This window comes from Mesorhizobium sp. B2-4-15 (genome assembly GCF_006658505.1).
In the GTDB taxonomy this organism is placed as follows: Bacteria; Pseudomonadota; Alphaproteobacteria; order Rhizobiales; family Rhizobiaceae; genus Mesorhizobium.
The window spans coordinates 1-56,704 of record NZ_VFUZ01000008.1 but is presented as its reverse complement, the minus strand read 5'-3'; the positions used below and the strand labels follow the sequence as shown (position 1 = coordinate 56,704).

Annotated in this window: 54 protein-coding genes and 1 pseudogene (1 of these 55 cut by a window edge); 15 read left to right on the top strand and 40 right to left on the bottom strand. The window is 60.4% G+C overall.

All coding sequences use genetic code 11. The features are described from left to right. Positions 1-126: the 3' portion of a hypothetical protein gene (locus tag FJ930_RS11850; protein ID WP_141837765.1), read on the top strand. 111 nt of this gene lie to the left of the window's left edge; only the last 126 of its 237 coding nucleotides appear in the window; its start codon lies beyond the left edge, outside the window; its stop codon occupies positions 124-126. 167 nt (positions 127-293) lie between these two features. Here the strand turns inward: FJ930_RS11850 and FJ930_RS11845 are convergent, their stop codons facing one another. The 6 genes from FJ930_RS11845 to FJ930_RS11820 all read right to left on the bottom strand — a co-directional run bounded on the left by FJ930_RS11845 (position 294) and on the right by FJ930_RS11820 (position 4,812). Continuing rightward, a complete protein-coding gene (locus FJ930_RS11845; protein WP_141837763.1) occupies positions 294-1,040 on the bottom strand; it encodes a ferredoxin reductase in 747 nt (248 codons plus the stop codon). After that, complete coding sequence (locus tag FJ930_RS11840) at positions 1,037-1,642, bottom strand: sulfite oxidase-like oxidoreductase (RefSeq protein ID WP_141837980.1); 606 nt, start codon at positions 1,640-1,642, stop codon at positions 1,037-1,039. Before FJ930_RS11840 ends, FJ930_RS11845 begins: the two co-directional genes overlap by 4 nt. Before the next feature lie 1,079 nt (positions 1,643-2,721). Then, positions 2,722-2,955, bottom strand: a complete 234-nt coding sequence (locus FJ930_RS11835) for a hypothetical protein (RefSeq protein WP_141837761.1) — start codon at positions 2,953-2,955, stop codon at positions 2,722-2,724. A gap of 50 nt (positions 2,956-3,005) precedes the next feature. Further along, positions 3,006-3,395: a biotin/lipoyl-binding protein gene (locus tag FJ930_RS11830; RefSeq protein WP_141837759.1), complete on the bottom strand. Its 390-nt coding sequence runs from the start codon at positions 3,393-3,395 to the stop codon at positions 3,006-3,008. Positions 3,396-3,647: 252 nt separating this feature from the next. Then, complete coding sequence (locus FJ930_RS11825) at positions 3,648-3,932, bottom strand: NAD-dependent epimerase/dehydratase family protein (RefSeq protein ID WP_246676880.1); 285 nt, start codon at positions 3,930-3,932, stop codon at positions 3,648-3,650. A gap of 154 nt (positions 3,933-4,086) precedes the next feature. After that, on the bottom strand, positions 4,087-4,812 hold the full coding sequence (locus tag FJ930_RS11820) for an alkaline phosphatase family protein (protein WP_246676879.1): 726 nt from the start codon (positions 4,810-4,812) through the stop codon (positions 4,087-4,089). A 296-nt stretch (positions 4,813-5,108) separates the two neighbouring features. On the opposite strand from FJ930_RS11820, the pseudogene FJ930_RS30405 reads away from it, so the two are divergent. Further along, positions 5,109-5,352 (top strand): annotated as a pseudogene (locus tag FJ930_RS30405) (ISNCY family transposase); the annotation flags it as partial. 333 nt (positions 5,353-5,685) lie between these two features. Here FJ930_RS30405 and FJ930_RS11815 read toward each other — a convergent pair. From FJ930_RS11815 to FJ930_RS11780, 8 genes are all read right to left on the bottom strand, one after another. Continuing rightward, the gene (locus tag FJ930_RS11815; protein ID WP_141837755.1) at positions 5,686-6,042 is read right to left on the bottom strand and encodes a cupin domain-containing protein; all 357 of its coding nucleotides are present in this window, start codon (positions 6,040-6,042) and stop codon (positions 5,686-5,688) included. An 11-nt stretch (positions 6,043-6,053) separates the two neighbouring features. Beyond that, the gene (locus FJ930_RS11810; RefSeq protein WP_246676878.1) at positions 6,054-7,436 is read right to left on the bottom strand and encodes an FAD-dependent oxidoreductase; all 1,383 of its coding nucleotides are present in this window, start codon (positions 7,434-7,436) and stop codon (positions 6,054-6,056) included. Positions 7,437-7,689: 253 nt separating this feature from the next. Then, positions 7,690-8,772 carry a hypothetical protein gene (locus tag FJ930_RS11805; protein WP_141837751.1) on the bottom strand — a complete coding sequence of 361 codons (1,083 nt, stop codon included), beginning with the start codon at positions 8,770-8,772 and terminating at the stop codon, positions 7,690-7,692. 30 nt (positions 8,773-8,802) lie between these two features. After that, the gene (locus FJ930_RS11800; RefSeq protein ID WP_141837749.1) at positions 8,803-9,954 is read right to left on the bottom strand and encodes a Xaa-Pro peptidase family protein; all 1,152 of its coding nucleotides are present in this window, start codon (positions 9,952-9,954) and stop codon (positions 8,803-8,805) included. Positions 9,955-9,977: 23 nt separating this feature from the next. Beyond that, a complete protein-coding gene (locus FJ930_RS11795) occupies positions 9,978-10,745 on the bottom strand; it encodes an ABC transporter permease (protein WP_141837747.1) in 768 nt (255 codons plus the stop codon). Further along, on the bottom strand, positions 10,742-11,587 hold the full coding sequence (locus FJ930_RS11790) for an ABC transporter permease (protein ID WP_141837745.1): 846 nt from the start codon (positions 11,585-11,587) through the stop codon (positions 10,742-10,744). Before FJ930_RS11790 ends, FJ930_RS11795 begins: the two co-directional genes overlap by 4 nt. 59 nt (positions 11,588-11,646) lie before the next feature. Next, entirely contained in the window at positions 11,647-12,726 is a 1,080-nt protein-coding gene (locus tag FJ930_RS11785; RefSeq protein ID WP_141837743.1) for an ABC transporter substrate-binding protein, read from the bottom strand. Positions 12,727-12,761: 35 nt separating this feature from the next. Next, entirely contained in the window at positions 12,762-13,835 is a 1,074-nt protein-coding gene (locus FJ930_RS11780; RefSeq protein WP_140746765.1) for an ABC transporter ATP-binding protein, read from the bottom strand. A 162-nt stretch (positions 13,836-13,997) separates the two neighbouring features. On the opposite strand from FJ930_RS11780, the gene FJ930_RS11775 reads away from it, so the two are divergent. Together FJ930_RS11775 and FJ930_RS11770 are read left to right on the top strand one after the other, a co-directional pair. Beyond that, entirely contained in the window at positions 13,998-14,870 is an 873-nt protein-coding gene (locus FJ930_RS11775; RefSeq protein WP_141837741.1) for a LysR substrate-binding domain-containing protein, read from the top strand. 895 nt (positions 14,871-15,765) lie between these two features. Beyond that, positions 15,766-16,365 (top strand): GNAT family N-acetyltransferase, encoded by a 600-nt coding sequence (locus FJ930_RS11770; protein WP_141837739.1) that lies wholly within the window; start codon positions 15,766-15,768, stop codon positions 16,363-16,365. Positions 16,366-16,377: 12 nt separating this feature from the next. Here FJ930_RS11770 and FJ930_RS11765 read toward each other — a convergent pair whose 3' ends face one another. Continuing rightward, positions 16,378-17,571, bottom strand: coding sequence for an acetate/propionate family kinase (locus tag FJ930_RS11765; protein WP_141837737.1), 1,194 nt, complete (start codon positions 17,569-17,571; stop codon positions 16,378-16,380). Positions 17,572-17,733: 162 nt separating this feature from the next. Here FJ930_RS11765 and FJ930_RS11760 point away from each other — a divergent pair, with 162 nt between their 5' ends. Next, positions 17,734-20,130 carry a phosphoketolase family protein gene (locus FJ930_RS11760; protein ID WP_141837735.1) on the top strand — a complete coding sequence of 799 codons (2,397 nt, stop codon included), beginning with the start codon at positions 17,734-17,736 and terminating at the stop codon, positions 20,128-20,130. Between the two features lie 4 nt (positions 20,131-20,134). Further along, complete coding sequence (locus FJ930_RS11755; RefSeq protein ID WP_141837733.1) at positions 20,135-20,566, top strand: potassium channel family protein; 432 nt, start codon at positions 20,135-20,137, stop codon at positions 20,564-20,566. A gap of 370 nt (positions 20,567-20,936) precedes the next feature. Here the strand turns inward: FJ930_RS11755 and hemA are convergent, their stop codons facing one another. The 8 genes from hemA to FJ930_RS11715 form a co-directional block, all read right to left on the bottom strand. Next, positions 20,937-22,214, bottom strand: a complete 1,278-nt coding sequence (gene hemA, locus FJ930_RS11750; protein ID WP_141837732.1) for a 5-aminolevulinate synthase — start codon at positions 22,212-22,214, stop codon at positions 20,937-20,939. A gap of 138 nt (positions 22,215-22,352) precedes the next feature. Next, a complete protein-coding gene (locus FJ930_RS11745; RefSeq protein WP_141837730.1) occupies positions 22,353-22,997 on the bottom strand; it encodes a helix-turn-helix domain-containing protein in 645 nt (214 codons plus the stop codon). Between the two features lie 299 nt (positions 22,998-23,296). Continuing rightward, the gene (locus tag FJ930_RS11740; RefSeq protein WP_141837728.1) at positions 23,297-23,743 is read right to left on the bottom strand and encodes a pyridoxamine 5'-phosphate oxidase family protein; all 447 of its coding nucleotides are present in this window, start codon (positions 23,741-23,743) and stop codon (positions 23,297-23,299) included. Between the two features lie 38 nt (positions 23,744-23,781). Beyond that, positions 23,782-24,420 carry a phosphoribosyltransferase family protein gene (locus FJ930_RS11735; protein WP_246676877.1) on the bottom strand — a complete coding sequence of 213 codons (639 nt, stop codon included), beginning with the start codon at positions 24,418-24,420 and terminating at the stop codon, positions 23,782-23,784. Between the two features lie 48 nt (positions 24,421-24,468). Continuing rightward, complete coding sequence (locus FJ930_RS11730) at positions 24,469-24,906, bottom strand: DUF2267 domain-containing protein (protein WP_141837726.1); 438 nt, start codon at positions 24,904-24,906, stop codon at positions 24,469-24,471. Positions 24,907-24,982: 76 nt separating this feature from the next. Beyond that, positions 24,983-25,357 carry a hypothetical protein gene (locus FJ930_RS30070; RefSeq protein WP_181763351.1) on the bottom strand — a complete coding sequence of 125 codons (375 nt, stop codon included), beginning with the start codon at positions 25,355-25,357 and terminating at the stop codon, positions 24,983-24,985. Between the two features lie 140 nt (positions 25,358-25,497). Further along, positions 25,498-26,112, bottom strand: coding sequence for a response regulator FixJ (gene fixJ, locus FJ930_RS11720; protein ID WP_140748307.1), 615 nt, complete (start codon positions 26,110-26,112; stop codon positions 25,498-25,500). After that, on the bottom strand, positions 26,099-27,589 hold the full coding sequence (locus tag FJ930_RS11715) for a PAS domain S-box protein (protein ID WP_348642228.1): 1,491 nt from the start codon (positions 27,587-27,589) through the stop codon (positions 26,099-26,101). Before FJ930_RS11715 ends, fixJ begins: the two co-directional genes overlap by 14 nt. A gap of 735 nt (positions 27,590-28,324) precedes the next feature. Between FJ930_RS11715 and FJ930_RS11710 the strand changes: the two genes are divergently transcribed. Next, the gene (locus tag FJ930_RS11710; protein ID WP_141837977.1) at positions 28,325-29,137 is read left to right on the top strand and encodes a universal stress protein; all 813 of its coding nucleotides are present in this window, start codon (positions 28,325-28,327) and stop codon (positions 29,135-29,137) included. A 77-nt stretch (positions 29,138-29,214) separates the two neighbouring features. After that, the gene (gene mgtA / locus FJ930_RS11705) at positions 29,215-31,821 is read left to right on the top strand and encodes a magnesium-translocating P-type ATPase (protein ID WP_141837724.1); all 2,607 of its coding nucleotides are present in this window, start codon (positions 29,215-29,217) and stop codon (positions 31,819-31,821) included. A gap of 86 nt (positions 31,822-31,907) precedes the next feature. On the opposite strand, the gene ccoS is transcribed toward mgtA, so the two are convergent. The 8 genes from ccoS to ccoN form a co-directional block, all read right to left on the bottom strand. Then, entirely contained in the window at positions 31,908-32,063 is a 156-nt protein-coding gene (gene ccoS, locus FJ930_RS11700; RefSeq protein ID WP_140748298.1) for a cbb3-type cytochrome oxidase assembly protein CcoS, read from the bottom strand. Further along, complete coding sequence (locus FJ930_RS11695) at positions 32,060-34,342, bottom strand: cation-translocating P-type ATPase (RefSeq protein WP_141837722.1); 2,283 nt, start codon at positions 34,340-34,342, stop codon at positions 32,060-32,062. The genes ccoS and FJ930_RS11695 overlap by 4 nt, the downstream gene beginning before the upstream one ends. Continuing rightward, positions 34,339-34,836, bottom strand: a complete 498-nt coding sequence (locus FJ930_RS11690) for a FixH family protein (protein WP_141837720.1) — start codon at positions 34,834-34,836, stop codon at positions 34,339-34,341. The genes FJ930_RS11695 and FJ930_RS11690 overlap by 4 nt, the downstream gene beginning before the upstream one ends. Then, positions 34,833-36,392 (bottom strand): cytochrome c oxidase accessory protein CcoG, encoded by a 1,560-nt coding sequence (gene ccoG / locus FJ930_RS11685; protein ID WP_141837718.1) that lies wholly within the window; start codon positions 36,390-36,392, stop codon positions 34,833-34,835. Before ccoG ends, FJ930_RS11690 begins: the two co-directional genes overlap by 4 nt. A gap of 173 nt (positions 36,393-36,565) precedes the next feature. Beyond that, positions 36,566-37,429 (bottom strand): cytochrome-c oxidase, cbb3-type subunit III, encoded by an 864-nt coding sequence (ccoP, locus tag FJ930_RS11680; RefSeq protein ID WP_141837716.1) that lies wholly within the window; start codon positions 37,427-37,429, stop codon positions 36,566-36,568. A 2-nt stretch (positions 37,430-37,431) separates the two neighbouring features. Then, positions 37,432-37,581 (bottom strand): cbb3-type cytochrome c oxidase subunit 3, encoded by a 150-nt coding sequence (locus FJ930_RS11675; RefSeq protein ID WP_015316364.1) that lies wholly within the window; start codon positions 37,579-37,581, stop codon positions 37,432-37,434. 10 nt (positions 37,582-37,591) lie between these two features. Continuing rightward, positions 37,592-38,323, bottom strand: a complete 732-nt coding sequence (ccoO, locus tag FJ930_RS11670; protein WP_140748283.1) for a cytochrome-c oxidase, cbb3-type subunit II — start codon at positions 38,321-38,323, stop codon at positions 37,592-37,594. Positions 38,324-38,335: 12 nt separating this feature from the next. Next, positions 38,336-39,946, bottom strand: coding sequence for a cytochrome-c oxidase, cbb3-type subunit I (gene ccoN, locus FJ930_RS11665; protein WP_141837714.1), 1,611 nt, complete (start codon positions 39,944-39,946; stop codon positions 38,336-38,338). Between the two features lie 153 nt (positions 39,947-40,099). Here ccoN and FJ930_RS11660 point away from each other — a divergent pair, with 153 nt between their 5' ends. Further along, positions 40,100-40,621, top strand: coding sequence for a hemerythrin domain-containing protein (locus FJ930_RS11660; RefSeq protein ID WP_141837712.1), 522 nt, complete (start codon positions 40,100-40,102; stop codon positions 40,619-40,621). A 79-nt stretch (positions 40,622-40,700) separates the two neighbouring features. Here the strand turns inward: FJ930_RS11660 and FJ930_RS11655 are convergent, their stop codons facing one another. Then, positions 40,701-41,429 (bottom strand): Crp/Fnr family transcriptional regulator, encoded by a 729-nt coding sequence (locus FJ930_RS11655; RefSeq protein WP_141837710.1) that lies wholly within the window; start codon positions 41,427-41,429, stop codon positions 40,701-40,703. A gap of 150 nt (positions 41,430-41,579) precedes the next feature. Here FJ930_RS11655 and hemN point away from each other — a divergent pair, with 150 nt between their 5' ends. Continuing rightward, positions 41,580-42,929 carry an oxygen-independent coproporphyrinogen III oxidase gene (gene hemN / locus FJ930_RS11650; protein WP_141837975.1) on the top strand — a complete coding sequence of 450 codons (1,350 nt, stop codon included), beginning with the start codon at positions 41,580-41,582 and terminating at the stop codon, positions 42,927-42,929. 184 nt (positions 42,930-43,113) lie between these two features. Here hemN and FJ930_RS11645 read toward each other — a convergent pair whose 3' ends face one another. The 4 genes from FJ930_RS11645 to FJ930_RS11630 form a co-directional block, all read right to left on the bottom strand. Then, on the bottom strand, positions 43,114-43,599 hold the full coding sequence (locus FJ930_RS11645; protein ID WP_141837707.1) for a group III truncated hemoglobin: 486 nt from the start codon (positions 43,597-43,599) through the stop codon (positions 43,114-43,116). A 14-nt stretch (positions 43,600-43,613) separates the two neighbouring features. Further along, positions 43,614-44,468, bottom strand: a complete 855-nt coding sequence (locus FJ930_RS11640; RefSeq protein ID WP_141837705.1) for an SUMF1/EgtB/PvdO family nonheme iron enzyme — start codon at positions 44,466-44,468, stop codon at positions 43,614-43,616. A gap of 78 nt (positions 44,469-44,546) precedes the next feature. Next, the gene (gene nirK / locus FJ930_RS11635; protein WP_141837703.1) at positions 44,547-45,650 is read right to left on the bottom strand and encodes a copper-containing nitrite reductase; all 1,104 of its coding nucleotides are present in this window, start codon (positions 45,648-45,650) and stop codon (positions 44,547-44,549) included. Positions 45,651-45,766: 116 nt separating this feature from the next. After that, complete coding sequence (locus FJ930_RS11630) at positions 45,767-46,207, bottom strand: pseudoazurin (RefSeq protein ID WP_140748262.1); 441 nt, start codon at positions 46,205-46,207, stop codon at positions 45,767-45,769. 151 nt (positions 46,208-46,358) lie between these two features. Between FJ930_RS11630 and FJ930_RS11625 the strand changes: the two genes are divergently transcribed. Further along, positions 46,359-47,060, top strand: coding sequence for a Crp/Fnr family transcriptional regulator (locus FJ930_RS11625; protein WP_141837974.1), 702 nt, complete (start codon positions 46,359-46,361; stop codon positions 47,058-47,060). Here FJ930_RS11625 and FJ930_RS11620 read toward each other — a convergent pair. Beyond that, positions 46,984-47,241, bottom strand: a complete 258-nt coding sequence (locus FJ930_RS11620; protein WP_141837701.1) for a DUF1858 domain-containing protein — start codon at positions 47,239-47,241, stop codon at positions 46,984-46,986. The two genes, FJ930_RS11625 and FJ930_RS11620, sit on opposite strands and share 77 nt — an antisense overlap. A 141-nt stretch (positions 47,242-47,382) precedes the next feature. Here FJ930_RS11620 and FJ930_RS11615 point away from each other — a divergent pair, with 141 nt between their 5' ends. The 4 genes from FJ930_RS11615 to galE all read left to right on the top strand — a co-directional run bounded on the left by FJ930_RS11615 (position 47,383) and on the right by galE (position 51,017). Continuing rightward, positions 47,383-47,628, top strand: coding sequence for a hypothetical protein (locus FJ930_RS11615; RefSeq protein WP_141837699.1), 246 nt, complete (start codon positions 47,383-47,385; stop codon positions 47,626-47,628). Between the two features lie 89 nt (positions 47,629-47,717). Next, positions 47,718-48,785: a cyclic nucleotide-gated potassium channel gene (locus tag FJ930_RS11610; protein WP_141837697.1), complete on the top strand. Its 1,068-nt coding sequence runs from the start codon at positions 47,718-47,720 to the stop codon at positions 48,783-48,785. A gap of 286 nt (positions 48,786-49,071) precedes the next feature. After that, a complete protein-coding gene (locus FJ930_RS11605) occupies positions 49,072-50,046 on the top strand; it encodes a UDP-glucuronic acid decarboxylase family protein (protein WP_141837695.1) in 975 nt (324 codons plus the stop codon). Continuing rightward, positions 50,043-51,017 carry a UDP-glucose 4-epimerase GalE gene (galE, locus tag FJ930_RS11600; RefSeq protein ID WP_141837693.1) on the top strand — a complete coding sequence of 325 codons (975 nt, stop codon included), beginning with the start codon at positions 50,043-50,045 and terminating at the stop codon, positions 51,015-51,017. Before FJ930_RS11605 ends, galE begins: the two co-directional genes overlap by 4 nt. A gap of 241 nt (positions 51,018-51,258) precedes the next feature. On the opposite strand, the gene FJ930_RS11595 is transcribed toward galE, so the two are convergent. The 3 genes from FJ930_RS11595 to FJ930_RS30395 all read right to left on the bottom strand — a co-directional run. Then, positions 51,259-53,079 (bottom strand): ABC transporter ATP-binding protein, encoded by a 1,821-nt coding sequence (locus tag FJ930_RS11595; RefSeq protein WP_141837691.1) that lies wholly within the window; start codon positions 53,077-53,079, stop codon positions 51,259-51,261. Next, complete coding sequence (locus FJ930_RS11590; protein ID WP_141837689.1) at positions 53,076-54,065, bottom strand: glycosyltransferase family 2 protein; 990 nt, start codon at positions 54,063-54,065, stop codon at positions 53,076-53,078. Before FJ930_RS11590 ends, FJ930_RS11595 begins: the two co-directional genes overlap by 4 nt. Beyond that, the coding region (locus FJ930_RS30395; RefSeq protein ID WP_246676876.1) for a trifunctional glycosyltransferase/class I SAM-dependent methyltransferase/polysaccharide deacetylase at positions 54,062-56,704 on the bottom strand (2,643 nt) is incomplete at its 5' end. The genes FJ930_RS11590 and FJ930_RS30395, both read right to left, overlap by 4 nt.

Genomic DNA, 56,704 nt, shown 5'->3' with positions numbered 1-56,704 from the left:
CAGACCGAATACTGGCTGACCCGTCTATACGCCACACGCGACACCGGCGAGATGCTTCAGCTGTCGCCAGCTTTCTGTGCGTGCGCCAATCCCCATAAAATGACCCCACCAATTTCTTCACCGTGACAACGTTCGCAATGTCTTCTGCAGTGAGGCTAAGCCCCCGACTGCGGACGCTCGACCTCGAAGTCAGGACAGAACCGTGCCCCTCGGTCCCGCGGCGGGCATTTCGGTGCTTCCGCTTCGTGCGCCCTTGTTTGCTTTGGCCGGGACAGAGGCGCAGGGTTCACCGTTCAAACGCCGTAACGTTCGGTGCGGATAATTCTTGCAGGGACGCCTGCATCGATCATCGCCTGGCTGGCGGCCGTTACGAACGCGTTGGACCCACAGACAAAGGCGACGCCCGGCGGGCTGGGGAAGTATGCTATAGATTGTGCCACCATCGCCAAGTCGATCCGCCGGGAATGGTCAGCAGGGCGGCGGGCGCCCTCCCGCGTCAGCGCGAGCGCCAGGCTGAAGCCGTCGCCGCGGCGGTCGAGTTCGATCAGCTCGTCGCGGAAGACCACTTCGTCCCAAGTCCGCGCAGAATAGACCAAGACGACTGGCACCTTCGAGCTAAGAGCGGCGCGATGGCGGGCCATCGACGCCAAGGGAACGACGCCGGAGCCGCCACCCACAAGCAGGATCGGTCCTTGGTCCCCCTCCGGCCAGACGAAGTGTCCGCCGAGCGGCCCACGGACCTCGATCTCATCGCCGACCGCCGCCACATCATGGAAGAACGGCGACACCTCACCGTCATCAAGCCTCTCGATCGCGACCTCGACCTGCTCGCCAGCCTCAGGCGCGGAGGCAATGGAGTAGGAGCGTCGCGCCTCGTAGCCGTCGGGCGCGGTCAGCTTGACGTCGATGTGCTGGCCCGCGCGATAGGCGAATGGCTGCAACGGCTGGAGGAAGAAGCTGACGACCCGGGGCGTACGTCTCAAAATTCGAGCGATTGTCGCCGTTTGCCAAGGCGACTGCGGCGCGGTGGGCTCGCTCACGGGTCGTTCGTGTAGCGCTGCTCGCGCCATGGGTCGCCGTAGATGTGGTAACCTCGCAATTCCCAGAATCCGGGCTCGTCACGCTCAGTGAACTGCAGGCCGTTCACCCACTTCGCCGACTTCCAGAAGTAGAGGTGCGGCACCAGCAGCCGCGCCGGCCCCCCATGGTCCGCCGTGATCGGCTTTCCCTCATAGAGCAGGGCGACCATAGCCTTGCCCACCACCAGGTCTTTGGTCGGCACGTTTGTTGAATACCCGTCGAAGGAGTGCGCGAGCGTGAAGGCGGTCGGCGGCTCGACACCCGCGTCGGCGAGGATGTCGTCGACGAGGACGCCCTGCCAAGGTGTGTCGAACTTGGTCCAAGACGTCACGCAGTGGATGTCCCGAGTCATCTTCGTCATGGGCAGGGCGCTGAACTCCGCCCAACTCCACTTCTTGATCGGCCGCGGCCCGTGTTTGAGCGTGAACGACCAATCCTCGGTGCGGATTCTCGGTGTTGGCCCGGCCGACAGGACGGGGAATCCGTGCTCGAGGTGTTGCCCTGGAGGTATGCGTGCGTCCCCAGCCGGCGGCCGGCGTCCTGAAAACCCGCGTGTGACCATCTTGGCGTTGCCTTTCATCAGGCCTTGGTGACCTCTCTTGGAATCATCCTCCGAAGAACCGATGTCGAGCAACAAAAAAACGCTCGCGGCAGGTTTCGTTACGCTTCGCGTCTATGAGCGGACAGTGTTCATTGGGATTTTTTGAAAGTGCTCAGGAGAGGCGACGACAGGAGGCGATCGGCGAACTTAGCCGGTTCGAAACTCGTCTACAGACGGTGATTGATGGGGATGCCGGCATCCCGTCGGTTCGCGGCTAAATTCACGTGAGCCGTTTCCGGTAGGCGAGCGTGCATTCGCGCTTTCCTCATTAACCCGATCCACGCGTACCCACGTTTCACAGGTGCGACCAGCCCATAATTGTCACACTAAATAAGAAAATGCTTATAAGCGTGGATTGGAACTCAGCGATGAGGATAGCGTTGCGCAGTGAGGATACGTAGGACGGTCGCAGGCGAAGCCGACTTTGACTTGAAGCGATCGGCAGCGCCCATTACGATCTCCCTGGTCCCCGTCTTCAGCAAATCGAATGCAAAAAACGCTGCCAAGATTTCCGTCGGTGGCGCGCGCCACCTTCCCGCCGAAATTTGTGCCACAAGGTGACACAGGATTCGCAGCCCGAGCCATACACCACCGGTTTGAGGATGTCCGGAGCAGCCAAACCTTGCGCCATCTAGGTCCAAGGCGCAAATCACACTACCTCGCTAGCGCCGGCCGGTACTTCCCGGATCTTGGCGCTCGCTTATTCGCTGTAGGAGCTTGCGGGATTCCTCAATGATGCGTCGGCTTACCGCAATCGTGTACCGTCGATTTCCGCCTCGGCGCGCTCTTTGTCCAATCGAGCACGCTTGATCGTCGATACGAAATCCGATCGATTCATAACTGAGTGTAACGCGGAAGACGGATGGAAGTTCACGGGGTTGTGGAAGCGCAGAGCGGCGGCACGTAGCGGGCGATCTGCGTCAGCACCGCCCTGCGCCTCGGCCTTGGAAACGTCGCTGGAGGCCCAGTTCACAGCAAGGATCACATCACGCTGCCAGAATGGGCCGACCAATCAGCCCGGTTTTGCCTTTGACACAGGCTCATTTCGTCGCCGCTTCGCATGAGGGCAGCGAAAAATCAACCGCGATCGGATGGATCTGGCTGATCCGGACGATGCCGCCGGTGTCGCTGGCCCGGACACTGTTGCCGGCATCGACCATATGGATGCCGGCGCGGCCGTCCAGCGGCGAGCGTATCTGCGTAAAGCCGAGCTGGGTTTGCTGGATATCAATGGCGGCCTGATCGACCTTGTCGGTAGCCTCAAGCTGCGCCACCGCCGCCTTTGCGGTGTCCAGTACCTGCGTCGTGCCGACGCCCTTGGTGGTCAGGGTCTGCGCCCGGGCGAGGTCCAGCCTGGCATTCGCCAGCGATACGTCGTCCCGCGCCTTGGTGGCTTGCGCTGCGCGAGCGCCGCCCGCAGGGGATGCGGAGCGATCTCGGCGAGACGATCGCCGGCGTGCATATCCTGTCCGTCGACGAAGTCGAGCTTGATCAACTCGCCGTCGATCCGGCTGGTTACGGTCACGGTGCGCAGCGGGGCAACGGAGCCGAGGCCGACAAGAAAGACCGGGACATCGGCTCGGCGCGCGACGTCGGCGACAACGGGAATGGCGGTGTCGGCTGCAAAAGCCTTGACACCTGCCAAGGTGAGGCTCAGCACGCCCAGAGCAAGAGCCTGAAGGATTAGCGTTGATCCACACCGGCCGGCGATCATTCACTCAGTCTCTCGTCCGTCCCATTCTTGCGTCAACATAGACGTGCGGCGAGTTCCTGGCGACCCATGGTCCGGATCATCAGGAAGTAAATCCGCCTTTCAGACTTCAAACTGATGCACTACCGAGAGATTTGATCCAGCGTTGAAAGTCCGGCATCGTGTTCGCGAAGAGGGGAAAGCTGCCGTTCCGCTCTTGGTGCCCCAGGCCAGACGCCCCATATCCGTGTAGTGGCACGCGTTCATCGACCCTTTCTATGAAAGACAGAGACGCCACTGGCATCGAAAACTAGTCCTCGTCCTGGTCCACAGCGCACCGGCGTCCACACCGATATGCGCCTCGACTTCGTGACAGCCGATCGCATGCACCGATGAGGCGTAGATGACGCGCTTGACGCCACGTTTCCGGGCGCCTTCGTAGATGTGGTAGGAACCGCGGATGCTGGAAGCCAGGATCGTCTGCCACTCGCATTCGGGCGGCGCGCCGCCGAAATGCACAATGGCGTTGCAGTCCTTGCCGGCGGCGATCGTTGCCTCCATGTCGGCGAGGTCGGTGCCGCCTCTCGAAGTTGGGCATCATTGACGACAACGTAAGTGATGCCGCGCACGGCACTACATCGTGGCTTCCTGCTCCAGCTCTTTCATGTCCTGAAAACGGTTCGCAACACGGGCTGCGGCATAGCTCTCAAACGTTCTACGGCTCTTTCCAGACGCTTCCGATCGCCGTTCTTACGATGGTGGTACCCAGCGGCGCTATACCTTCGATGTCCTCGATGGTCCGCAGCAATGTGTAGTGGTCGATCCTGTCGGCGTAACGGCCGGGCTTGATGCCAGCGCCGTAAAACACCGTGAATATGTGGTTCTCAAGACCGCCATCGTCCTCGTCGAAGGTTACGACCAGCAGGCTGTTGTGCCTGCGCGACCAGATGGCATAGGTGCGCAAATGGGCCTTCAGCCATGCATCGGCCTGCACGGTCGTGCCGTCATGCATGTCGTTGGCTAGGTTGGGGATGACGAAGCTGACCGCCGGCAGCCGCGCATAGTCGCGCGGAAATTTGGTCAGTGATTTTCCGGCTCCTCTGGCGTCGGCAAAGGATTCCCACGGATTGTGTTTGCGGGGCGATCCGGCCTCGGCATAGCCCACAAAGGCCTTGCCGGCAGCCTGAAGGCGCTCGGCAAGGTTGGACCCGGCAATCTCGTGGATGCCATCGTCGCGCACCCCGTGGGTCGAGCCGCTGAACAGGGCCAGGTAGTTGGGCTGACTGGGATGAGCGACCCCATGCGAATTATAGAATAGGGCGCCGTTCCTCGCCAGGGTCTGCAGATAGGGAGCAGCGCCCGGCTGCGCGATCTGCTCGAAGGAATGATTCTCCATGACCACGACCACTACATGGTCGTATTGCGGCGGCGCATCAGCCATGGCGATAGAGCCTCCATCCAAGGCAGTGCCGCCGGCCAGGATAAGCAACACGGCGAACCGTTGAAGCAGACTATGACTTTGTGGACGCGCGTTCATCTCTCTCTCGAGTCATTTGACCCAATGTCAGTATTTGAAGCATACGATGCCAGCTTTGCGCTTTGGGCATTCCAGACTGCATCTTATGCGAAGAGGCTGTGTAGCAGCTAAGTTAAAAAAAATGTCCGGATCTGGCAAAGTAGGAATGTCGCTCCTGCCTTGCCAATCTACTCGCGTTCGAGAGCGCGGGAGATTGCAGATTGCGACTGGTTTTGATGAGCGAACGCGAGCTGCGACATATCGAGGTTCTACGTTTTAGTTCATCAGGTCCAGCGGCTGTTGAGGACGTTCCAGGCGGATGGCGCTGCGGCTCTCCGGCACAAGGCGCGCGGCCGACATTCCAACAATCGTATCGTTGATGGCGTTCGCAACTTCGCGCTAGAGCTGATCCGCGAGCACTACGTCGACTTCGGTCCAACGGTTGCCCGCGAGAAGCTGATCGAAACGAAAGCGATGAATTTGGGTAGGTAGTCATCGGCAACCGCCGCAACGTCTGGTCGGCAGAGTCAAGAGATCGCTGCCCCGCCGATATCCTGTCCAGTTTGGAAGTGATCCTCCAACAGGCGCTGCGTGTGCCTAGCATGTCCAGTCGTCCCGACGGTTCACTCACGGTAGTAGAGTAGACATACCGCAATGCGCCTCATATCGGCCATTGAGAGGATACTAAACTCTATGATCGCCCTTCTGCGGGCTATCCACATCGTCTTCGGCGCATTTTGGATGGGTGGAACTGTCACTTTGGGCTTCTTTCTCCTGAGGTCTGCTTAGGCCGTGCTGCTAAGCGAGGATGAAGAAGACCTTCCTGACTGGGGTGAGGTTTTCCCATATTCCTTTGAAGCCAGCCGCTACAACGAAGCTATCCCCTGGGCCGAAGGTTCGAGAATCGCCCGCGACGTTGGTCAGCCGCACGCTGCCCTCGAGGATATGGCACAGCTCGTCGTAACCGCAGTCAATCCGTTCCAGATGGGCCTCGGCTTCCCAAATGCCCGCGGTCGCGCCCCTTTCGGCTTTCTGGAAGTGCCGCCAGCTGCGCGGCTGGTAAGGCCGATCGACCGCTGCCGGATCCGACGTGACGATTTCACACGGTTCGATCGCGTCCGTGTCAAAGGGAATGACATGCTTAAGCGAAGCCATGCTTTACTCCTTCATGAATCGAACCCGACGCCGAGCGTATCGAGCGCCTTGTTGAGCAGGGAACGTCGGCCGGTCTCGTCCTCGCGCGCCAGTCCACGTTGAGCCCAGCGAATACTCAGCCATCGAATAGGTTCGGGAGGAAACGGGAATGGTGGACGGCGCAGCATGGCTAGTCGAGTCCGCTCGCTATCACGCTTTCCAAGCAGATCGAGCACTGTCAGCGCGGCGAATCGGCTGGCTGACACACCTTGTCCGGTAAACCCCATGGCGTAGGCAACGCGATCGCCACAAGCCAGTCCCGCAAAGAACGTGGTCCGCGCGGAGGTGTCGATGATGCCGCCCCATGCATGTGTAAATGGCACATGGGCGAGGGCCGGCAATGCGGTTGCGAAGTTCTTTGCCAGACGAGCAAGACTTTGGCTTTGTCTGAGGAAGACTTCGTCTCGTCGCGAGCCAAAGTGATAGATCGCATCAAAGCCGCCCCAAAGGATGCGATTGTCGGCGGTCTTGCGAACATAGTGGAACTGGTTTCCGCAATCGGCTACGCCGTGCCGGCCGGTCCAACCGATCGACGCCAACTCGTCATTGTCGAGAGGTCGCGTCACCAGAGCATAATCGAAAATCGGAATGATCGCGTTGCGCAGGCGGCTAAGGAGCGGAGGCGCAGCATTTGTTGCCAGCACCACATGTCGGGCGCGAATGATCCCACCCGCCGTCCCTAACTCTATTGCGCCTTGTACCACGCGCAACGCGCTGGCGGTCGTGCCTTCATGAATTTCGATCGATTTCGCCAGCGCAACGCGCCGCAGCTCGGCCACCATCTTCCCTGGATTGAGCAAGGCATAGTTCGGTTCGTAAAGCCCGGCTGGATAAACTGGCGAATCGAACTTTTCGCGCAAGCGGTCTCCAGTGAGGATTTGGCAGTCTATGCCGAACCTTCGATAGTTGCTGGCCCAGGACTGGAGACTTTCCACCTGCCAGGGCTTGGCTGCGACGTTCAGCTTGCCTTTCCGTTCGAACTCAGCATCGATGCCGAATTCACCCAGATCGGCCTCAAACTCGTCGAGATTGACCCTGCCTAGGCGCACCAGCGCCTCAGCCTCCTTTGGCCAGCGCTTGAGTGCATTGCCGACGCCATGTGAAATCGAGGGTGCGCAAAAACCGCCATTGCGCCCAGACGCTCCATCGCCGCAACGACCTTGCTCAATCAGGATGATGCGGTCTTGTGGCCGTTGACGTCGTGCCTCAAGAGCGGTCCAGAGTCCGGTAAATCCGCCGCCGACAATTGCCAGATCGCACTTTACGTCGGCCGCCAGGGGAGGGCAGGACGGCTGCGTCACCACGGTGTCGTGCCAGAAAACGCGCCGGTCAGCTGTGGACAGATTGTCGGCCACTGTAATCTCCTCAGGGCCCGATGTGAGACCATTCAGCGTCGACACATGACGTTGGTGGTGTTGGTGAAATTTGTTGGACTTCATCTGTAGTGGCGTGTTCTGCTCATCGAATTTTCCTTTGCCGATCGATATTGCGTGAACGAGAATTCCGCACAGGCATCACTTGGCTGTGGCTGCCGCGGCTTGAGGTCGTGGCCGGCCCGCCGAACCGGCGGAAGCTGAAGTCCGACACCGGCGTGCCGAAGCCGAGTGTTTATTGCCCGGCCAGAATCCGGGCCTTCAGCCAATCCACGTCGTGTTTCGCGCGCTGCTCGGCCTGCGGCATGAAACCCAGCGGATCCTTGAGACTCTCCGGAAGGCCCGCGAAGCCCTCGATTGCCGAATGCACGCTGAATGCCGCATAAGCCGGATTGTAGCCCCCTTCCTGGACGACAAGCAGCCGCCCTGCGCAGAGTTCATCGGCCAGTGCCCGTGCGCGCGACGCCAAGGCGTGGAAGCCCGACATGGTAACGAGCTGCCTGCCATTGGGATCGAACTGACCCGCGTCGACGCCATTTGCAATGATCAGCATTTGAGGTTCGAAGGCCCGCAGTCGCGGAGCCACGATCTCATCGAATGCGCCGAGATATGTCGCATCCGTCGACCCCATCGGCAGTGGGACATTGAGATTGAAGCCCGCACCCGCGCCGGTGCCGGTCTCGTCCACGCCGCCGGTCTCGGGGTGAGTTGGACCCCATGCGCCGTGGTCCATGTGCATGGAGACCGTCAGCACGTCGGCGCGATCATAGAAGCCAGCTTGGGTGCCATTGCCGTGATGGACATCCCAATCGACAATCGCCACGCGGGCTATGCCGTTCGCGATCGCATCTTCCGCCGCGATACCGACATGATTGAAGAAGCAGTAGCCGTCGGCCATCGCGCGCCCCGCGTGATGACCGGGTGGGCGGACCAGCGCAAAGGCCGGTGAGCCCGTCACACGAACGTGGCGGCCAGCATCGAGTGTCGCCCCGGCAGCGGCAAGAAGGGCGGGCCAGGCACCGGGTCTGAGCAACGTTGTCGCGGTAAAACGCCGGCCCTCGTGGGCGGCCCGCTTCACCTCGGCAACATAGGTTTGTTCATGGAAGCGGATCAGATCCGCTTCCAGTGCATGTGTGCTGGTTCGCCAGCGCAATCGCTCCGCAACCGGTCCGCGCTGCAGGACGGACTTCATGTTGCGGATGCGGTCTGGGCCCTCCGGGTGTGCAATCTGAACAGAGAGCATCGGGCTCTCCGGTGCTTCAAAAAAGCCAAATCCGGTATCGTGGAACAGCACATCGTCGTTCCAGAAAACGTCCATCGCGGGTGCCTGTGACATCGCGGTCGCCCTTTAACCCAGGATGGTCAAGGTCGGTGGAAGCTCGGATAGGCTGACGGAGCCCGCTTCGGTGCAAAGCACCGTATCGCCGAGCTTGAGGCCAAAACCTTCGTCGTAAAGCGACAGGTTAGGCTCCATCGAGAACGACATGTTTGGCTCGAACACATGGTCGTCGGCCTCGTCCAGCATCATGGCTTCGAGCCAGGAAGGCGGATAGGCAAGACCCAAGCTGTAGCCGATACGATGGACGCGGGTCTTGGCGAGGCCCATGCGGTTGAGGACCTTGTTGCATGCCGTGTTCGTACCGCCAACCGGCTGGCCGGGCTTGGCGGCGTCCATCGCCGCGTTGAAGGATTCCGTCAGCAGGTCCGAGACCTCTCTGACCCGCGGCGAAGGATTGCCCACCACTGCGGTGCGCATCAAAATGCTGTGGTAGCGATTGCAAACGCCAGCGAGTTCAACGAGGACGACATCGCCGACGCTGACCACTTGGCGATGCGGCATGGCATGCGTCATGGTACTGCGACGGCCGGTTGCCACCATCGGTGAGATTGCGCTGTACTCGCTTCCGGCCTCGCCGAGTGCCATTGCAATCTCGCCGGCAATCTCCACTTCGGAACGACCAGGCCGGATCGCTTCGAAAGCTCGCTTCATGGCGTAGTCGGCCATGCGCGCGGCCGAGCGCTGATACTCGATCTCTTGTGGTGATTTGATGAGGCGCTCTTCGGCAACGGCCGTCGAAGCATCCACCAGTGTCGCATCAGGCAGATATTTCTGCAGCCGGAGGAACTGATCGGGCGAGAATGTGAAGGCATGGGTCTCGACACCGATACGGCCCTTGCCATGGCCGGCGTCGATCAGGGCCTTGGCGACAAGCTCTAGCGGATCCTGGGTGGCAATATCGTAGAAGACCGCATCTTCGATCGCCGAGAGTTCGTGAACGCAAGGCATTTCTGAAGTGCGAGTGAAAAACAGCGCCGGCTGGACCTTTTCGGAGACAATAAGCGCCTGGTACCAGAGGAAGCCAAGGCTGTCGAAACCGGTCAGATAGTTGATATTATCCGGGAAGTTGACGATCAGAGCATCAAGCTCTTTTTTCTTGATGCGGGCACGCAGCTTCTTTTGCCGGTCGCGGTAGGTGGTCAACGAAAATGCAGTCAACATAGTGGTACTCCTGGTCTTTCGAATTAACGCTCGGTCGAGCGCTTAGCGTAGGCGATGAGAGCGATGATCGTGACGATGATCATGATGACGGATACGGAAGCGATGACCGGATTGATGTCGAAGCGCAGTCCATCCCAGATGCGCTTCGGAAGCGTCATCACATTCAGGCCCGAAATGAACAACGTGACTGCAACCTCATCCCACGAGATCACGAAGGACAGGAATGCCGCACCGAAAATTCCGGATCTCACATTCGGCAGCAGTATGTGCCAGAGCGTGATCGAGGTGCTCGCGCCAAGCGAACGGGAAGCGCGCTCCAGTGACCGGCTCAGCCGTGCGAACGCCACCAGCATGGTAATGACGGCGTAAGGCAAGGCTACGATGCAATGCCCGACGACGAGACCGGCGTAGCTGTCGAGAATGCCGAGCCGCGCTTCGAGATAATAGATAATCATGGCGGACACGACTTGTGGCGCGACGATCGGGACCAGCGCGATCGTGACATAGACAGGCGTCCAGCGGCTGTTCATCAGCCAAAGTCCGCTGGCCATGGCCACAGACAGCAGCGTGCAGGAAATTGCGGTGAGGGTGGCGACGATGATGCTGTCCACCCCTGAACCGATCCATTTGGGATCGGTGAACAACGCCACATAGTGTCGCAAGGACAACGCCCTGCTCGGGAACGAGAGAAAGCTCGTTGGCGTAAGCGACAACGGAATGATGACGATGAGCGGCAGCAGAAGAAAGGTAATGACCAGCAGGATTCCGGCCCAACTCGCGAACTTTCTCACGACGCGGTATCCATGAGTCGGCGGATCCCGACGATCTTGATCAGCGCCAACATGAGGGCCACCACGACCACCATAAGGATGCCGCTGAGCGCCGCGCCGAGACCCCAGTTGGAGAGTTGGAACATTTGCAGGTAGATGTACTCTGCCACCATGACCACGCGACCGCCGCCGAGAACCGCAGGTGTCACGAAGAAACCAAGGCTGAAGATGAAGACAATGATCGTTGCCGCCAGCACCCCCGAGCTAGACAGAGGCGCGAGGATGTCTTTGAAGCCTCTCCAGAAACCGGCGCCAAGGCTGCGCGATGCCTGAATAAGCCGGTTGTCGATATGCTGCAGCGACGAAAAGATCGGCAGCACCGCATAGGGCACCAGGAAGTGAGTCATGCCAATCATGACGCCGAGTTCGTTTCGCGCCAACGCCAGCGGCTCAGCGATCATTCCCGTCGACTGCAGAAACGTGTTTGCGAGACCGTTTGCGCGAAGGATCATGAGCCAGGCAAAGGCCCTTATTAGCGAGGAAAGCCAGAACGGGATAAGCACGCCAATGAGCACTACCCGCTTCTTCCATGGCGAGCCGAAACGAAGGTGATAGGCGAGGAAATACGCGATTGCGACGCTGATCAGCGTGACTGCAACACAGATCCTTAGCGTGCGTAGAAGAATGGAAACAACGAGCGGATCCGTTGCGATCTGCCTGTAATTGCCGAAGCCAATGCCACCAGGCGTGCTCATGCTCCAGGCAAGCACGCCAGCAAGCGGTAGAAGATAAGCCAGCACAAGCAAAGTCGGCAGCGGCAGGGCAAGCGAAAAGCCGAGCCAGCTCGCATCACGAGTAGCCATCAGATCGTTTCCATGGGAGACGCCGGCGGAACGCTCCGCCGGCTGGTTAAGAGAAGCGTTTAGCCGGAGATCAGCGCAGTGTACTTATCCAGCGCCTGGCCGTAGTTCTCGGCATACCACTTGTTGTCCATCAGCACCGACCGGTTGAAATTGTCCGGCGCGGATGGACTGATCTTCTGCAGCTCGGGCGACAGGAGCGCGTTGGCAGCCGGATTGACCGGGCCCATACCGTTAACCTCCATCAGTTTTGCCTGCACTGCTGGATCCTGCGCCATGCGGATGAAGCGCATCGCGGCATCGCGTCCGGCCGGGTTGTTCTTGGGGACGAACCAAACGGATGGCGAAACAACGGCCTGATCGAACGTATAATCCACTTGGCCTGAGGTCTGCTTTTTGACCAGCTCGGCGCCCGTGTTCCACACCTGACCCATGGTTATTTCGCCGTCGCGCAGTAGCAGCTGGCTCTCAACTCCTGTCTCCCAATGCGTAAGGATATGCGGCTTCAACTCGGCGATCTTTGCCAAGGCCCGATCGAGGTTGAGCGGGTAGAGTTCCGTCGGCTTGACGCCGTCAGCAAGCAGCGCGATCTCGAGATTTGCGCTCATCCACTTATAGAGCGACCGTTTGCCTGGGTACTTTTTGACATCCCAGAAGTCGGCCCAGCTCTTCGGCGGATCGCCGCCGAACTTGCTGGCGTCGAAAGCGATGACATAGCTGTAGACATAATTGGCAACGCCATAGTCGTGAACGTCCCCGAAGCCGACCAGCGTCTTATCGATGATGTTATAATCCAGCTTTTCGACAAGGTTGTCCTTGCCAAGACGATAAGACGAGTACATTTCGCCGTCGCAGACGTCCCAGCGCACCGCGCCGCTTTCCACCTGCGTTTTGACGGCGCCTTCGCTCGGTCCCCCGCCGTCGACAACCAGCTTGCCGGCGTTGAGCTTGCTCCATGGTTCTGCAAATGCCTGTTCGAACGCAGTCACCGAGTTACCGCCCCAGTTGGCGACGACCAACTGGTCGGCTCCAAAAGCCGAACGCGGGAGGATGGCTCCGGCGGCAGCCGCCGCCATGGCCGATATGCCGAATTGGCGACGTGTCATGTTCGGTAGTGTGAAATGCGATGTTCTCTCAGTCATTGCAAACCCCTCGGTTGTTATGTTTATGCGGTCGGTTACTTTGGAACCAGGTAGCCCGTCCCTTTGGGCCAGCTCAGCCAATAGCTGCGGCCATCCTCGAGGCCGGTGTTGCGGGCACGCTTCGTGCTGAGCCGGACTCGAAATTGCCTATCGGCCTGGTCCCCAAGCAGGGCCTCTACAGATGCGCCAAAATATGTCGAGCGGAGCAGTCGGACACTTATGGCGTTGAGCTGCGTGCCATTCACCGGGAGGGTGGCGTGCAGTTCAACGTCCTCGGGACGAACGCTGAGTTTGCTATCAGGCGCCGGCACGGCGTCTTGCGGACCGCGGCAGATGATTTCGGTATCGCCGTAGTGGGCATGATAGAGATTGGGATCGCCAACGGCCTTGACGCGAGTCACGTCGAGAAGATTGGTTTCGCCAACGAATTCCGCGACGAATGTCGTAGCGGGCTCTTCGTATATCTTGCTGGGCTCGGCGATCTGCTCGACTCTTCCCTTGTTGAAAACAGCAATGCGATCAGACAGGGAGAGAGCCTCATCCTGGTCGTGCGTGACGAAGACGAAAGCCGTTCCCAGTTCCTGATGTATGCGCGTCAATTCAGACTGCATTTCGCCGCGAAGGCGCCGGTCGAGCGCGGAAAACGGCTCATCCAAGAGGAGGAGGTTGGGGCCGAACACCAGTGCCCGGGCCAGGGCCACGCGTTGCTGTTGCCCACCCGATAAGCTCTGAATGCGACGATCCTCGTAGTGTCCGAGCCCGACCGTCGACAGCATGGCGCGGACTTTTCTCTCGCGCTCGGCCCGGGCGATTTTTCGGACGACAAGGGGATAGGCAACGTTTTCGGCCACGCTCATGTGCGGGAAAAGGGCATAGCCTTGGAAAACCACACCGAAGCCACGCTTTTCCGGTGAAAGGCTCGTAAAGTCTTCGCCTCGATGCAATACGCGCCCTTCACTCGGCGCCTCGAAGCCGGCAAGACACATCAGCGTCGTGCTTTTGCCCGAGCCCGAAGGGCCCAGCAGGGTCAGGAACTCGCCTTGGCGCACATCAAGGTTGACGCTGCTCAGAGCTGTGAGCGCGCCAAACCTCTTGCTCACATCCTCCATCCGGATGAACGCGTCTTCGCCGCAGGCTGATGGGTGTTCCCGGAATGACATACGGTCCACTATCGACGTTTTTCTTGATCAGGAACGTAACTCCAATAATGAAATTGACGCAAATCAATAAATATAGCAAATTACGCCAATTAAATTGACGCGGATAAACAGATGCACAATGAGCTGCTCCACCTTTCGTCACTGCGAGCCTTCTTCTCCGTGGCCAAGCTTGGAGGTTTTCCGGGGGCTGCGAGGGATTTGAACGTCACCCCTGGCGCGGTAAGGCACCACATAAGGACACTGGAGGAACAGCTTGGGACCCAACTGGTCGTGCGGAGCCGAAAGGAATTCTCTCTGACGGCATCCGGAGCAGCATTCTTTGCCAAGCTCAGCAGAGCCTTTGAGGAAATTCAGAGCGCCTGCCGAACCGCCGCGAGCGACAGTTTCGAAGGGGAGCTGCATGTGTCCTGTGCACCGGGGCTTGCCGCATTGCGTCTGATGGGCATCCTCGATCGGTTTGCTGACAGATTTCCACTCGTGACAGTGCGGCTCTTTCCCATTGAACAGGCCAGCGAGGCCATGGACGTTGTCATTTCGTATGGCGAGCGGCCGATCCATGGGTCACGATACGCCATCCTGAAAAACGAACGCTATTTTGCGGTTTGCAGTCCCAACCTCTTCTATCGCAATGCCTTGCGTTCGCCGGCTGACCTGCAGAACCATGTACTGTTGCACTCCGATGATGGAGAAGACTGGCAAAGGTTGATCAGGACCAGTGCGGCAGGGCAGATATTGCCTCGACAGCATATGTACTTTCCGAATGCCTACCTGACCCTGCAGGGGGCCCGAGAGGACTGCGGAGTAGCTGTCGGTAGTTCGATCCTCTGCGCTGAGGATCTTCGCCGCGGCTCCCTGATCAAGGTTCTGGATCTCGAGATTCCAGCCCCATATCCCTATTTCGTCATACAACCGAGCGAAACAAAGCGGCCGATCGCGGAGGTCTTTTCTGCAATACTGGTAGAGCAGCTGGAAAACATTGGCTGAATCCGCGCCAACCAGGAGCCTGCTCTGCGCCAAGGCTCCTGAGCAGCGACCGGCGCGACCTGGCAGATCGCTCGACTAGATAACCGCAGCCCCGTTTGACCCCAGATTGAGCTCTTCGGCCTCTGCCGGGCTGGCTGCGGTCGGGCCTCAGCGCCAGTACCAGCGAAACTAGCGCGCGCGGCATTGTTGGGCCCCATCCGAATACTAGCCGAGGAAAGGGCCCCAGTCACTTGGTAACACATCGCGCTAGGTCGGCTCCCGACGCGGCCATTCAACGGAACGGCCGCTTGTTGGTGACTTCGTCCCGATAGCGGTCGGGCAGTTTTCGGCCTCAAACCAGCCGCGCTCATGCGCTCACCGACCCTGGTTGGAAAGGGAAACTCCCGCTTGCATTGAAACTAGTCGTCCTCCTGATCCTTAGGTTCGCCAGACCATACGAGACGATACGAAGGATATGGGTTGGTTAGACATCCGCTAAGCCATTGATTTTATTGAGGAACATCACGCTCTCAGGCCTGCCGTATTGTTATTTATCAATGATTTATGTCAACTTCTTCGAAGTTGAATTGAGCATTATCGAATAAGTCGTCGAGGTTTGAAGGAAATGACTTTGAGCCTGTTCGTCAATTTCTGCGTCTCGGTGATGACACCTGTCTCACACATGGGTTCAAGACTGCCGGTCTCACAAGACCTTGCTGCGATCCGTGCGGGGATTGACGGCAACGACGTGCGAAAGGGGTGGTTTGTCGCTTAGTCAGCGGCGTTCAAACCGCGCGGCCGATGTCCCAAAAGGCTCTCGTCAGCCGCATGCGCATCGACTTCGAGGCGGGCTTCGGCTGGAGAGTGAATTTTCAAGGTCCTGTCTTTGCGCTAGCTCAAGGCAGCGAGGCCCGCGGTGACTTATGGGAGGCTCCATCGCGCCATCTGCAACGGGCGCTGTCGCTATCGAAAGGCTACTCAAATGGACGCTCAATCTTGGGAAATCACCACCCGCACTGGCCTCAAACTGCATGTGCGAACCGCGGGTGCAGGCGACGAGGCCGTTCTCGATGAACTCTTCCATCAAGTTCGCGAAGATGATCTGCACTTCCGTTTCCTGTCTGGCCAAAAAGCCGTCAGGCCCGAACAGATCCATGCAATGATTGATGTCGATCATCGCACGACCGAGACCTATATCGGCTTTATCGCCGGCAGCAAGTTCGCGGTCACGACGGCCATGCTGGCCTGCGACCGGCATGGCCGCCGTGGCGAAGTCGCCGTCTCGGTGCGCGCGGACTACAGGGACTGCGGCATTGGATGGGAGATGCTGTCCTTTGTCGCCAAGCAGGCGGAGAGGAGCGGTCTGGCAGCGATCGAGTCGATCGAAAGCCGAGACAACTTCGATGCCATCGAGCTTGAACGAAACATGGGCTTCGTCGTTCGTTCCTACCCGGACGACCCTACGCTGGTGCTGGTCACAAAGCAGCTCGGCAATCAAGCCGCCGAAGCCTCTTAGCCGAAGTTTTGGCTACGCATGAAAGTCGGGTCGGATCGCCTTTAAAGCATGCCGGGCAATCATCGCTTCCTCGTCGGTCGCGACCACGCGAACCTCGACACGACTTGCCGGCGTGCTGATTTTCGCGTCATTGCGGGCGTTTGCGTCCAGATCGAGTTCGATGCCCAGCCATTGCAGCCTCCGGCAGACGAGTTCGCGCACGCGCGGCGCGTGCTCGCCAATGCCCGCCGTAAAGATCAGGCCGTCCAGGCCGCCGAGCGAACTGACCAGCGCTCCGGATTCACGTGCAATCCGGTAGCAGAAAAGCTCGACGGCTTCGGCAGCGGCGGCGTCGGTGCTGGCGAGCAGCTTGCGCATGTCGCTGGAGATGCCGCCGGAAACGCCAAGCAGGCCGCTCCGGCGATAGAGCAGATCCTCGACATCGCTCACGCCCATGCCCCGTTGTTGCAGCAGATGAAGGACAATGCCCGGGTCGAGACTGCCAGGTCGCGTTCCCATGATCAGGCCGTCAAGTGTGCTGAACCCCATCGTGGTGTCGACGCTTGCGCCTGCGCGCAAAGCACACAAGCTCGCGCCATTGCCCAAATGCGCGATGACGACGCGCGCCTTGGCCAATTGCGGAGCAATCTCTGGCAAGCGACCTGCAATATATTCGTAGGAAAGGCCGTGAAAGCCGTAACGCCTGAGGCCCGCTGCCTCAAACTCACGGGGGAGCGCGAAACGCTTAGCCACTGCTGGCATGGTGTGATGGAAAGCAGTGTCAAAGCACACTATCTGGGGCAGGGCGGGACGCACCAAGGCAATGGCTCGGATCGGTGCAATGTTCTGCGGCTCGTGCAGTGGCGCCAGTGGGGTCAGATCGTCCAGTGCCACCAGAAGATCTGGAGTGACCAGCTCCGGTCCCAAATGGTCGGGCCCGCCATGCACGATCCGGTGGCCAACCACTACGACGCGATGGTTGGCGGCATGGCCTTCAATCCAATCGATAACCTTTTCCAACAGGGACCGGAAGTCGCCGGCGGCGTCGGGCCAGGTCTGATCGGCCGACACTGCCGCAGCCTCGTCCGTTACTGTCAGTCGCGGGTTGGTGTTGATTTCCTCAATCTCGCCCCGAAACGCCGGGACCAGGCGATCTCCATCGTGAGCAAACAATGCGAATTTGAGACTGGATGAACCGGCATTCAGTGTCAGGATCGCGTCAGCCATCGTCTCGATCTCCTAATGCGCGACTTGCCCGGCTCGCGAATTGCAATCCTTGACCGACATCAAGGCGATCAGCGGGACGGAGTTCCACAAATGGCGAACCTATAGTGGAACCGACTCTCAACGGTCATGTTCATCTGGCTATTGTGTCCACGGAGAACGCGAATGACGAGCGAAAACAGAACCCGAGCACGTGCCAAGTCTCTGTCGCCCGAACAGATGAACCTCATGAATGCCTGGTGGCGCGCGGCCAACTATCTGTCCGTCGGACAGGTTTATCTCCTCGACAACCCGCTGCTCCACGAGCCGTTCAGCATGAAGGACGTCAAGCCGCGGCTTCTGGGCCACTGGGGCACGACACCTGGCCTCAACTTCATCTACGTCCATCTGAACAGGATCATCAAGGAGCGCGACGACAGTGTCCTTTTCATTGCGGGACCGGGTCACGGCGCGCCCGGTGTGATCGCCAACACCTGGCTGGAGGGTACTTACAGCGAGCTCTATCCCAACGTCTCGCAGGATGAAGCCGGCATGCGCCATCTATTCCGGCAATTCTCCTTCCCTGGCGGCATCCCGAGCCATGCGGCCCCAGATACTCCAGGCTCGATTCACGAGGGTGGAGAACTCGGCTATTCCCTGTCGCATGCATTCGGCGCCGTCTTTGACAATCCGAACTTGATTGCCGCATGTGTGGTGGGAGACGGTGAGGCCGAGACGGGACCGCTCGCGACCTCCTGGCATGGAACCAAATTCCTCAATCCGGCCAGTGACGGGGCGGTCCTCCCCATCCTGCATCTCAATGGCTACAAGATCGCCAACCCGACCGTCCTTGCGCGCATCAGTCCTGCCGAATTGGAGGCGCTGTTCAAGGGCTACGGCTATCGCCCGATCTTCGTCGAAGGCGATGAACCCGCGGATATGCACCAGAAGATGGCGGCAGCGCTCGACGACGCCTTTGCCGACATCGGCGAGATCCAGCGAAATGCACGTGAAGGCGGCGAGGTGAGGCGGCCGATCTGGCCGATGATCGTGTTGCGGTCGCCGAAAGGCTGGACAGGACCAAAGACCGTGGACGGGAAAAAGGCCGAAGGGTTCTGGCGCTCGCACCAGGTGCCGTTCACCATGGACAGGCCCGAGCATCTCGGCCTGCTCGAGGAATGGCTGCGCAGCTACCGCGCCGAGGAGCTTTTCGACGAGGCCGGTCGTCTACGTGCCGAGATAGCCGCATTGGCACCGACCGGCGAACGACGCATGAGCGCCAATCCGCATGCCAATGGCGGGGCGCTGATGCGTCCGCTGCGATTGCCGGATTTCAGGAATTATGCGGTGACGGTCGCGCGCCCGGGCGGCTCTGAAGCCGAGACGACACGGGTTACCGGCGCCTTCCTGCGCGATGTCATGAAGGCCAATGCGGAGTGGCGCAATTTCAGGGTCTTCGGTCCCGACGAGACGGCGTCCAATCGACTTCAGGATTTGTTCGAGGTGACGGATCGAGCCTGGGACGCCGAGACCCTCAGCTATGACGATCACCTTTCGCCGACAGGCAGGGTGATGGAAATCCTGAGCGAGCACACCTGCCAGGGTTGGCTCGAGGGTTATCTGCTGACCGGGCGGCACGGCTTCTTTTCGTGTTACGAGGCTTTCATCCACATCGTGGATTCCATGTTCAACCAGCACGCCAAATGGCTCAAAGCCTCGAAGGAGATTGCCTGGCGGCGGCCGATCGCGTCGCTCAACTATCTTCTTACGTCCCATGTCTGGCGCCAGGACCATAATGGCTTCAGTCATCAGGATCCGGGCTTCGTCGATCATGTCGTGAACAAGAAGGCCGATATCGTTCGCGTCTATTTTCCGCCAGACGCAAATACGTTGCTTTATGTCACGGACCACTGCCTGCGCAGCTGGAACCGCGTGAACGTCATTGTCGCCGGCAAGCAGCTGCAACCCCAGTGGCTCGACATGGACCAGGCAATCAAGCACTGCGCCGCCGGCGTTGGCATCTGGGAATGGGCCAGCAACGATCGTGGCGATGATCCCGATGTCGTTATGGCCTGCTGTGGCGATGTGCCGACCCTGGAGACACTGGCGGCGGTGGACCTGCTTCGCACGCACCTGCCGAAACTGAAGGTTCGCGTCGTCAACGTGGTCGACCTGATGACGCTGCAGCCCAAAAGCGAGCACCCACACGGTCTCTCGGATGCCGACTTCGACGAACTCTTCACCAAGGACCGCCCGGTCATCTTTGCCTATCACGGCTACCCCTGGCTGATCCATCGGCTGGCCTACAAGCGCACCAACCATGAAAACATGCATGTTCGTGGATACAAGGAGGAGGGCACCACCACGACGCCATTCGATATGGCTGTGCGCAACGACATCGATCGCTTTCATCTGGCGATGGACGTCATCGATCGCGTCGGCTCGCTGGGCTCGACCGCTGCGTATGCGAAGCAGGCATTCCGCGACAGCCTGATCGAGCACAAGCAATACATAGTCGAACATGGAGCCGATATGCCCGAGGTCAGCGGCTGGCGTTGGCCGGACCCGTCTCGCGCTGCCTGAGCCGATGTTTGCGGATCTCGCAACGGGTACGATAATCATCGGTCTGACCGTGCTTATCCACACGTTCGGCCTGATGGCGATTACGAGGGCAATGGCCAAGCTGGTCCTGTATTTCCGCATGCATGGCAGCCGGGGCCGGGTGATCGCCATGATTACCGTCGTGATGGGGCTGTTTGCGGTGCTCACCACGGAGATATGGCTGTGGGCGGTATGCTACAGGCTGTTAGGCGTTCTTCCCGATTTCGAGACTGCGCTGTACTTTTCAACAGTCACGTTTTCGACCATTGGCTATGGCGACATCGTCCCCGCCAATGGCTGGCGCATGCTGGCTGCCCTTGAAGGGATCAATGGGTTTCTGCTGATCGGCTGGTCGACCGCTTATCTGATAGCAGCCGGAACCAGGGTTGGACCTTTCCGGGCCGGGGAACATTTCTGAGTTGCCCTGCTTGTTCCAAACTGGCGGCCCTGAGGTCGGCGACCAACCCGGCGAGGGATCCGAGCGCGAGAACGGCGATCGCAGCACCTAAGAATGGCAGGCTAGCAGTCCGTGTGAATAGATCGCTCACGAACAGCGCCAGCAATGCGCTGAACGATAGACGCACTATCGTGCGCGTCGCCTGCAACACCAGGTTTGAACGCAAGTCTGAAGCTGCCAGGGCCCTGGCAGCGGGAAGTGTTTCGGGCCCGGAAAATGGAGTGTGAGGGCGAGCGCCGGCACCGCCTTGGAACGACCTTGCCTTGTCTTGGCCATTCTCGCGGAGGTTTGGGGGAGCTGTGAACATGGGAGATTGTCTCCGCGGTGATACTCAGCCGCCCGACTTGAGCACCAGCAGCGGAATGATGCGGTCGCTTTTGGCGACCGAGGGCCGTCCGGCCGAGCCGTAGGGGATGCCGAGCGCATCCCAGGTCTCGACCAGCGCGTCCTGCAGTTCGGCGATTAGGGCGTCCGAATGGAACGGCGTCGGTGTGATGCGCAGCCGCTCGGTGCCGCGCGGCACGGTCGGATAGTTGATCGGCTGGATGTAGAGGCCGTGCACGCCAAGCAGCCGGTCGCTGGCCATCTTGCACAGCTCCGGATCGCCAACCAGCACCGGCACGATGTGGGTGGGGGAGTCCATCACCGGCAGGCCGGCGGCCGACAGGATCTGCTTGGTGCGGCTCGCCTGCCGCTGCTGTGCCTCGCGCTCGGCCTGCGATTGCTTGAGATGGCGGATCGACGTGGTGGCCGCGGCCGCGATCGCCGGCGGCAGCGCCGTGGTGAAGATGAAGCCGGGCGCGTAGGAGCGCACCGCGTCGACCACCGCACTGGTGCCGGTGATGTAGCCACCCAGCGTGCCGAACGCCTTGGCCAGCGTGCCTTCGATGATGTCGATGCGGTCGGCCAGGCCCTCGCGTTCGGTGATGCCGCCGCCGCGCGGCCCGTACATGCCCACCGCATGGACCTCGTCGATATAGGTCATGGCGTTGTAGCGCTCGGCGAGCTCGACGATCTCGCTGATCGGCGCGATGTCGCCGTCCATCGAATAGACGCTCTCGAAGACGATCAGCTTGGCGCGTTCGCGCCCCGCCGCCTGCAGCAGGCTTTCCAGATGCGCGACGTCATTGTGGCGGAAGATCTTCTTCTCGGCGCCCGAGCGCCGCACGCCCTCGATCATCGAGGCATGGTTCAGCTCGTCCGAGATGATCAGGCAATTGGGCAAAAGCCGCGCGATGGTCGAGATCGACGCTTCGTTGGAGACGAAGCCGGAGGTGAAGACGAGTGCCGCTTCCTTGCCGTGCAGGTCGGCAAGCTCATGCTCGAGCTCGACCAGCGGGTTGGAGGTGCCCGAAATGTTGCGGGTGCCGCCGGCGCCGGAGCCCATTTTGCCGGCCGCGTTCTGGAACGCGGCGATGACGTCGGCGTGCTGGCCCATGCCGAGATAGTCGTTGGAACACCAGACGGTGATTTCCTCGGCGCGGCCGTTGGAGCGCCAGATGGCGCGCGGAAACTTGCCCGCGATGCGCTCGAGGTCGGCGAAGACGCGGTAGCGACGCTCGGCATGGAGCTGGTCGATCGCTTCTTCGAAGAACCGCTGGTAATTCATGAGTTCGTCCCCTGATCGAAAAGTTTTCGGCTGGTCCGGGCAATAAATGGGACGACGATTCTCATGCCGCTTTGATTTCCATCAAGGGCAGAGCCCTTCACGCGCAGTTGAACGGTCGGCGGCGAGATCGATCAAATGTCATTCGCTGATGTTGCGCAGGGCCTCGTATCTGACGATCTCAACATTGCGCAGGCCATGCAGGCGGATCATGCCCTTGTCCTTCAGCTTGGTGAACACGCGCGACACGGTCTCGATGGTGAGGCCCAGATAGTCGCCGATATCCATCCGCGACATTGGCAGTTCGACCGGCTGTAGCCCACCCTGGCGCTCGGCCATGTCCAGAAGGAACGCCGCTACGCGTTCGACAGCAGTCTGGCGCCCGAGAACCAGCAGATGCTCCTGTGCCCGCGTCAGACCCTTCAGCGCAAGGGGAAGCAGTTGACGGGAGACGTCCGCGTCAGCCGCGAGCCGGATGGCGCGAACGCCGGTCGCGTTGATGGCTTCGGCAAAGAAGTGATGCGTCGTGTCCGCTTCGAAGCCGAACGTCTCGCCGGCAAGGTGAAAGGCACTGATCTGTCGGCGGCCGTCGGCAAGCAGACGGTAGATGCGAACGGCGCCGAACTCGATCTGGTAGAAGGCTCCGGCCTTCTCGCCCTGGGCATAGATTTCCGAGCCGGCGGTATGGAAACTGACCGGCTGCGGCGCATTGTCGAATGCCGCACTTGGGGTCATCCGTGCGGATTGCGAAGGCAGTGCAATTCGGGAGGCGGTGTAGGCGTGCATGGCTGTTCCCCGGTTGATCCGTGTCACAGCAATCGCGCGAATCCAGCTGTCGCGAAATTCGGTTATGTCCCTAAGGGATATTACCTAGACTGACTGGTAGCGCCATTCCGCTCACCCCCTCGACGCATGCGCCGCGCCGCATACCTTCGAACCCTGGGCCATGACCGCCCCGGACGATTTCGATGGCATCGCGCCTCCCGCATGGGCCTGGCAAGGGCTCGGCATTGACGATCGGGAGACGGTCCTGAGTGGAAATACCAGGATACCGGCAATGTGCCGCTGCTCCCGCCTGGCCCGCCCTAGTCCTTGGCCTCTCGACCGGACACTTGCTCCACGGAAATTCTGAAGAATACGTGAGGGGCGCTATCCGACACCGGCGGCGAGACCGGCTTAAGGCCGCCAGGCTCCCACCAGTCGGTGTGCTTGCTCAGCATCGTCCAGGCATGATCCCGCTCCAGCTTGTGGCCGAGGCGGTCCGGCAGTTCCTGGAAACGACCCTCGACAACCACGCTTTTCCAGTTTCTCCCTTCGCCGCGTTCGCCGACTTGAACGCAAACCAGCGGGTTCGCGCGCATGTAGTCGAGCTTCCTACCGGGCATGGAGAACGCATAAAGATGGTTGTCGGCGTGCGCGTAGTGGATTGGCACGACATAAGGTTGTCCGTCTTTCGCGCATGCCAGATGGCCCACACGATTGGCGGTCAGCAACTTCGTACACTCCAGGGTGGAAAGCGTTCGAATGAGCATCGGTGCGATCTCCTATCTTTCGTGACTGTCGAAATTCGTCACGTCGGCGCCGGCGGATTTTCGCCACCATATCGGATGACGTGCCGGCTGGCTGCCTCGGTCAGGCCAGCCGTGACCTCTTCGTCCGAAACCCGCGGAAAGCGTAGGAAATGATAGCTCAATGCGCGGAATTGGCCCGGCTGACTGAGGCATACGACCCGATCCGCTTCGCGCGCGAGATCCGCCACCGCATCCGGGGGAGAGACAGGAATTGCGACAACGATCTCTCTGGGAGAGCGGCGTTTCAGCGCGCGTATCGCCACCTTTATGGTCATTCCTGTCGCGGCTCCGTCGTCGACGACGACCATGGTTTTTCCGGCAACCGACAGGGGCTTCCGGTTGCCGCGATAGACCAGGCGCCGACGTTCCAGTTTCGGGCGTTCAGCACGGATCAAGGCAGCGAGAGCCGCATCGTCGAGCGCGTAGGTTTCAATGATTTCCCGGTTGAGAACGACGTCCGGCGGCTCGCCATCCACAAGGGCCGCGACTGCGACTTCCGGGTTGCCTGGTGCGCCAATCTTGCAGACGATGAGCAGGTCGAGAGGAGCATTGAGTGCCCTGGCCACCTCCACCGCGACCGGAACGCCACCGAGCGGGAGTGCCAGCACGACCGGTTCGTGCAATTGAAGCTTTGCCAACTCGGCGCCAAGCTTCTCTCCGGCATCCTTTCAGTCACGAAACATCGCTCAGTCCGCCGGCCAAAGTTGACGAAGCGACTTCTTCAGGGAGTTTCTCACCTGGACGATCTCTCCATGCGATATGTGGCGTTCGAGAAGCGCGAAGACAGCATTGAGGGCGACGTCGAAATCGACGTCGTCATCATAGCCGAAGCTTGCTCTGACGCTGGCGATGAAGTCGCGCTTCTTTCTTTCGCACACAGGCGTCGAGGATGGCTTCCAGCCGTCGAAGTAAACGCCGCGGATCAACACGGGCAGTTGTGCCGAAAGGTCGGCCATTTCTGCTGTCGACAGCCAGTCCCGCAACGTGTGCAGGACGGATCGCATCAACCGATAGGCGCTCGGCTCGCTCCAGTTGAGATCCTTGGCGAGCTCCTTGACCCAATGCTCCGCCTGCTGTGAAGCGTGGCTGAAACCGCCAAAGGAAGAATGGGACAAATGGGTCATCGCGCGTGTTCCCTGAAGATTTCCCGCCAGTGTCCAATTTCTTCCCTGTCCGCGCATTGCGTTGGATCAAGTCATATTATCCGCGCCGACGACGCTGGAACGGCTGGCCATCTGTAGGTTCGTGACCCACATCTTCGCGCCGCGGACGGCCACCTGGCGGTGACGTCCGATCGACGAAAGCAGCTTCCGCAACGCTGTCCGATTGACGAGCGGTGAATGCCTGGCTGCCCGGCGACGAAGAAGCGGACAGCGGTGTGCCGGCGGTGACCGGCTTCGCGTCAGCCGCGCCGGTGGCGTCTAAACAATGATGCGGTGGCTCACAAAAATGATTCAGATCAAGGCGGCGCTTGGTGCGCGCACGGATCATATGAAAATAATGTGGGAACCGATCCAAAGCGCTCCGTTTGACCGGGAGCTTGAACTGGCCGTCTTGGACGAAGACGGCGAGCATGCGCTTGTCTTTCCGTGCAAGAAGATCCTCGGGGGCTGGCAGAACGCCGCAAGCGGCGTGCGTGTCGAAATCCGGCCCACGCATTGGCGTGACTGGCGGAGAGCCGACAGGGCAACGACCGACCGGCCTGCCAGCCAGCCTTAGTTCTTCGATTCGACGATCAAGGCCATGCGCACGAGATGCGAAAGGCTGCCGGCGCCCATTTTGCTCATGACATTGGCGCGATGAATTTCAACCGTGCGGGGGCTGATGCCCAGGTCATAGGCGATGGTCTTGTTGGGCATGCCGGAGACAAGCCCATCGAGAACCTGCCGTTCCCGTTCCGACAGCGTCGACCGACGTCGTTGTATGTCGGCGGATTGGGGATGCGTGGCGTTCAGCTGATTGCTGTTATCCAAGGCGGAGCGGATCGCGCCGAGCAGGGCTTCGTCGTCGAAGGGTTTTTCGATGAAATCGGCAGCGCCTTCCTTCATCGCTTGAACGGCAAGCGCCACATCCGCGTGCCCGGTCATGACAATGACCGGCAGTTTGTAACCCCGCTTCCTGAGTTCTCGCAGCAGTTCAATCCCATCGATGCCGGGCATGCGGACATCGGTCACGACGCAGCCTTCCAGGCGGTCGGTGGCGGCAGTCAAGAATGCCGTTGCCGATTCATGCAGGCGAACGGCAAAATCGGCGGTCGCCAGCAAAAAACCGAGCGACTTGCGAACATCCACATCGTCGTCAACCACATGCACGAGATCAATGGCGGCCACTGGCGACCTCTTCCTTTTCGATGATGCGCAAGGTGAATCGAAAGGCTGTTCCCCCGTCGGGCATAGGCTCGGCCCAGATGTGCCCACCGTGCGACTCCACGATGGTGCGGCAAATGGACAGCCCGACACCCATACCCTGCTTCTTGGTCGTTACAAATGGCTGGAAAAGCTGGGCGGAAACCTCCGGCGAAAGTCCGCTCCCCGTATCGATCACACTGACCTCCGCCATGCCGTCCGCTCGTGCGACGGTCGTGACGTGCAACTCGCGCCGCGGCGTGCCTTGCATGGCCTCCACCGCGTTGCGCATCAGGTTCAGCAGGACCTGCTGGATCTGGATGCGATCGGTCAGCACGAGTTCGGCTGCAGGATCAAGTTTGAAAGAGACTTTCAGGTCCATTTCCCTCGCGCCCACGAGCGCCAGGGATGAGGCCTCGTCGATCAACGCGGGCAACCGTTCGACCTGGCGCTCGCTCTCGCCTCTCGCAACGAAGTCGCGAAGGTGTCGAATGACTTCACCGGCCCGAAGAGCTTGTTCGGCCGCCTTCTCGACCGCGTCGCGAAGCATCGGGGCGTTCTCTTCCGTGCTCTTCTCAAGCAGCCTGCGGCTGCCTTTCAGGTAATTGGTGATGGCGGTGAGCGGCTGGTTGATCTCGTGCGCCAAGGTGGAGGCCATCTCTCCAAGCGCGGTAAACCGCGCCATATGGAGCAGTTCCATCTGCTGTTCCTGTATTCTCGCTTCCGCCCGGTGACGCTCCGTCAGATCGCGGCAGAAGCCGGTAAAGAACCGTCCGGTCCCCGGGTTCATTTCGCCCACGGCAAGCTCCATCGGGAAGGTGGAGCCATCCTTGCGCATACCGGTGACGGTGCGGCCGAGCCCAATGATCCGGCGTTCTCCCGTCGTGAGGTAGCGGTGCAGGTAGGCATCGTGCTCGCCGCGATAGGGAGACGGCATCAAGATATTGACGTTCTGGCCGATGACTTCACTTGCCCGAAAACCGAACAATGTTTCGGCCGCGGTGCTGAAGGACTGAATGCGGCCTTGTTCATCGATGACGACCATCGCATCGGGCACCGTTGCCAGGATCGAGCGCAAATGGTCTTCGCGAAGCTGCAGGGCGGCATTGGCAAACGAAAGTTCGCTGACGTCATTGCCTTCGACAAAGATGGCTGTGATGCGGCCATCGTCGGCCTTGATCGGTTGGTAAACGAAATCCAGGATGCGCTCTTCGACAGCCTCGTCATTCTTGTTTCGCAGGATGATCTTGACCCCACGGCCCCGGTACGGTTCGCCGGTCTGGAACACCTGGTCGAGCTGCTCGTAGAAGCCTTGTCCCTCAAGTTCCGGCAGGGCATCGCGAACCGATTTGCCGATGACTTGTCGTTGCCCGATAAGGCGTTGGTAGGCTGTATTGGTCAGTTCGAAAATGTGACCCGGTTCGCGCAGCAGCGTCATGAAACCGGGAGCCTGGTCGAACATCAACGCCAACTGCTCGAGTTCGGCCTGCGTCCGCCGATCGGCGCCGACGCGATCGGTGACCTCATTCACAAAACAGAGAACGCCGCCGATCGTGCCATCATCGTCGACGACCGGTGAATACGAGATATCGAAATAGGCTTCCTCGCCAAAACCATGTCGCTCCATATGGAACGGGCGGGCTTTTGCGACGACGGTTTCTCCGCGTTCGCGGACCTTGCGAAGCAGCGGTTCGAGGTCCGCCCACAACTCCGCGCGGCTTTCCACCGCGGGCCTGCCGTATGCCCATGGGTGTTTTTCGCCGAGCGAAGGGATGTGGGCATCATTGTACAGGGCGACATATTCCGGCCCCCAGAACAGTACGATCGGAACCTTTGCCGGCAGCATCGTGCACACTGTGCTTGTCAGCGTCCGGGACCACGACGCGATTGGACCGATCGGCGACTTCGGCCAGTCACAGGACATGATCAACCTGCCGATCTCGCTGTCTCCAAGTGACAATGCAGATCTCAGCATTGCCATGCCGTCGGACGAGATTGGTACTCCTTCGGTGTTCACATGAAGTTCCCGATGCGCAGAACAGCTCGGTGGCTGATCTATCATTCAATCGCTTTGTAATCACGCAAAACCAGCAACGGATGTCCGTCGCAGGCGGATTCTGGATTTGATGCGCGTCAAGGCGCCGGGCGCGGATGAATGCACTGGATGCTGCGCTCAATCCCTCGCGAGGTCGCCACAATGTCCTACAAGTCAATCGCCGTGAATCTTGCCGTGGATACGGCCCCCGATCCAATCCTGAAGGTTGCCGTTGACCTTGCCGGTCGATTTGGCGCCCGCCTCATCGGCCTGGCCGCGGCTGATGTGCCGCCTCTCGTAACCACCGGCGACGGCTTGGTCTTCGAAGGCGAGATCATGCAGATCCAACGAGAGGAAATCGAAAAGCGACTGGGCGAACTCAAGTCCGCGTTCGCGAGACTGGTTCCAGCGTCGATCGACAGCGAATGGGGCCAAGCGGTCTGCAGCCCGACGCGTTTCCTCACGGTCTCGGCCCGCGCCGCCGATCTCCTCATCGTCGGAAGCGAGCAGAAGGGCAATGTGTATCGGGCCGTGGATTTCGGCAGCCTTGCACTTGGTGCCGGCCGGCCCGTCCTTGTCTGCGCGAACAATGTCGAAGTCGTGCCGATAAAGACCGTGCTCCTCGCCTGGAAGGACACGAGGGAAGCCCGGCGGGCGGTGTCGGATGCATTGCCCATGATGGCGAAGGCGGATGACGTGGTCGTCGCGAACATGGATACGGATCCTGATGGCAGTATCCGCAACAGCCTGGACGATGTCATCGCCTTCCTCGGCGTTCACGGCATCAAGGCACGCTCTGAACTCATCGCGGGCGAGGGGGATGGCGAGCAACTGCTGGAATTCGCACGATCGATCCACGCCGATGTGATCGTTTCGGGCGCATACGGTCATAGCCGGCTGCGAGAATGGGCCTTTGGTGGCATCACGCGGACATTGCTCGAAGACAGCGGTATCAACCGTCTCCTTTCCTACTGATGTTCTCTCGTCATGCACGCTGATTGCTGTCGGCCAACCCAGCGATCTGGATTGGCCGGCAGCAAAGGAAACGCAACATGCAGTCCGCCCCTGCTTCGATAGGCATTGCAAGTCCGCAAGGCGCCTACTGGTCGATCGAGAGCAGCGAGCTGTTGCAGCGTCTGCAAGCGTCGGCGACGGGGCTAGCGAGCGCCGAAGCCGAAGCGCGGCTCGCCAAAATCGGCTGGAACAGTCCGACATCGCAAACCAGCTCTTCGGCGCTGAGCGTGTTCGGTCGGCAATTTCGCAGCCCACTCGTTCTCATCCTCATCTTTGCCGCCGTCGTTTCAGCGTTCGTTGGAGATGGCCAGGAGGCCGCGATCATCGGCGTGATCGTGTTGGCGAGCTGCGCGCTGAGCTTCACGCAGGAATACGGCGCCTCGCGGGCGACGCAAGCACTGAAACAGCGTATTTCGCGCAAGGCGGCCGTCTTGCGCGACAATGCCGAGCGCTCCGTCGATGCCGAGGGGATCGTACCGGGCGACATAGTGCGGCTCTCGGCCGGGAATCTGATTCCAGCGGATGGTGTCCTCCTCGAAACCTGTGATTTCAATGTCAGCGAGGCCGTGCTCACCGGCGAGACATTTCCGGCCGTGAAGGCACCGGGGCGATCGGCGCCGGATGCTCCCATTGCCCAGCGCTCAAACGCGGTGTTCACAGGCACGTCGGTGCGCAGCGGGACCGCCACCATGCTGGCCGTAAATACCGGAAGCCGCACCGAGTTCGCCTCCATCGCCGCGGCTCTGGAACGGAATATTCCTGAAACAGGATTTGCCAAGGGGATCAGGCGGTTCGGCTACCTGATGACGGAGATAATGCTGGCAATCGTCATCATTGTTTTCTTTGCCAATCTGCTGCTGCAACGGCCCTTGATCGAGTCCCTGCTGTTTTCCCTGGCTCTGGCGGTCGGCCTTACGCCGGAACTGCTCCCGGCCATCATCAGTGTGACGTTGGCCAAAGGCGCGCGCGCCATGGCGGCAAATGGGGTCATCGTACGGCGTCTCGACGCGATCGAAAACCTGGGCAGCATGGATCTGCTTTGCACCGACAAGACCGGAACCTTGACGGAAGGGGTTATCCATCTTGACGGATGGGTTGACGTCGATGGCAATCCGTCGGCCGACATCCTGCTTTGGGCGCGTCTCAATGCGTGCCTGCAGACCGGGCTGAAAAACCCATTGGATGAAGCGATAGCAGCAGCACAAGGTGGCGGCTCCAATCAGGAAGCCTTCATCAAAGTCGATGAAATTCCGTATGATTTCATCCGCAAGAGGCTGTCGGTCGTCGTGCGCGGCAAAGGAGCTGACGACCTTCTGATCTGCAAGGGCGCGGTTCAGAATGTGCTTGAGGCCTGCAGCTCGGTTCGTACCGCGAAGGGGTCGGAACCGCTTGGTCTCGAGCAGCGCGATGCAATCGAGGCGAAGTTCCGCGGTTGGAGCGCCGACGGCTACCGTGTGCTCGGCGTGGCTGTTCGTGAGCACGAAAAGCGGGCACATTGCACCAGAGACGACGAGATTGCACTCGACTTCGCAGGTTTCCTGCTCTTCCTTGATCCGCCCAAGGCTGGGGTGCGCGAAACGCTGGCGGCACTCGGGCATCGCGGCATCGCGGTGAAGGTCATCTCCGGGGACAACCGCTACGTCGCGGCACACCTTGCCGATGCGGTGGGGCTGCGCTCGGATCGCATCATGACAGGCGAGGATCTGGCAAAGCTCACCAAGAGCGCACTCTTCGGGCGCGCAAAAAACACGGACCTCTTTGTCGAAATCGATCCCAACCAGAAGGAACGCATCGTCGAAGCCTTCAGAAGCCACGGACACGTCGTCGGCTACATGGGAGACGGCATCAATGACGCGCCGGCCCTCCACGAGGCCGACATCGGCATTTCGGTGGACACGGCCGTCGACGTCGCCCGGGAAGCCGCCGACATCATCCTTCTGAAGCAAGATCTGGGTGTCGTCGTGCGCGGCGTCGACGATGGGCGCAAGACCTTCGCCAACACGATGAAATATATCTCCATCACCACCAGCGCCAATTTCGGCAACATGATCAGCATGGCGGTCGCATCGTTGTTTCTGCCATTCCTGCCGATGCTGGCAACGCAGATCCTGCTGAACAATCTGCTCTCCAGCATTCCATCGCTGGCAATCGCCGCGGACAATGTCGATGCGGAGCAGACCAGCCGGCCGCGCCGATGGGACATCCACATCATCAGGCGCTTCATGATCAGCTTTGGTTTGCTGAGCTCCATGTTCGATTTCGCGACTTTTGCCTTTCTGTTGCTCGTCATTCACGCCGCCCCCGACGCATTCCGGACGGCGTGGTTCGTCGAGTCGCTAATGACCCAACTGGCGATCGTGCTGATCGTGCGCACGCACAAACCGTTCTGGGCAAGCCGCCCCGGCAAGGCGCTGGCCTGGCTGACCGTGGCGGTCGGCTTTGCGGCTGTCGTCATTCCCTATGTACCGTTGTCAGCCGCATTTGGGTTCGTCCCGTTGCCGTTGACCGTCCTTTCCGGCCTTCTCGCAATCACGGCAACGTATCTGGGGGCATCCGAAGCCACCAAACGATGGTTCTTTGGACAGGAAATCCACCGCCGGCGACACACGCGTGAGCGAGGCGTCGACGCTCGCCATGGAGCATGACGCGAGCACCTGAAACGCAAGGCTCATTGTTCTCGGTCAACACGATGGCGGCCCATACTGTGCTCGCGCCCTTGTCTTCTCGCAAGTTACCGCGCAGGTTTGTCTTCCTGATCCGTCAGGATGCGTTCCGCGGCGCCGTCAAGGTCCTCATATTGACCACTCTTCAAGGCCCAAAGGAAACCGACAAGGCCGAGTGTGCCAAGAAAGAGAGCGACCGGAATCAGGTAGACGAGCGTTGTCATGACAGAGCGGCCGAGGGTTGGGCTTTGGAACCGAGCGTGTCGGAAGACGGGCGCTTGCGCCGGACGGATTCATGCAGGCGCAACGCGTTTGCAATGACCAACAGCGAGGAAATCGACATCGCGGCGGCCGCGATCAGCGGCGTGACGTGGCCCAGGATCGCGACTGGCACTGCGATCGCATTGTAGATGATGGCCAGGGCGACATTCTGGCGAATGAGGCGGTCCGCTTTTCGCGAAACGTCCAGCGCGAAGGGAATCGCCAGGAGGCTTTCGCGAAGGAACACAAAGTCCGCGGCGCTGCGGCCGATGTCGGCCGCCGTGGCTGGAGCGATGGAGACGTGCGCCGCGCTGAGCGCCGGCGTGTCGTTCAAGCCGTCGCCGACCATCAGAACCCTGTGCCCGGCTCTCGCGAGGTCTTCCATGCGTTCGACCTTTCCGGACGGCAAGAGGCACGGAACGAAGTTGCCGATAGCCAGCGTCCGCGCGACTTGGCCACAGGCACGCGCCGTGTCGCCGGATAGCATTTCGACTGAAACTCCAGCGTCTTCCAACTGGACCAAAGCTGTCCGGGCGTCGGAGCGCAGCGCATCGTCGAATTCAAAGGTCGCGACGATCATGCCGTTCTTCGCCAAGACCGTTCCGCCGAAGCCATGCTTGCCTTCACCCCCGGTTCTGGCTTTCCACCCTGCCCAACCGCGCCGGCCCAACCGCCAGGTGCTTCCGGCGGCAACGGCCTCAATGCCAAAACCCGGATGTTCGGTGACGTCGTCGAATTTCATTTGCCCGCCGGGACCGGCAAAACCGGCGATCGCTCTTGAGAAAGGATGGCGAGAGTTCGAGGCCATGTCGGCCGCGATCGCCAGCATGGCCGGGTCGATCGACGGCGCATTGACGAGGCGGGGCTGTCCGAGGGTGAGCGTACCTGTCTTGTCGAACGCCGCGATATCGATTGTTGCCAGGCGCTCCATCGCTGAACCATCCTTGACCATGATGCCGTTTTCGAACAAGCGCCGTGCGGCGACCACCTGCACGATCGGCACCGCGAGGCCCAGCGCGCAGGGACAAGTGATGATCAGGACGGCGATCGCGATGGTAATGGACCTATGCCAGTCGCCGGTGGCGGCCATCCATCCGAGGAATGTCGCAAAGGCGGTGAGGTGAACCACCGGGGCATAGAGCGCCGAGACCCGATCGGCGATGCGGCGGTACTTCGCACGTCCGCCCTCGGCGGCCTCCATCAGCCGAACCATCTCGGCCAGAAACGAGTCCTTCGCCGCAGCTGTACATTCGATCGTCAGCGGCCCGGTCAGATTGAGGATGCCGGCCTGGACGATCTGTCCGATGGATGCGTTTCGCGGCGTGCTCTCGCCGGAGACCAGGGAACAGTCGAGATCCGATGTCCCTTTGACAATCCGTCCGTCCACCGGAACCCTTTCGCCCGCAGCCACAAGGACCTGCATTCCAGGTTCAATTTCCTCGACAGGCAGATAGTCGCGCGAACCATCGCCGCGCACGATCGCCGCGCCGCGGGCGGCAAGCCGCGACAAGCCCTTCACAGCGGTTCGCGCGCGTTCGCGCATGACATGGTCGAGCGTTCTGCCGATCAGCAGGAAAAAGAGGAGCGATACCGAGGCATCAAAATACGCATGATCGCCATGGTTGATCGTCTCGTAAAGGCTCATTGCATAGGCCAGAGAGACGCCCACCGCGATCGGGACATCCATGTTCATGCGACCATGCCGCAAAGCAGTCCAGGCCGAGCGAAAGAAGATGCCGCCGGCGAACGCAAGCGCGGGAATGGCAATAAGCGCCGATACCCAATGGAACAGGTCACGCGTCGCGCCCTGCGCTCCAGACCAGACCGAGACGGAAAGGAGCATGATGTTGCCCGCGGCAAAGCCCGCCACAGCCACGGCGCGAATCAATTCCGACAACGTCTCGTCCCTTTGGTCGGCTGCCGGATCGTAAAGGTGCGCGTCGTAGCCAAGCCTGCCAAGTGTAGCCACGAATGGCGGCACCGCGCCATCACGCCAGCGGACCGAGACGCGTTTGGTCGACAGGTTTACGCGCGCGCTCTCGACCCGCTCAAGGCCGGCGAGCGCCGTCTCGACAATCTGGATGCAGGCGCCGCAATGGACCGCGGGCACGGAAAGGTCGGTTTGGATGATGCCGTCGCCAAGCGGCCGGCTTGCCAGGTTGATTTCCTGGCTCGATGGTAGATTTGCAGTCGAGCCGCCCAGATCCAGCGCGGACTCAACGCCGGGTGCGCAACAACTCATTGGATCTCACCGTGGGCGATGATGAGCCGCCGAACCTCGCGATACGGCTCGGAGAGCCCCGCGTCGGCATCAACCTCCACGATCCAGACCCCGTCTTTTGGCTGATGGCGCGCGGCGAATTCCTGTCCAACACCCGAAGCCAGAATGACCAGCTTGTCTTCTGTCTCGTATGCCGGGTGGCGAAACATCACTTTGACGCCGTGCAATGCGACCGGCTTGCCGGAGGCATCCGCCAGGCTGTAGCGGATGTCTCCGCCCGATATGACGAGTTGGCTTTTCCAGCCGAGTGATGCCTGGGCGCGGCCTTGCTCGGCCTTCTTGTTAAACTGCTGGCTGGCGACAAAGGTATTTTCGACGACGAGGCCGGTCCAAGTGGTGTTTGCAAGGGTCGCCATCAAGACGTTGACTCCGATGACGACACCGAAAAAAGCGACGAAGACGGCCAACATGTGCCGACCGGTGAATTCGCGGGGCTTCCGTGTCGCGACACTCATTTGCTGCTCTCCGGCGCGTTGAAGGTGGCGGTGTATTGGTTCGACTCGAATGATGCCTTGTCCTCGGCCACGAACCTGAAGGTCTGCGTTGCACCCTGAATCCGAGCGACTGGAAGGCGCACGAAAATCTTCAGCGTCTTCAAACGGTCGGGTTCGACCGGGATCGCAAAGGAGCGCCCTGCGGGAAGCTCGCTGCCAACGAGGCTCATTTCCGCGCCTTCGAGCCCTTCGAGCCTGACGACAATTGTCCGTGGCTCCGGGATCATGTTGAGAAGCTTGACGGTGTAGCCATTGCGAATGGCGCCATCCGACAAAGTGACAAATTGCGGGTTGCGGTCGTGGAGCACGTTCACTTCAAGCCGGTCGCGTGTCAGAAGCGAGTAGAGCAATGCCAGGCCGAGCATGGACCATAGGCCCATGTAAGCGAAGGTGCGTGGTCGAAAGATCTTCCTCAGGTGAAAGTGGGCAACCTTGTCGGAAAATTCTCCGTCACCGGTCCTGATCAACGAAGGCCTGATGGGCAACGTCCCCTGAGCCGTGGCCAGGGCCATATTGGCATTGTAGTCGGTGAGCGTGGCGTAGGAGATCAGTCCGCGCTCTCTGCCGAGCTTGTCCATGACCCCGTCGCAGGCATCGATGCACAGAGCGCAGGTAATGCATTCGAGCTGCTGGCCGTCGCGGATGTCGATGCCCATCGGGCAGACGGCAACGCAGGCGTTGCAATCGACGCAATCCCCTGTTGGAAGGCCCGCCACCTGGGCTTTCTTGGCGTGTCGCGAACGCGGCTCGCCGCGCCAGTCATTGTAGGTGACGGTCAGCGAACTCTCGTCAAGCATGGCTGCCTGAATCCGCGGCCATGGACACATGTATGTGCAGATCTGTTCGCGCATCAGTCCGCCGAAGGTGTAGGTCGTCGCTGTGAGCACACCGATCGTGATGTAGGCGATAGATGCAGCAGCGCCCGTGATGACCTCTCCAAGCAGCGTCGGCGCATCGGCGAAATAGAAGATCCATGCTCCGCCTGTCGCGATGGCGATAACTAGCCAGATGAGATGTTTGGCCGTCCGAAGGCCGAGCTTGCGAATTGTCCAGGGTCCGGCGTCCAGTTTCATGCGTGCATTGCGATCACCCTCGATCGCCCGTTCGACGACAAGAAACAAATCGACCCAGACGGTCTGCGGGCAAGCGTAGCCGCACCAGGCTCGCCCGACCGTCGACGTCAGCAGGAAGAGGCCGACCCCGGCCATCACGAGGAGGCCAGCGACGTAGTAGAATTCCTGCGGCCAGATCTCGATGAAGAAGAAGTAGAAACGCCGATTTGCGAGATCCACCAGCACCGCCTGGTCTGGTGCGTATGGGCCGCGGTCCCACCGCAGCCACGGTGTCAGGTAGTAGATGCCAAGGGTGATGGCCATCACCAGCCACTTGAACTGGCGAAACCGACCAGAAGCACGCTTGGGAAAGATCTTTTTGCGCGCCGCATAAAGCGGCTGCCGCATCTTGGCGGAATTGACCGGCTCTGCCTCAAGCCGTTCTATCTGTGTTTGATCCAGCACAGGTATCTCCAAACGCGTAGCCGATGATCTCGCGTTGGACAGGTTTGCCGCATGGCGGTCCAGGCCGCGTTGATGCAAGTCAATCCGCTATCAATCCACAAAACAGTCGAGGCCCGGCATGGCCGGGCCCCGTCGCTTTGGCGGCAGAGGGCAGGGAATAGGTCTCCCGCTTCCTATTCCCCACCGCCAAGCGAATGGATGTAAACAGCGAGTTCCTCGACCTTGGTCTCGCCCAGACGCGGACCCCATGCAGGCATCACACCATTCCTGGGCGCACGTATCTGTGCCGCGATCGCAGCTTCACCCGAACCGTAAAGCCAGATCGCGTCGGTCAGATTGGGTGCACCGACCTCGCGGTTGCCTTTTGCGGTGTCGCCGTGGCAGGCGGCGCAATTATCCGCGAACACCTTGGCGCCCGGAGCGATCAGGGCGGCGTTGTCAACGGTGCCCGACAGGCTGGCGACGAAAGTGCTGACTTGCGCGATCTGCTCCGCAGACAGGACCTCCGCGAAGGCCGGCATCTCCGAAGCCCGTGTGTCGGAGTCGGATGAAAAGCGAATTCCGTGCGTAATTGTCTGCTGGATCTGATCCGGCTTGCCGCCCCAAAGCCAATCATCGTCATTGAGATTGGGAAAGCCTTTCGATCCCGTCGCGCCGGAACCATGACATTGAGTGCAATTGACCTTGAACGCGGCTCCGCCGGCAGCGATGGCGAACTCCCGCAATGAATCGTCGGCGAGTATTTCGGAGACGGATTTGGACTGCACCGCCGCCACATATTTGTCTTTCGCGGCGTCGGCGGCCGCGAGCTCGTTCTTGACCTCGTTGCGGCTGGAATAGCCAAGCACGCCTTTGGTCGCGGATGTCAGCATCGGCCAGGCAGGATAGGCGACCGTATAGCCGATTGCCCAGACGATGGTGATGTAGAAGGTAATGACCCACCACCGCGGGAGCGGATTGTTGAGTTCCCTGATACCATCCCATTCATGGCCAGTCGTGGAGACGCCCGACACCTCGTCGATATGCTGGTCGCTCATGGTCAGTCGTCCTTAAGAGGGATTCGGGCTGCTTCGTCGGCTTGGCTCTTGCCTCCAGGTCGGAGAGCGAAAACGATCGCCCCGACAAAGAACAGGGCCATGAAAAGCAGCACCCAACTGTCGGCGAATTGCCGCATCGCATTGTAATCCATGGCATTCTCCTCAGCGGTATCCGGCAGATTCGTCGTAGTTCTTGAAGTCGACCAAGGTCCCGAGGACCTGCAGATAGGCGACAAGTGCGTCCATCTCGCTTACCTGGCTTGGATTGCCGTCGAAATCGCCGACCTTGGCCTTCGGATAGCGTTTCAGAAGTGCGGTCGTGTCGGCAGCCGGATCCGCCTGCGCTTTCATGTCGGCATCGGCGTTGGCGATCATGTCGGGCGTATAGGGAACACCAACACGAGCGTTCGCGACGAGATGCGTCGAGAAGTTTTTCAGGTCGAGTGGCGTGTCCTTCAGGAAGCCATAGCTCGGCATGACCGATTCAGGCACCACCGACTGTGGATTGGTCAGGTGCTGGGCGTGCCATTCGTTTGAATAGCGGTCGCCGACACGCGCCAGATCGGGGCCGGTACGCTTGGATCCCCACTGAAAGGGGTGATCGTACATCGACTCCGCCGCGAGGCTGTAATGGCCATAGCGCTCGACCTCGTCGCGGAAGGGCCTGATCATCTGGCTGTGGCAGAGATAACAGCCTTCGCGCACATATATGTTGCGCCCGGCGAGCTCGAGCGGCGAATACGGCCGCATGCCTTCGACCTTCTCGATCGTGTTGTCGAGATAGAAGAGCGGTGCGATCTCGACGATGCCGCCTATCGTCACGACCAGCAGGGAGCCGACCAGAAGAAGCGTCGCGTTCTTTTCGATGACCGAGTGTCTGTCCATCAAGCTCATTGGAATGGCTCCTTACTGCGCAGGCTGAAGGGCGGGGACCGAGCCCGGCATGGGTGCCTCTTCGCGCTGGCGACCGAGGATCGTCATGGCGATGTTCCAGGCCATGATGAGGGCGCCAGAGAGATACATCGCCCCGCCGATGGCACGCATCACGTAGTAGGGGTGCATGGCGGCCACGGACTCGGCGAAGGAATAGACCAGGAAGCCCTGTTCGTCGTATTCGCGCCACATCAGGCCCTGCATGATGCCGGAGACCCACATCACCGCCGCGTAGACCACGATGCCAAGCGTCGCGAGCCAGAAGTGCCACGTCACCAGGCGGAGCGAATAGAGACGTTCGCGGTTCCAAAGCTTCGGAACCATGTAGTAGAGCGCGCCGAACGAGATCAGGCCGACCCAACCGAGCGCACCCGAGTGAACGTGGCCGATCGTCCAGTCGGTATAGTGCGACAGTGAATTCACCGTCTTGATGGACATCATCGGACCTTCGAAGGTCGACATGCCGTAGAAAGCGATGGCAGCGACCATCATGCGGATGATCGGATCCGTGCGGATCTTGTCCCAAGCGCCCGACAGCGTCATCAGGCCGTTGATCATGCCGCCCCAGGACGGCATCCAAAGCATGATCGAGAACACCATGCCGAGCGTCTGCGCCCAGTCGGGCAGGGCGGTGTAATGCAGGTGATGCGGACCCGCCCAGATATAGAGGAAGATCAGCGCCCAGAAGTGGATGATCGACAGGCGGTAGGAATAGACCGGCCTGTTGGCCTGCTTCGGCACGAAGTAATACATCATGCCAAGGAAACCCGCGGTGAGGAAGAACCCGACCGCGTTGTGGCCGTACCACCATTGGGTCAGGGCATCCTGCACCCCGGAGAATGCCGAGTAGCTCTTGGAACCCAGGAAGGAAGCCGGCATCGACAGGTTGTTGACCACATGCAACATCGCGATCGTCACGATGAAGGACAGGTAGAACCAGTTGGCGACGTAGATATGCGGCTCCTTGCGCTTCAGGATCGTGCCGAGGAAGAGGATGAGATAGGCGACCCAGACGATGGTCAGCCAGATGTCGACATACCATTCGGGTTCGGCGTATTCGCGAGCTTCGGTAATGCCGATCAGGTAGCCCGTCGCCGCCATCACGATGAAGAGCTGGTAACCCCAGAACACGAACCAGGCGAGATTGCCGCCGAACAGGCGTGCGCGGCAGGTCCGCTGAACAACATAAAATGATGTACACAGCAGCGCATTGCCGGCGAATGCAAAGACAACGCCCGACGTGTGCACCGGCCTTAGCCGACCGAAATTGAACCATGGCTGGATGTTGAGCTGCGGATAAGCCAGCTCCAGCGCGATGACGACGCCGACCAGCATGCCGACGACGCCCCAGAACATGGTCGCTATGGCACCGTAGCGGATGGGGCCATCCATGTAGGCCGCGGGATCGATAGGGGCAGCCGGCGCGAAACTCGTGTTGCGGAGAAGGAGGGCGGTAAAACCAAGCAGCACGACGAACAGGATCCACATGTGTTGCCGGAAGGGCTCGTCCACGCCGAAGCCCGCGGCCACAAGCGCGGCAAAAGCGAATAGGCCCAAAGCAAAGATTTCTGTCCCAAATCTCATGACATGTCCCCGAGCGCGACGTTGGATGCGCGGCTGTGAATCCGATGCCGCATCAATTCCGCGAGCGGCCGGCTGGCGCCTTGATCCATGTCAAAGTCCGCGCTTCGCCACTTCGACAATCTTGCGCATTGATTTCACGCGTGGAGGTCCCTGATGGCCAGCGGCAAGTCCTCAGTCGTCGTAAGATGCGATACGCCGGAAGCCTGTCCGGTGGTCACGGCCTGTCTGCAGGGAGGTCGGGTGCCGTGCCTGGACGTCTGTCGCTGGCATGATCAAAAGCTGCGGCTATGTGACGAGCTGGAAGCTATCGCCGACGGATTGCCGGCGAAGGTGGACCGTTTGAAATGCCTCCTGGTCGCGAACGAACTCGTGCCGTTGTTGCGCACAAGCCACGCCTACGAAGAGGAATATATCTTTCCCGCGTTCGCGCGCGACAGCGGTCAAGGCGCATCTCGTGCCGCCTCCGTCCGTCGGCTCAAGGCAGAGCACGTCGAGGACGAATGCTCGGCCCAGGACTTGACCGATACCCTGCTTGCCATCGGGCACGGCAGCGCTATCGCCAACCCCGAGGCTTTGGGGTTCATGCTGCGTGGATTCTTCGACAACATGCGCCGGCACGTGGCTTTCGAAAGAGAGCACGTGCTGCCCATGATCCCGGCGAGGGAACTTGACTAGGACGTTTCACGGAACGCTCCAACTCTTTGTTTCCACGCAATTCCGGACGGAAAGCCGCTGCGCACGTTCCTGGAATTGCCTAGGCGCCTGAGCGCCGCTCCAGCCGGCTCATATTGTCAACGACGACACGTCTATTGTTTTCAATTCTGATCACCCCGTCCGCCCGCAATCTGGTCAGCTGGCGGCTGACCGTCTCGATCGTCAGGCCAAGAAAGTCGGCGATATCGGTTCGCGTCAGCGGGAGATCGAAGACTGTCGATACAGAGTCCTGGCCGTTTGCCGGATCGATGTTCGCTGCGATCATCAGAAGAAAACTGGCGACTTTTTCGGAGGCGGTTTTACGTCCGAGTGTCACCATCCAGTCACGAGCCTGGTCAAGTTCCTTCAAGGCTTGCTGGAGCAGGCGATGCTCAAGCTCGGGCGACGCCTTTATCATTCGATCGATGGCAGCCTTTGGGAATGAGCAAAGCGAAACGCTGGTCGCCGCCTCGGCGTTGATCGCACTTTCATGCTTGAACGGCCGCCCCAGAAAGTCGGGCGCGAACTGAAGGCCGACGATCTGTTGGCGACCGTCGGAGAGGCTCTTGGTGAGTTTGACCACGCCCGCGAGAACGTTCGAATAGCTTTCAACCGTTTCGGCGTCCCCGATCAGTTCTTCACCCGCCTCGACACTGTGCTTGACGGAGGTTTTGGCCAGTCCCACCAGTTGATCGGCGTCCAGTGCCCCGCAGACGCCGTAATGTCGCGCCTCGCAGGATTGGCACAAGACCGGAATGTCGGAATTGTGGATGTCCAGTCGCTCGGCCATTGCATCACCCATGAATCCGGATGCCGGCGGACAGCATCACTTCGGGGTCATGGTTGCCGTCTCCGCAGCGCCTGCACATTGATTGAAATCAAGGAATCGTGGTCTGCATCAGCCTAACTCGCAGGGATGCAAAGGCCATCCAACAGCGACATTCGACCGGATTTGTCCGCCAAATTGGGCGAGAGCGTCCCCCGCTACACGAGCTATCCGACGGCCCCGCATTTCCATTCGGGCATTGACGCGCAAACCGTTCGCGGCTGGCTGGAAGCGATTGAGCCGAGCAGCGAGATTTCGCTCTATCTGCACGTACCTTACTGCGACAAGCTATGCTGGTTCTGTGCCTGTCACACCAAGCAGACCCGTCACTATGCACCCGTGACGTCTTTCTTGCGCTCTCTTCATGCCGAAATCGAGACAGTGGCAGGCATTGTGCGTGGCAAAGGGCGCATTCGCGCCGTCCATTTCGGGGGCGGCTCACCGACGATGCTGACACCCAGTGACATCGTGGCACTCGGGAGGCGTCTGCGCGCCGAGTTCGATCTGCTTGATGATGCCAGCGTGAGTGTCGAGATCGAGCCCAACGACATGGATGAGGCGCGCCTGGAAGCCCTTGCGGCAATCGGCATGACGAGGGCGAGCCTCGGCGTTCAGGACTTCGATCTCAAAGTTCAGAAGGCGATCAATCGCGAGCAGAGTTTCGAGCTGACAAGAGAGGTCGTGGATGGTGTTCGCGCACGTGGCGTGAAATCCGTCAATCTCGATCTGCTCTACGGCCTGCCACATCAGACGCTCGAAAGCATCGCCATGACGGTCGAGCAGGTGCTGACGCTGGCGCCGGACAGGATGGCGCTCTTCGGCTACGCTCATGTGCCCTGGTTCAAGAAACACCAGACCATGATCGACGAGGCCTGGTTGCCGGATTCGATGCAACGCCTCGCGCAATCGCGTCTGGCGGCACAGATGATCGAAGCGGCCGGCTATGAGCCGATTGGGCTGGATCATTTCGCCAAGCCTGACGATTCGCTGGCGGTCGCCGCCATGGCGGGCAGACTGCGTCGCAATTTCCAGGGCTATACCGAGGATCAATGTGACACCCTCATCGGGTTCGGGCCTTCCTCGATCAGCCGATACAGGCAAGGTTACGCGCAAAACATCGTTGCCACCGGCGAATATGAGAAGGCGGTGGCTGCAGGACGATTGGCCACGGCCCGAGGAATTGAGCTCAGCCCCGACGACCGGGCGAGGGGATGGGTCATCGAGCGTCTGATGTGCGACTTCTCGTTCTCGGCAATCGAACTCGTGGAGCTCTTCGGCGAGAGAGGGCAGAAACTACTTCTTCAGGCCAGCCGTCTCGCCACGAACGGCTCCGGACGACTGATTGAACTGCGGAATGACCATTTCGTGGTGCCAGCTGAAAGCCGCGCGCTGGTAAGAACGGTTGCGGCCAAATTCGACAAGTATTTGCAGACCGGAACAGCGCGGCATTCGCTGGCCGTTTGAGCTCGGACTTTGAAGGCTCGCCGGCGAGGTTGCCAATGGAGCCGTGGGAAGGGCGGATTTGGGTGCCGGCGCGCCTAGCCGATGTGATGCCTGGCAAGCCTGGCAAGCATGCCAAGGATAGCAATCATCGCGGCGGCAGGTGCCAAGATAACCGCAAATCAAGGCAGCGAACGGCAGAAGATTGTCATCGCCGCACCTGGGGCGGCACTGCCGGATCAGGTACGGCGCCAGCAGGAGTTTGCGCCCGATCGAGGCGAAAAAACATCGACAGTTTCAGGCTTGTCGCTATCCGTTCGGCCCGGTCGACAAACACCATGGCGGTGTCGGGTGAAAAAAGGCCGGCGACGGTCTTGCGGAAGACGTCCATCCAGATGTCGAAGTCCGCTTCAGTAACGTCTGTTAGTTTCAGGTGAGTGGGCACTGGCCGCCCGTGATAATCGCCAGTGCGCAGGATGATGGAGCACCAGAAGTCGGTCATTTTCTCAAGATGCGGTTCCCAATCGCCAGGGATCTCACGCGCAAAGATTGGCCCAAGGCGATCGTTCTGTCGGATCGCGGCATAAAATTCGCGCACGAGATGCCCGATCGAGGCTCGATCGATCACTGGGTTGTCCAGGCCTCGTTCTACTTTTGGCCAGGCTTGTGCGGCCAAGGATGTTTTCACTGTCATGCTTGAGTTCTCGCTCAGGAAATTCCAAATCGCCGAAGGGTCGCCTGGACGAAGTTGAGGCGCTCGCGGACGAGACGGAACCCCAGATTGTCGGGTGGCGTGCCGACCGCGCAGCCGCCGCTCTTGCCGTCGCGGATGAAGTTCGACATGTAGGTGCGGTGGAACCCTTCCACGACATGAACGCCGCAATTGTCGATCGAAGTTGAAATCTCCCTGCCGTCGGTGCTCATCGTTGCATGAACGTAGCATGTCGATGTCCACTCCCAGACATTCCCGGCGATATCGGCCACGCCTTTTGAATTTGTGCCAAAGGCTCCTCGAGTTCTGGGATCCGGATCGGATTTTCGACCGAGCGAGGCCTCGGTTCGATATTGAACCAGCCAGCGTTGGGCGGGATTGTTGGGGTCGCTGTCGCCACCTTCGATGTCGCCGCGGAAACGCTCGCCGGCCGCATGAGCCCACTCCTGATCCGTTGGCAGTCGCCATGAAGCGCCTGTCTGCCTTGAAAGCCAGTTCGCGTACGCCTCGGCGTCGATGTGACTGACACCGGTAACCGGGACATTGCCACTGCCGCTCTTATCGGCCGGTTTGCATGCGCCAGCCGCCACGCAACGCCCATATTCAAGCGCGCTTACCTGATACTTCATGATTTCAAGGGGAGCGCCGAGCTTCACCACAATCCTGGGTGCCATCACCGGACGGTTGTCCTTCAGGAACTCTCCTGGCCGCGGATGCTCGAAGGAGCCCGGCGGTACGGTCACAAGCTCGGCATCATCGTTTGGGCGCTCCACTGGAAACCAGCTGGCAAGGCCAATCGCCATCACTGCCGTGGCTAAGACCCCACACGCCACAATTGGCTTATGTTGCATGGTTTTTTCGCCCGGCTGCGGACATGACCTTGCAGGATGGGCGCAAGGTCACGTCGACCCTCAGAATGAACGGCCCGATTACGACGAAATAGGCTTAGCCGCCTCGACCTGCGTCATCAGATCGTCGTCCCAGGTCCCATCGACGGTGAAATGCGCCGTTGCGCCGAGTTCCACAGCCTCGATCAGATTGTGGTTTACGTAGGCGTAGACACCCGGCTGCCGGAATCTGTAGAGGGCAGAGCCGGCCGATCCACCGCGGATGAACCAGGTTTCGAGATCCTTCGCCGGCGGATTGGCGAACTTGCCCTGTTCCCAGACATAGTCACCATGGCCGCCGATGAGGTGAGGGCGGGTATCACGGTTGGCCTGGGAGTGGACGATCAGGACCGTTTCACCAACCTTGGCTTTCATGGCATTCTCGCCGGTCAGCGATCCCGCCTTGCCGTTGAACACGACATGGGTGGGGATCAACCCACGCATGACCTTCACGGTGTCGTCGTAATTGTCGCCGGCGGACTCGTACTTCTTGAATTTTCCGCTCTCGTCGCGGGGAATGTAGAAGTCGTTTTCGCCGATATAGTAGATGCGGTCGTAATGGATCGGCTTGCCCTTGTCGTCCTTGAGGCCGTCGCGGGGCAGCACCATCACAGTGCCGCTCATGCCAGACACGACATGCCACGGGATCATGGGGCCGCCGGGGGCGCAGTGATAGACGAACGTGCCGGGCCGCGTTGCCTTGAAGCGGAGTGTGGTCTGCTCGCCCGGATTGATAAGGGTCAGCGCACCGCCGCCCAGGGCGCCGGTCGCGGCGTGGAAGTCGATATTGTGGGCGAGCGTGTTGGTATCGGGATTGATGAGGGTGAGTTCGAGATAGTCACCCTCGTGGACGACCATCAGGGGGCCCGGGATCGAACCATTGTAGGTCATCGCGTTGAGCTGCGTGCCGTCGGCATCGATGACGATCGGCTTCTCCTCGATGGTCATCGTGAATTCGACCACCTTTGGGCCGCCTCTGGCCACCTGGTCGTGAGCGTGGACGAATGGCGGCGCCACCGGCTTCACTTTCTCGCGCGGCAATCCGGCGACTTCCTTCGGACTGGCCGTTGCCGGCAGTGCGCTTACCGCAGCGACCGTCGCCGCGGCAAAAACGGACCCAATCAGTGCTTCACGTCTCGTAAGCATTTCCCACTCCTTTTGTGTGGATCAGTCGAATGACTGGAGAGTAAGCCGTCTGTGGAGAACTTCTTTGCGCTGGCGCAACTTCCCGAACCGAACGGCCCGTCCGGTCGAAGCGGAGATCAGTTGGCCTTCGGGACTTCGCTGAACAGTTCGGTGAAGACGGTCTTGGCCTTGCCCACCTGCTTGACGGCTTCGGCGGCCTCAAGGTTGACGGGCTTGCCGACGACGATCAGCGCCACCATACCCATGCCGTAATGCGGGCTGCACTTCACGCCGTAGACGCCTTCCTGCGTAAGCGTCACAGTCGTCGTCTCGCCCATTTTGCCTTTGAATTCCTGGGCACCGTCCGGAAGCATGCCCTTGATGGTCTCGACGTCGTGGGTCTTGTCGCCAGGCACGAACTTGACGGTGTCGCCAGGAGCCGCCTTGATGAAACTCGGCTGGAAGACCATGGAGCCCTTGTCCCCCTTGGTCATAAGCTGGACGACGTGTTCCTCGGCATGCGCCGCACCGGCCAGGGCGAGCAGGGCGGCCGCGGAGGCAATCAGGGGAAATTTCATTTCAGGTTCCTTTCCTAGGGTTCTCACGGCCTCGACCGTTGCCGGCTTGTACCCGACGGCCTGCGATCGCGATTTGCGCTGGCGCAAATTAGGGGATGAAATGTAGTCTTGCTGCCGCTCCGTTCTGGAGGTGCAGCCCAGTGAGGAGCCAATCTTGCCGCTTGACCGGTCGATCATTGCGCATCTGGCGCTGTTCCACGGCTTGGAGCCCCAAGCGCTCGACATCATTTTGAAGGACGCCAGATCGGTCCTGTTTGCCAAAGAGTCGATTGTCTTCGAACAGGAGGCCGACGCCCGCTCTTTCTATGTCCTGCTCTCCGGACATATCCGCGTGGTGCGCACAACGCCGGATGGCCGCCAGATCATTGCCCGTTACATCAGCGAAGGTGAGATATTCGGTGTCGCGGCTGCGCTCGGCAGACTGACCTATCCGGCCACCGCAGTTGCCGCAGTGGACTGCGTGGTTCTCGTCTGGCCGAGTTCCGTTTGGCCCGATCTCTCGTCACGCTTCCCGGCATTGAGCGCAGGCACGTTCAAGACCGTTGGAAACAGGCTGCAGGAGACACAAGCTCGCGTGCTCGAATTGGCAACCGAGCAAGTCGAACAGCGCGTGGCGTCCGCAATCCTTCGTTTGATCAACCAGACCGGACGAAAGACCGAGGCCGGCATCGAGATCGATTTTCCCATATCACGGCAGGATATCGCCGAGATGACTGGAACGACCTTACATACCGTCAGTCGGCTGCTGAGCGCGTGGGAAGAGAAAGGAATTATCGTTAGCGGTCGACAGCGCGTGACCGTTGCCGATCCTCATCGACTTGTCCTGCTGGCCGAGCACCGGGGTGATCGATAGCCATCATGGCAAGATACGCGTGAAGATCCGCCAGAAAATCCTGCTCCATAACTCGATGATCTCGACATGCCTCGGCAATCGAATGGAAGGGGGCGATCGGGCAGCCCGTGCAAAGCATCCCGTGTTTAAGAATGACTGAAATGCTGGCGGGCCACCGCCGCATCATCTCGTCAACAGCCATGTCAGGGTCGATGCGCAAAAGAGCACTTCGCTTGTGTGAAATCCTTTTGGACTTTGATTCCTATAGCGAGACGTCCACAGCAATCTTTGCGATTGCGCAAAGAAGGACGGATCGCCCTAAACCGCGAAGCACGATGGCTAAATGGCGGGCTTGATTGGGATCAATGTCTCCTTGGACCGCCGGGGTCACGTTGGATCAGAACCAATGAAGGATCCGATCATGACCAGCGACACTATCGAACTTTGGGCCGCCATGCTTGGCTTCGCCTATATCGCCGGCGCAGGGATATATTTCCAACTGACCCTGGCGAAGAAGCACAGTCCCGTTTCGGCAAGCTATCGCATTGGCCGCCGCCCGCCGCCCCGTTCAGCGAAAGCAAAGCGCTGAGAAGCCCACGGACGATCGACACAGAGCGCCTTTGCGCTTGCCTTGAATGCATTCTATTTTGAAGGGCACTAGCCGCTTGTGGGCACAGAATGTCGGTACTGCCTTTCTTAAGAATTTACGCGCCGCTCAACGCGGTGCTGGCCGCGCCTGGGCTTCTGGCGGTGGCAGCGCTCACGATACCGGACATGCCCGGACGAAGCAGACTGGCTCTGGCCGTCCTGCTTGCTGTCATTTGGGGCGCCTATCTCCTGCAAATGGGCGCGACGCTGCTCAAGCACCGGGCGGGAGACGTGCGGAACTGGACGCCGGTAATCGCCATCGATGTGCTCGCGGTTTTGGTTCCACTCGCCGCATTTCTGTTCGTCGGCACGCCCGACCGGAGCCTCTACTGTGCTGTCTGGCTGCTGAAACCGCTGCGCGACTCGACTTTCTTCCCGGTGCTGGGCAGGGTGCTGGCCAACGAAGCGCGCAACCTGATCGGCGTCACCACGCTCTTCGGCGTCGTTCTGTTCGGCGTCGCGCTCACGGCCTATGTCATCGAGCGCGACATTCAGCCGGGAAAGTTCGGCAGCATCCCCCAGGCAATGTGGTGGGCGGTGGTCACGCTGTCCACCACCGGCTATGGCGACGCCATTCCGGAAAGCTTCGCCGGCCGCGTCCTTGCCGGGGTCGTCATGATGAGTGGCATCGGCATCTTCGCGCTCTGGGCTGGCATTCTTGCCACCGGCTTCTATCAAGAAGTCCGTCGCGGGGATTTCGTCCGTAATTGGCAATTGGTCGCCGGCGTGCCGTTGTTTCAGAAGCTCGGCCCGGCCGCGCTAGTCGAGATCGTGCGCGCGTTAAGACCCCGCGTCCTGCCGGCGGGCGCCGTGATCTGCCGCAATGGCGAGCGCGGTGATCAGATGTTCTTCGTCGTGGAGGGGCGCGTCAGCGTTGCGCTGCCGAACCCGGTGGAGCTTGGCCCTGGTGCCTTCTTCGGCGAGATGGCGCTGATCAGCGGCGAACCGCGTGCGGCGACCGTCAGCGCCGCAACAGTGGTCTCACTCCTGTCGCTGCACTCGGTGGATTTCCAGATGCTGTGCAGCAGCAGCCCGGAGATCGCGGAAATCATCCGCAAGACAGCGCTCGAACGGCGCGGCGCGGCGTCGATGACTTGACCTTGCTAGTGTGCAGTTCCCGGACTGTATTGGTGTGGCATCGATCTTGAGTACCGAAATCGACGGACTATTTCCGCGTACCGCGCACCTTTTCCCAGGGCGGCCTCTGTCAGGGAAATACGGGAATCCCAACGCTGGGAGCGTGGTCGTCCGGCAAGGCGAGCCGCGGGCGCATTCGGCAATGATGTCTTGTCGGTAATGTAAATTGAAGGCGGCGTGCTGTTGAATCGCCCAACTGTCCGGCTAGTTTATTAGGAATGTCTAAATTGGCCGGGAGATTCCGAAAATGCAGCGGGCGAAACGAATTCTGGTGACTGGAGGTGCGGGTTTTCTGGGATCGTTCTTGTGCGAGCGACTGCTTGGTGAAGGTCACGAAGTTACATGTGTCGACAATTTTTTCACCGGAAGCCGAAGAAACGTCTCCCATTTCCTCGACAACAGGTCCTTCGAGATCATTCGTCACGACGTCACGTTTCCACTCTACGTTGAGGTCGACGAGATCTACAATCTTGCCTGTCCCGCAAGCCCCGTTCACTACCAGTTCGATCCGGTCCAGACGACCAAGACCAGCGTCCATGGGGCGATCAACATGCTGGGGCTGGCCAAGCGCGTTCGCGCCAAAATTCTTCAGGCGTCCACGTCTGAAGTTTACGGCGACCCTGAAATTCATCCGCAGACCGAGGACTATTGGGGCAGGGTAAACCCGATAGGACCCCGTTCCTGCTACGATGAAGGCAAAAGATGTGCCGAAACTCTGTTTTTCGACTATTGGCGCCAGCACAGGCTGCGGATCAAGGTCGCGCGCATCTTCAACACATACGGCCCGAGGATGCGTCCGGACGACGGCCGCGTCATTTCCAACTTCATCGTGCAAGCGTTACAGAACGAGCCGATAACAGTGTACGGCACGGGCCAGCAAACACGTTCATTTTGCTATGTCGACGATCTCATCGATGGTCTGGTTCGCCTGATGCAGACCGATGACGATGTCACCGGTCCGATCAATCTTGGCAATCCAGTCGAATTCACGATGCTCGAGCTTGCCAATCTTGTGATCGAGCTCACTGGAAGCCGGTCGACGATTAAATTCATGCCTTTGCCTATTGACGACCCAAAGCAGCGGCAGCCCGATATCGGGAGCGCCTTGCATGAGTTCAACTGGAGACCAAAAACCGCATTGCGCGACGGTCTTGCCAAGACCATCGCCTATTTCGAAAGCTTGGTTTCGTCGAAACATTTACGATCGACCGCTGCCGAATGAAGACTGTCCTGGTCACCGGCGGGGCCGGCTATATCGGATCGCACTGTTGCAAGGCGTTCGCTGAATCCGGCTGGTCGGTCATCGCATATGACAATCTCTCGCGCGGTTGGCGCGACGCGGTCAAATGGGGGCCGATTGTCGAGGGCGACATATCCGACGCCGCGACCGTGTCGGCGGCGCTGCGACAATATCGGCCTGACGTGGTGGCGCATTTCGCCGCCTATGCGTATGTGGGCGAGTCCGTCGAACACCCCGAACTCTATTACCGAAACAACAGTTTCGGGTCGCTGGTCTTGTTCGAGGAAATGTTGAAGGCCGGCGTCGACAAGCTGATCTTTTCCAGCACCTGCGCATCTTATGGCGTTCCGGTTCGCACGCCGATTGACGAAATGCATCCGCAGTCGCCCATCAATCCCTATGGATGGTCGAAATTCATCATAGAACGGATGGTGGACAATCTGTCGTATGCCCATGGCCTGAACGCGGTCGTACTCCGGTATTTCAACGCGGCCGGATGCGATCCTGACGGCGAGGTCGGTGAGCGGCATGAACCGGAAACCCACGTCATACCCCTCGCTATCGAGGCGGCGATCAGACCGGGCCGGCTTTTTACCGTCAACGGCACCGACTTCGATACCCGCGATGGAACCGCGGTACGGGACTATGTCCATGTCACCGATCTCGCGCGTGCTCACGTCCTGGCAGGGGAGAAGCTTCTCCGCGACAAGGGTGTCGACGTGTACAACCTCGGGACCGGAACCGGAACGACGGTGAAGGAATTGGTCGATGCGGTGAACCGAGCTTCGGGGTCGCGCCTTCCGGTGGTCTACGGCCCGCGCAGGGCAGGTGACCCGCCAGCGCTCGTAGCCGCGGCTGGCAAGGCGTACCGGGAACTTGGCTGGGCACCCGAGCAATCTGGAATCGACAGGATCGTCGAGACGGCACTGGCTTGGTATCGTAGCCGATTGTGAATTGTGATAGGTACGACATTCCGCCAGCTGGCCTTGCCCGCCCGTCATCAAGAGAGCAGCAGCCGCGCCGGCCGAAACTGTCGATTCCATTGCCCGCGCCGGACCGACACGCTGGAGCCGGATGATTTCAGGTCGAGTCGACCTGAAATCTGAATCCGTCTCTAAATCAAAAAGTTAGAGCATGATGTCGTCCGAAAACCGCTTCACACTTTTCGGCATCATGCTCTGGTGATCGGGGACGTCACCGACCCTTACTTTCAGCCTCGGACGCACGTACGACTTCGTGCTGGCGATGTTGATATTGAGGAACGACGAGTGAGGCAGGCCCTTGGCTGATGACTCTGCCGTTCTCGATCCAAATGACATTCGCGGCCTCACGCGCCGTGTCGATGCGGTGCGTGATCAGCAAAATTGTCCTGCTGCCAAGCTGCCTATCAATCGCACGCCGCACCTGGTCCTCGAGCGCGGTATCGAGTGCGTTCATCGCCTCATCCAGGATCAGGAGGTCCGGATCGCGCAATACAGCCCGCGCCAGGCCAATGCGCTGCCGTTGGCCACCGGAAAATCGCAGTCCCTCCTGTCCGATCCAGGTGTCATAACGGTCTGGAAGGCCCTCGACGAATGCCGAGACACCGGCACTGCGGGCTGCGGCAATGATCTCTTCTTCGGTCGCATCGGCTTTGGCCATTCGGATGTTCTCCGTCACCGTGCCCTCGACGAGGTCGACGTCCTGACCGGTCACGGCGATCTTGGAGAGCCAATCGTCCCGCCTGATTTCCGCGAGCCGGATGCCGTCAATCATGATGTCGCCGGAGGTCGGTTCGTATAGCCGCAGGAGGAGATTCACGATCGTGGTCTTGCCGGCGCCACTTGCACCGATTAGCGCCGTAGTCACTCCGGCTGGAATCTCGAGCGACAGGTCAGTGAGCACCGGCGTGCTTGGATCATACCCAAAGCTTACGTGCTCGAAGACGATACTCGCGTTCAAATGCCTGAGCGCGATTGTGCCCTGCGATGGATATTCCTTGTCCTCGGACCGGATCATCTCCAAGACCGAGCGCAGCTGTGGCTGCATCTGAGCCAGAAACAGCAGGTTGCTTTCGAACTCCTGCGTATGCGGCTGCAATCGATACAGCAGCGCGACAGCGGCCAGCGTCACCTCGAAGCTGATGTGCCACCACCCGGAGACCAGAACGATAGTGCCCAACATTCCCAGATAACCGATCTCGGTGGTTGGGCCGATCCACGACGAAAGGCGGATCATGGACAACGAGGCGTTGCGCGCGGCCGCCGACGATTGCACGAAACGGCGCTGATGCAGCGCCTCTTGTCCGTAGGCGCGTATGGTGCGCAACGCCTGGAGCGTCATGAGCATGTGCTCGCCGAGCGATTGATGGATCTTCTTTACCTGATGCCCCAGGTCACGCGCGGGCCGCGAAAAGATGCGCAGGATCGCGGAGATCGCAACTGAGCCAAGAGCTGCGATCAGCAGGATCTTCCAGGAGATCGTCAGCAGGAAGACGGCGAAGACGAAGATCGAGCAGCTATTTATGATGAGTCGGGTAACCGCCCCATAGGACTGCGCGACCAGCCACGATTCGGTCCCGAGCACCTCCATGAGTTGCGATTGCTCGTGCTGCTGGATGGATCCGAAAGCGACCCTGAGATATTGCTGGTGGATAAGGTTGCGCACGCGTTCGCTGATCCGTTCGCCAATGCTGGAGCTTATCAACGAATACACCAGCGCTAGTGCTCCCCGCGCGAGGATGAGCAGGAGGATCGCGACGGCGAGCCGAGTGGGACTACCGAACCAGGAGACTGCCAGGCCCAGCGCTCTACCCTGAAGGCCACCTCCTGCCTCCGTGATCCGATTGGACACCAGATAGAGGAACAGCAGGATCAGCGTGATGCCGAGCGTCTCGGCCAAGGACGACAGAAAGCCGAGCGCGAGCAGCACCGGGGTCGCCCAGCGCGGCTTTCCAACGATGCGAAGCAGGTGCGAAAGATCGCGCAACGAAGCACGGACCGCACCGCGGCGTGTGGCGCCGTTGGCTTCGCTCATTTCAGTTCCCCGGTCGGGAAGCGCGCGGTCACCTGCGAGCGGATCGGCCGGCGACCACGCACCAGCCTCGTCACGACGCGCTTGGCCAAATGCGCGCCGACCCACGGCAAATCGATGACGATTATCCGCTTAGCGATCGCAGGATGATGGCGAAGCAACAGCGACAGGATCGGAAGCACATAACGCGGTTGCCGCTGGCGCAACGTTCGCTCCAGGAGCCAGACCGAATAGAAATGCAACCCCTCACGCAGCGTGGATGCCGCATCCGGGTGGCGGCCGAGCATCTCGTCCACCACAAGCATCCAGGATCGCAGCATGCGCGTCATGTTGCTTGACATATTCCCCGGAAGGTAACGATATCCGACCAGCGGCTCTTCGACGACTTCGAAGTGGTATCGTTCGGCGACGCGACAATAGAAGAGGATGTCCTCACAACCCTGCGCGCCCGCCTCGCGCAGTCCGCTCTCGAAACCGCCGGCGTCTATCAGTGCCTGCCGGCGTACCAGGGCGGCGCTGCCGTTACCAACGAAATTGCCATGGAAGAGGCGTTCAAGCACATCGCCCCGCCAGTTTGGCCGATGCTGATCATCAGTTACCTTGCCTTGGGCATCGACCACCAAATACCAGCAGTAGACGAGCCCAACTTTCTCGTCTGTCCGGTCGAGCACAGCCAGCTGCCGCTCGATCTTGGTCGGCGCCCAGAGATCGTCGGCATCGACAAAGGCGATCAGATTGGATCGCGCCGCTTGCCAACCCGTATTGCGAGCAGCGGCCACGCCGGCGTTTGCCTGCTCGATCAGCCGCATCCGCGGGTCGATCTCCATGTGACGTCGGGCAATGGCGACAGTCTGGTCGCGCGAACCGTCGTCGACGACAATAATCTCAAGCGCGCGGTGGGACTGCGAGCGAACGCTGCGAAGCGTGTCGTCGATTGTATCTTGCGCGTTGTGCGCGGGGATAATGACACTGACAAGTTCACCGTTCATTCGAGCGCGGCCTCCAGAATGGCGACAAAGTCATCGAGCGAACGATCGCCGCGAATCTCGATGCGCGGAAGGTCGATCGGATCGCAGTCGAGGTCCGCCGGCCCGTGTCTGCCGCCGAAGCCGATCCGATAGCCGCACTCCCTGGCCAGCCGGCCAAGCCGCCGGTCGGTGACAGAGAAAGGCGCCGCGAACGTCGTCGTTGGCCGGCCGGTCCATCGCTCGATGAACATGCGGGAGCGCAGAAGTTCGGCGGCCAGGTCGGAGCTCGACAGACCGTCGATGGCGCGATGCGTCGCCATATGGCTTCCGAAGAACGCACCTTCGCCGGCGAGGCGCCGCACCGTCCCGGCATCCATGAGCGGCGTCGGTGGACCGCAGTCGGCATCCCACTTGGCACTTTCCCCCACCAGATCCGTCACCAGGAACACTTCCGCGGTCAGGTCGTTCCCGCGCAAGATCGGCCAGGCATGGTCGGCAAAGTTCTGGAAGCCGTCATCGAACGTGATGAGCACCGGGCGGCCAACGAAAGGGTGACGGTTGGCGATGAACCATTCCAGCTGATCGGACATGATCGCGTGAAAGCCATTGGCGCGCAGCCACGCCATCTGCTCGGCAAAAGCGGCGGGCGTCAACCGGAAACGGGCGAGCGCGGCCGGACCGTCATCGGCGACGCCGTGATACATGAGGACGGGGATACGCTGCCGCCGCTCGCTGCGCGCGACATCGCGGCGCAACGCCCGCGCCCCGCCCCAGACGATTTTTCGCGCGACCTCCCTTTCGATGGGCGCGCGGATCGGCACATGATCAATCGTCGGTTCCGCCGCCACGTCGCCTGGCGACAGGCGGCGGAAGCGGTCGATGCGGTAGAGCTCGGTCTGGATCGATTGCTCGAGCACGAGGCCTTCGGTCGCCGCCAGCGTCTCCGAGATCGCTTGCGCACCGAATGTGTTCCAGTCGAAGCCCGTCCGTTCCAAATTGTCACGCAGCACGAATGCGTGCGCGCTGAGGAAACTGCCGCCAGGCGCCAACGCCTCGGCGAGTTTTTTGGCGACGCGCCGCAACTCGGCGAGATCGTCCAAATAGTAGAGCACTTCCGAACAGACGATCAGATCCATCCCGCGCGGCAGCGTGTCGGCAGAGAAATCCAGCACGCCGAACTCGACATTCGGCCGATCGCCGCATCGCGCGCGCGCCCGCGCGATGGCTACGGCGGAGATGTCGGTCGCGGTCAAATGGCCCACTCGCGGCGCCAGCTGCCGCGTGAAGTGGCCCTCCGCGCAGGCCAGCTCGAGCGCCCGGCCGATGGGGCCGGCCGGCAGGATTTCGAGCTGCCGTTGATATTTTTCCTGCTCATAGGCCGAACCGTAGTTCCAGGGATCCTCGGTCGCGAAATGACGATCCCAGAACGACGCGCGATCAGTGTCGCGCCCACCGTCGGCTGGTGCGTGGCGCGGCGGCGCGAGAGGTTCTGTCGTTTCGGCGCTTGACCGCACCAACTGCTGGGCTTCCGCCGCCAACCGCGCGAGCCTGCCGTAGTGGCTGTCTTGATCGGACCGGCGTCCCGTCATGGACAGCAACGCCGATGCCGCAAGCATGTCTGACTTGTCGGCACCGGTACCCTTTTGCGGTGCGTGTACAGACGATCGGCCCGCCAGCCGCGCAACGCCCTTCCAGAAGCGGAACGCCATGCGCCGATAGCCGGAGAGGCCGCGGATGATCTCCCGAGGAGGCACGAGATCCAGGATCAATTCCATCCAATGACGCCTCGTCACTTTCCCGAGTGCGCCGAACTGCACCAAAGCCTCGATCTTGCCGTCGATCATCAGGTAGGCGTAGATTTGATCGATCCCTTCCGGCAGTTTGGTCGAGGTCGGATTTCGGGCGTCGACGCGAATTCCCAGTGTCCGCGCCAGGCTGCGCGGCGCGGCAAGATCGTCGAAGTCGAGAAGCATTTGCTCAAGATGATACTGGACGCGGCGACCCGCCACGGGATTGTCCCAGACCTGGCCGAGTTCGACGATCAACTCGCCGAGGGCGCCGCCGAACCTGTCCCACCTGGCTGCCAATTGCGCCGGCCCCGACAGGCTTCCCACCACCAGGCCGTCGAAAATCACCTTGGCGACCTCGTGCGCCCACTTACGTCCCACGGGGAGCGCGCGCAGGGGCTCGGGGTTGGCCAGGCGCGAGCCGCTGCCGCAATCCGACGCGGCATTCCACAACGCGAACCAGGCGAGCGCTTCGGAAGCGGTGCGGCCGTTCGCCGGGATCGCCCCATTGGCGTGCGCCGGCGCTGGGTGCTTGACCCTGGGGTCGGCAGAAAAGCCGCGGGCGATGACGATTTCCGCGTCCGCCAGCATCCGCGTTGAATTGCGGGTGAGCGAGTTGGGGCTGGCCCGATAGAAAGCGAGCGGCTCGTCGACCATCAGCCAATTCTTGCCCTGACGTGCGACGCGCTGCCACAAATCCCAGTCCTCGCAGGTGCGCAGCGACACATCGAAACCGCCCAGCCCGACAATTGTCGCCCGATCGATCAGCAGCGCGTGCGTGCGGATGCCGCACCGCCGCGCGAATGTCTCGAAGGGCTCGATCGCAACCTCGGTCGCGATGCTCGGCGGGGTGAGTGCGCCATCGGGCATCAC

Excerpts from the sequence above, each read along its gene's own strand:
- FJ930_RS11840 (WP_141837980.1), bottom strand. The coding sequence starts at position 1,642 with ATGGTCACACGCGGGTTTTCAGGACGCCGGCCGCCGGCTGGGGACGCA.
- FJ930_RS11830 (WP_141837759.1), bottom strand. The coding sequence starts at position 3,395 with ATGATCGCCGGCCGGTGTGGATCAACGCTAATCCTTCAGGCTCTTGCT.
- FJ930_RS11825 (WP_246676880.1), bottom strand. The coding sequence starts at position 3,932 with ATGGAGGCAACGATCGCCGCCGGCAAGGACTGCAACGCCATTGTGCAT.
- FJ930_RS11820 (WP_246676879.1), bottom strand. The coding sequence starts at position 4,812 with ATGGCTGATGCGCCGCCGCAATACGACCATGTAGTGGTCGTGGTCATG.
- FJ930_RS11815 (WP_141837755.1), bottom strand. The coding sequence starts at position 6,042 with ATGGCTTCGCTTAAGCATGTCATTCCCTTTGACACGGACGCGATCGAA.
- FJ930_RS11805 (WP_141837751.1), bottom strand. The coding sequence starts at position 8,772 with ATGGACGTTTTCTGGAACGACGATGTGCTGTTCCACGATACCGGATTT.
- FJ930_RS11800 (WP_141837749.1), bottom strand. The coding sequence starts at position 9,954 with ATGTTGACTGCATTTTCGTTGACCACCTACCGCGACCGGCAAAAGAAG.
- FJ930_RS11790 (WP_141837745.1), bottom strand. The coding sequence starts at position 11,587 with ATGGCTACTCGTGATGCGAGCTGGCTCGGCTTTTCGCTTGCCCTGCCG.
- FJ930_RS11785 (WP_141837743.1), bottom strand. The coding sequence starts at position 12,726 with ATGACTGAGAGAACATCGCATTTCACACTACCGAACATGACACGTCGC.
- FJ930_RS11780 (WP_140746765.1), bottom strand. The coding sequence starts at position 13,835 with ATGGAGGATGTGAGCAAGAGGTTTGGCGCGCTCACAGCTCTGAGCAGC.
- FJ930_RS11775 (WP_141837741.1), top strand. The coding sequence starts at position 13,998 with ATGCACAATGAGCTGCTCCACCTTTCGTCACTGCGAGCCTTCTTCTCC.
- FJ930_RS11765 (WP_141837737.1), bottom strand. The coding sequence starts at position 17,571 with ATGGCTGACGCGATCCTGACACTGAATGCCGGTTCATCCAGTCTCAAA.
- FJ930_RS11760 (WP_141837735.1), top strand. The coding sequence starts at position 17,734 with ATGACGAGCGAAAACAGAACCCGAGCACGTGCCAAGTCTCTGTCGCCC.
- FJ930_RS11755 (WP_141837733.1), top strand. The coding sequence starts at position 20,135 with ATGTTTGCGGATCTCGCAACGGGTACGATAATCATCGGTCTGACCGTG.
- hemA (WP_141837732.1), bottom strand. The coding sequence starts at position 22,214 with ATGAATTACCAGCGGTTCTTCGAAGAAGCGATCGACCAGCTCCATGCC.
- FJ930_RS11745 (WP_141837730.1), bottom strand. The coding sequence starts at position 22,997 with ATGCACGCCTACACCGCCTCCCGAATTGCACTGCCTTCGCAATCCGCA.
- FJ930_RS11740 (WP_141837728.1), bottom strand. The coding sequence starts at position 23,743 with ATGCTCATTCGAACGCTTTCCACCCTGGAGTGTACGAAGTTGCTGACC.
- FJ930_RS11730 (WP_141837726.1), bottom strand. The coding sequence starts at position 24,906 with ATGACCCATTTGTCCCATTCTTCCTTTGGCGGTTTCAGCCACGCTTCA.
- FJ930_RS30070 (WP_181763351.1), bottom strand. The coding sequence starts at position 25,357 with ATGCTCGCCGTCTTCGTCCAAGACGGCCAGTTCAAGCTCCCGGTCAAA.
- FJ930_RS11715 (WP_348642228.1), bottom strand. The coding sequence starts at position 27,589 with ATGTTCGACCAGGCTCCCGGTTTCATGACGCTGCTGCGCGAACCGGGT.
- FJ930_RS11710 (WP_141837977.1), top strand. The coding sequence starts at position 28,325 with ATGTCCTACAAGTCAATCGCCGTGAATCTTGCCGTGGATACGGCCCCC.
- mgtA (WP_141837724.1), top strand. The coding sequence starts at position 29,215 with ATGCAGTCCGCCCCTGCTTCGATAGGCATTGCAAGTCCGCAAGGCGCC.
- ccoS (WP_140748298.1), bottom strand. The coding sequence starts at position 32,063 with ATGACAACGCTCGTCTACCTGATTCCGGTCGCTCTCTTTCTTGGCACA.
- FJ930_RS11695 (WP_141837722.1), bottom strand. The coding sequence starts at position 34,342 with ATGAGTTGTTGCGCACCCGGCGTTGAGTCCGCGCTGGATCTGGGCGGC.
- FJ930_RS11690 (WP_141837720.1), bottom strand. The coding sequence starts at position 34,836 with ATGAGTGTCGCGACACGGAAGCCCCGCGAATTCACCGGTCGGCACATG.
- ccoP (WP_141837716.1), bottom strand. The coding sequence starts at position 37,429 with ATGAGCGACCAGCATATCGACGAGGTGTCGGGCGTCTCCACGACTGGC.
- FJ930_RS11675 (WP_015316364.1), bottom strand. The coding sequence starts at position 37,581 with ATGGATTACAATGCGATGCGGCAATTCGCCGACAGTTGGGTGCTGCTT.
- ccoO (WP_140748283.1), bottom strand. The coding sequence starts at position 38,323 with ATGAGCTTGATGGACAGACACTCGGTCATCGAAAAGAACGCGACGCTT.
- ccoN (WP_141837714.1), bottom strand. The coding sequence starts at position 39,946 with ATGAGATTTGGGACAGAAATCTTTGCTTTGGGCCTATTCGCTTTTGCC.
- FJ930_RS11660 (WP_141837712.1), top strand. The coding sequence starts at position 40,100 with ATGGCCAGCGGCAAGTCCTCAGTCGTCGTAAGATGCGATACGCCGGAA.
- FJ930_RS11655 (WP_141837710.1), bottom strand. The coding sequence starts at position 41,429 with ATGGCCGAGCGACTGGACATCCACAATTCCGACATTCCGGTCTTGTGC.
- FJ930_RS11645 (WP_141837707.1), bottom strand. The coding sequence starts at position 43,599 with ATGACAGTGAAAACATCCTTGGCCGCACAAGCCTGGCCAAAAGTAGAA.
- FJ930_RS11640 (WP_141837705.1), bottom strand. The coding sequence starts at position 44,468 with ATGCAACATAAGCCAATTGTGGCGTGTGGGGTCTTAGCCACGGCAGTG.
- nirK (WP_141837703.1), bottom strand. The coding sequence starts at position 45,650 with ATGCTTACGAGACGTGAAGCACTGATTGGGTCCGTTTTTGCCGCGGCG.
- FJ930_RS11630 (WP_140748262.1), bottom strand. The coding sequence starts at position 46,207 with ATGAAATTTCCCCTGATTGCCTCCGCGGCCGCCCTGCTCGCCCTGGCC.
- FJ930_RS11620 (WP_141837701.1), bottom strand. The coding sequence starts at position 47,241 with ATGGCTGTTGACGAGATGATGCGGCGGTGGCCCGCCAGCATTTCAGTC.
- FJ930_RS11615 (WP_141837699.1), top strand. The coding sequence starts at position 47,383 with ATGGCGGGCTTGATTGGGATCAATGTCTCCTTGGACCGCCGGGGTCAC.
- FJ930_RS11610 (WP_141837697.1), top strand. The coding sequence starts at position 47,718 with ATGTCGGTACTGCCTTTCTTAAGAATTTACGCGCCGCTCAACGCGGTG.
- FJ930_RS11605 (WP_141837695.1), top strand. The coding sequence starts at position 49,072 with ATGCAGCGGGCGAAACGAATTCTGGTGACTGGAGGTGCGGGTTTTCTG.
- galE (WP_141837693.1), top strand. The coding sequence starts at position 50,043 with ATGAAGACTGTCCTGGTCACCGGCGGGGCCGGCTATATCGGATCGCAC.
- FJ930_RS11595 (WP_141837691.1), bottom strand. The coding sequence starts at position 53,079 with ATGAGCGAAGCCAACGGCGCCACACGCCGCGGTGCGGTCCGTGCTTCG.
- FJ930_RS11590 (WP_141837689.1), bottom strand. The coding sequence starts at position 54,065 with ATGAACGGTGAACTTGTCAGTGTCATTATCCCCGCGCACAACGCGCAA.